Genomic DNA, 57,671 nt, shown 5'->3' on the forward strand with positions numbered 1-57,671 from the left:
CTAACCAGCAGGGGCTGCTGACGATTAATCAGCTGCAGGGCGAGCTCGACGGCGGGCTTATCTCTCTGCCCGGCACGCTGGATGCGCGCAAGGATACCGCTGAGGCTTCCTTCCAGCCAAAACTCGATAACGTCGAGATTGGCACCATCCTTAATGCCTTTAACTACTCGTTGAACCTCACCGGTAAGCTCTCGCTGGCCGGTGATTTTTCCGGCCAGCGTATTGATGCCGACGACTTCCGCCGCAGCTGGCAGGGGCAGGCGCATCTGCAAATGAGCGATACCCGCACCGAAGGGCTCAATTTCCAGCAGCTGGTGCAGCAGGCCGTTGCGCGCAGCACCAACGTACAGGCGCAGGGGAACTACGATAACGCCACCCGCCTCGATTCCATGAGCAGCGACCTGCTGCTGGATAAGGGCGAGGTGACGCTGAAGAGCCTGCAGGGGCAGTCTGAGCTGATGGCGCTAACCGGGCAGGGCGGCCTGAATCTGCTGAAAGAAGATTGCGACATGCGCTTCAACGTCCGCGTGCTTGGCGGCTGGAAAGGCGAGGGCAAGCTGATCGAGCGACTCAAGCAGACGGCGATTCCGCTGCGAATCTACGGCAAGTGGCAGTCGCTAAGCTACAGCCTGCAGGTTGACCAGGTTCTGCGTAAACAGCTGCAGGATGAGGCGAAGCAGCGCCTGAATGATTGGGTTGAACGCAACAAGAACAGCCAGGATGGCAAAGACGTTAAGAAGCTGCTCGATAAGCTTTGACCGCGGCAGGACCCGTATCCCGGATGGCGCGATGCTTATCCGGGCTACGGCCCTGCGCTAATCCGAAGCCCCGGCGAGCGCTGCGCGACCGGGGAAGGTCATCATCCTATACTTCGTAACTCAGCTCATCGTCCTGCACAGGCGGTGGGATAATCTGCACCTTCTGCACCCGGTGGCTTTCAACCTGCAGGGTACGCAGAATGTAATCGCCAATCTTAACCTCTTCCCCGGCTTCAGGCACATGCTGGAGATATTCCATCAGCAGGCCGGCGATGGTGTGATACTCGCGCTTATCATCGAGCGGCAGGGGAACGTACTGGACTAAATCTTCGAGCGGCATATGGCCGTTGACCGTCCAGCTGCCGTCAGGATCCCGGGTAATATCATGGCGGGCGTCAATCTCTTCCGCCTCATTCGGCAGATTACCGGCAATCGTTTCCATCACGTCGCTCAGCGTCACCAGCCCCTCAACGGAGCCGAACTCATCGACCACGAAGGCAAAGTGGGTCCGGGCATGACGAAACTGCTCGAGGGCGGGAAGCAGCGGCAGCGTTTCGGGGAACACCAGCGGCTGGCGCAGCAGAACGTGGAGGTTGAGCGGCTCGTTGCGCAGCGACTGCTGCAGCAGATCGATAACGTGCACCACGCCGAGCAGGTCTTCGTCATCTTCCCCGCCGGTGACCACCAGCCGGGTATGCTGGTTTTTCTCCAGCAGCGCGCGGATCTCGGCTTCCGGTGCGCTCATATCGATATGCTCGATATCATGGCGTGAGGTCATAATGCTGCTGACGGTGCGCTGGTTGAGGTTAAGCACCCGCTCAATCATCCGCCGCTCCTGGGGGTTGAACAGCGGGCCGTCCTGCTGATTGACAATCAGCGCCGCGCTGTCCGTATTCAGCTCGGCGTTTTCCTTATGCCCGCTCAGCAGGCTCATCACCGCTTCCGTGGTGCGCTGGCGCAGCGTCAGATTGGCCGAGAGGAAACGACGGCGATTGAACAGCGCCAGCTGGTTGAGCGATTCAATAATCACCGAGAAGCCGATCGCCGCGTACAGATAACCTTTCGGGATTGGGAAGCCAAACCCTTCGGCGATGAGGCTAAAGCCGATCATTAACAGGAAGCTGAGGCACAGGATAACGATAGTCGGGTGGCTGTTAACAAAGCGGGTTAACGCTTTGCTGGCAAGCAGCATCAGGCTTATGGCGATAACCACCGCCGCCATCATTACCGCCAGATGGTCGACCATACCGACCGCGGTAATCACCGAGTCGAGCGAGAAGATGGCGTCCAGCACCACAATCTGCGTCACGACGCCCCAGAACCGCGCGCCTTTGCGTTGAACGGGATTATCGCTGTCCTTGCCTTCAAGACGTTCGTTAAGCTCAACCGTGGCCTTAAACAGTAAAAATAGCCCGCCAAACAGCATGATCAGGTCGCGTGCGCTGAAGCTCAGGTCATGATAGGTCAGCAGCGGCTTCGTCAGGGTGACTAGCCAGGATATCGATGCCAGCAGCAGCAGGCGCATCAGCATGGCCAACAGCAGGCCAATGACGCGGGCGCGGTCGCGCTGAGCGGGAGGAAGCTTTTCGGCAAGAATCGCGATAAACACCAGGTTATCAATCCCGAGCACCAGTTCAATAACGACAAGCGTTACCAGACCGGCCCAGATTGAGGGGTCGGCAATCCATTCCATCATTCGTTAAAACCTTTACAACATAAGCGTGCCATACGTCGATCATGGATAAGCGACTGCTAAATTGCAACTCGAATTATGTCGTATACGGTCGCTCAGACCCCGCCGCCGCTGAGGTCGGAGACAAATAAAAGTAATCGTGATGAATATTCCAGCGGATAAAATATAAACGTTATGGCTTATATTTATGCGAATTAACCGACTTATAAGTGATTGAAATCAGGATGGCCGCGGGGAGGCGGCTTATTGTGACTCTGAGCGCCAGCGGCGTTATATCGCGGCTCACCGCCGGCTATCGTTACGCGATTACCGCTCTCGCGGTACGATGCGCAGGCGGCTATTTGGCTGCATCATGGCGGTGAATAGTTTTTCCTACTACCTGATTGCGTGGATTGTGATATATCCGATTATATATGAGGATATTGATAGATTTATATGGCAATGGCAGGCGTATATTCTGGTCAGGTATAGGGAGAATATTTCAAAATATCTCGCCTTGACGCTCGTTTTAACGGAGCGCTAAGCGCTATTTAGTGGGCGCTTTCTGCACTGTTGAATTGTAAAATATCAATATAAATCAAGTTTTTATGGTGATTTTGCGTTTATTGGTACATAGATTAATCTTATGGGTAGAGATGGAAGGATAAGTCGGGTCCGTAACGATGAGCGCGCCTTGCGATCCAACGAAATAAATGGCATAAGAATTTTCTTAAATCGGCCTGTCGGCCATCATACTTTAAGTGTATTCTCTGGTTAAACGCGTAAATTCAGAATTTGACGGGAAGTCGGGCCGGTCGCAAACCTGTATTATCAGCAATAAATGCCGTTGATACATGCGGTCTGACAGGCATAGAAAGATCTATAACTTACGGATGGATATGAGAATGGCGAGTTTGAAAGCGGTTATTCCGGTAGCAGGGTTAGGTATGCATATGTTACCGGCAACTAAGGCGATCCCCAAAGAGATGCTGCCGATCGTCGATAAACCTATGGTTCAGTACATCGTTGACGAAATTGTTGCCGCCGGCATCAAGGAAATTGTGCTGGTTACCCATTCATCCAAGAATGCAGTTGAAAACCATTTCGATACCTCCTACGAGCTGGAAGCGCTGCTTGAACAGCGCGTGAAGCGCCAGCTTCTGGCCGAAGTGCAGGCTATTTGTCCGCCGGGCGTCACCATTATGAACGTACGTCAGGGGCAGCAGCTTGGTTTAGGCCACTCTATCCTTTGCGCCCGCCCGATTGTTGGCGATAACCCCTTTGTTGTCGTACTGCCGGATATCGTATTAGACGATGCAAGCGCCGATCCGCTGCGCTACAACCTTGCGGCGATGGTTGCCCGCTTTAATGAAACGGGGCGCAGCCAGGTTCTGGCGAAGAGAATGCCAGGCGATCTGTCAGAGTATTCGGTTATTCAGACCCGTGAACCGCTGGAAACGGAAGGGCAGATTGGCCGCATTGTGGAGTTTATCGAAAAGCCGGATGAGCCGCAGACCCTCGACTCCGACCTGATGGCCGTGGGGCGCTACGTTCTCTCTGCCGACGTGTGGAGCGAGCTGGAGCGCGCTGAGCCGGGCGCATGGGGCCGTATTCAGTTAACGGATGCCATCGCAGAGCTGGCGAAAAAGCAGTCCGTCGACGCTATGCTGATGACCGGTGAGAGCTACGATTGCGGTAAGAAGATGGGCTATATGCAGGCATTCGTTAATTACGGTCTGCGTAACCATAAAGAAGGCAGCAAATTCCGCGAGAGCATTAAGAAGCTGCTGGCCTAACGACGTGACGGCGACGCAGTAAAAATAGCGGGCTACGGAAGCAAAATTAAGAAGGTAAATCCCTCGATGCTTCTGTAGCCGGTTAGATAGCCTTTAGCCTGAAAGAAATGTTTATCTAAAAAACATATATAATCAGAGTGTTAGCGGTTTTAGATAAGTGTTTCAATGAATTTATCCGAAATACGCAGTATGGGAGAGTGGGGCGCGCGCGGATAACGACAGGATCGTGTAATGGTCAGACGAGCAGAATTTAATCTTAATGAAGAGTTACTTAGTAAGATTATTCTTAAAGAATATGCGTTATCCCGGCGATCATAAAAAAATAAAACTTGACTGAGATCATACTTACGCATTAAACATCGGTTATGTATGCATAAAAATGTGAAGTTTATGGATATGCATTCCCACATAAACATCGTGGAAAAACGCTATGAACAGGAGATATCGTCAAAGGATGAAAAGTAAATGAGCTGGCAATTTGTCTCCTTTTTTGGCGATAGCACCGTGCTGTTACCCAGCGCCGCGGGACTGTTGATTGTGTTGTTCCTGCGGGTACCATCCCGGCGGGTGGCCTGCCAGTGGGCACTCTTGTTCGGCATCACTGGCGCTATCGTTAGCGCATCGAAACTGGCCTTTATGGGCTGGGGCATCGGTATTCGTGAAATCGATTTCACCGGGTTTAGCGGGCATACCGCTCTGTCAGCCGCATTTTGGCCGATTTTTTTATGGCTCCTTTTCTCTCGCGCAACGACAGGAGTGCGTCGCGCAGCCGTCGTGGCTGGCTATGCCCTGGCGGCGCTGGTGGGTTACTCCAGATTAATGATTCATGCCCACTCCACCTCGGAAGTGGTCGCAGGCCTGCTGCTGGGCGCGAGCGGTAGCGCATTGTTCCTCCTGCTGCAATCGCGGACATCGCGAGCGGGGAATGTACAGCTTTCGTGGAGCGGGGTGTTCAGCGTAATTATGATCCCAGTACTGCTGCTTAACACTGGCGTAAAGGCGCCAACCCAGTCCCTACTGGGTGAAATTGCGGTGAAAATTGGCCCGCTGGAAAAGCCTTTTACCCGCGCGGATCTGCATAAGCACTTTTATTGATTGCGCCAAAGAGATGGCGTTGAGCTTACGGGCATCGCTCAATATCCAGGACATAGCGCGAGCGTCAGGATGGTTGCAGATTGATTAAGCGGGCATAAGCGGATTCATATTCGTGAAATAAATAACTGTTACTACATCCTGAGCAATATCCATGTTTTTTATAATGCTTGTGAGATGATTCCTAAATAGAGCGATAAGATTACCGTCTGATTTTAAATTAAGTTTGTCAAGTATAATCGACAAACTTAATCTATTAGATTTTGTAGTTGACCAGGATGCAAATCGAATGAGTTTTTTAGGGTTTTTTTATAAAAAACCTTTAAAAACAAGATAGTGCGTGGCTTCCTTGATGGTGAGGGTGTTAAGGTAACAAATTTTGTGACGTTGCTTAATAAGCTCAATGCCGGTTGCGTGTTTGTTTTTAGCGCCGGCAAAGATGGTTTTTAATGAGTGAATAATTTTCATTTACTCTCCCATTTGGCTGCAGAATCTCGTAAACTTGATGCCGCTGAAATTATAGTGAGTGATTAATTATTCGACGGACATGAAGTCGGTCAATTGGCTTAAAAAGGAAGTACAGTGCATTGGTAGCTGTTAAGCCAAGGGCGGTAGCGTCTTTAAATGGTCGAGAATCGCTGGTCGGCAACATTTTTAGTTCCCTTGATACTACGCGAGATGTCGAAAAACGCGCCTTTGAGTCGGTATCCACAGCGTGAATACACCTTCATCTCAGGTCATTTTTGAAACTGGCCTACAGAGTATGGATGACCTGATACCTGGGCATATGACTCAAGTCGCAGGTATGAGCGCCAGAAACGCCGGATGGTGGTTGTCAGGAGTGTTAACACAGGGCATTGTAGATAAATGCTGTCTGTTATATGTCGGCTATTTTTTCAGAATTTCCTTATGTAGGCTGAAAATGTAATAGGCTGTATGTTCGACGTATAACCTGAGCCGTTGAGTGGTTTTCCTGGGTAAAGAAAACTTAAATTTCAGTTTGTTAAGCTTGATTTCTGACGGCTACCATTTAGTGTGCATACCTAGAACAGGTAGCTGGCGTATATTGATAAGAAATTTGAGGCGCAGCGAATGATGCCATGATTACTTCACATTTTTACTGTAACTAACTGATTTTAAATAAATAAAAATTATAATTAAATCACTGTGTTTTCTATTTTTTGTAAAAATCGCTGTTATAAACAGACGGTGTTGTTGTGCTTTTTGTGTTTTATTTATGAAGTTTATTGAGCTATTGTGTTAGCTCATGTAAGTCGTTTTTTCATCCGATGATAAGGAGTCATTATGAAGAAAACTATGAGCGTATTGGCGGTGCTGATGCTGGCAGGCGCGTCTATGGGTGCCTCAGCCGCACCTGCTAACACTTCAACCATGAGTACTGGCACCACTACTATGATTGGCGTTGGGGTTGGTGTAGCTGTTGCTGCGGGGATCGCAGTTGCTATGGCTAACAACGATGGTAACTCTAACAGTAATACTAGTACCACGACCACAACAGCAACAACCCGCTAAGCCAAAAAATATAATTTATAACCACACGAAAGTGTGGTTATTTTTCATTATCCTTCTGTGCAGGGTATTTCTCGTGCGCTATTTAACGTTGCTGCTTTGCCTGCTGTGTTTACAAGCTTGTACTCCGTCCCAACGTAGCGTTGGGGACACTTTTAAACAGGCGCTGCTTGGTCAGGATGATATCACCATCCCAGATGCCAGGATCGCCAGCCTGCCAGCCCCTTATGGCAGTATTTACCTCCGCCTTCCTCAGGTGCCACGCCTATATGTAGCCGGTTATCATCAAGATGGCCTGGATTATTGGGTGACCAGCGATCAGGTGGTTTTTGTAACCCAAAATGGGCGTCTGGTTAAGTCCTTGGGCTATCGGGATAATTTACTATCGGTTTCCAACCTGCAGCAGGATCCGCTGCTGAGGGCGAAGGCGCTACGTGATGGGGCGAGTTGGACCCGCACCGTCCGCTGGACGGAGAAGGGAAACCCTCTTTCTTCCGTATTGACATCCCGTTTTAGCTTGCAGGGCAGTGAAGTACTCAATCTGGCCGGGAAGTCGATACCTTGCCAGATTTGGCAAGAAGATGTTTCACTTCAGGCTACCGGCAGCAGCTGGCAAAATATATTCTGGATTGATGCCGCCACGGGACAGGTTCGTCAGAGCAAACAGTATCTTGGCGCTGTACTACCTGTTGAAATCAGCCTTCTGAAAGCGACGATGCCATAATGAAAATAAAAACAAGCATATTTGGATTTTGCGGAATGCTGGCGTTTAGCTCGGCTGCAGCCCTGGCAGATGGGCAAGTCGTGATTTATTCTCCCGGCGGAGGATATAGCCAGACCGTTAATCAGGTGAAGGATTTGCGTCAGCTGGTCGCCGACCCGGCGTTCGGTCAATACCAGCCGGGGATGGTGATTGCGACTCCGACTGCGACGCGCCTGGCAAACCAGGAATTGCAGCAGACGCTTACCCGGTTACATCGCTGGGCAGGCCGTGAAGAGGGTGACCGTGCAGCGGCAATTAATCAGGTGATCGCTCAGCTTAAGGATATAAAAGTTACAGGCAGGCAATTTACCTCTCTCGATCCGGCATTAGTGAACAATAATGATAAAGCTAACCGGACATTGAGCGGTGATTACAGCCTGTATCAGGCTTCGGAAACCGGTTCTGTTACTCTGTTTGGTCCCGTCAGCAGGGCTGGAACGCTGGTGTGGCAGCCGGGGCGCCAGGTCAGTGAATATCTCGATGGCCATGATTATTTGTCCGGGGCCGAGCTCAGTCAGGTGACGGTGATCGATCCCGATGGTGCCGTTCGTGTTGCGCCAGTAGATTACTGGAACCGACGGCATGTCGAGCCTCAACCGGGGAGTATTATCGTGGCGTCGTTTGCCTCAAGCGCTTTGCCTGCGGATAATGAAGACCTGAATCAGAAAATCATCTCAGTTCTGACGCATCGGATGCCAAATTAATGAAAAGAGACTTCCTCCTTAGCTTACTTACCGTTTCCGTTGCGTTTGCCTGCCACGCTGAGGAAGCTGAAACTTATCCGCTCCCTTTGGGGCCCTCTCAATCGGATTTTGGCGGTGCGGGTTTGATGCAAACGCCCACCGCGCGCGTTCCTCAGGAAGGGGAAATTAGCGCCAACTATCGTAATAATGACCAATATCGTTTTTACTCCATCTCAATTGCGATGTTCCCGTGGCTGGAGACGACGCTTCGCTATACCGACGTGCGAAATCGCCTTTACAGCAACGATCCCAGCTTCAGCGGTAGCCAAAGTTATAAAGATAAATCGTTTGATATCAAACTGCGTTTATGGGAAGAGAGCCACTACCTTCCACAGGTGGCTTATGGAATGCGGGATATCGGCGGGACCGGTTTATTTGACAGCGAATATTTTGTCGCCAACAAAGCTGTGGGGCCATTTGACTTCTCTCTGGGAATTGGCTGGGGGTATATCGGAAACAGCGGTAATATTACCAACCCTTTCTGTTCCTACAGTGATAAATACTGCGAACGCTCAGCTAGTCGGTCAGCAGGAGATTTTAACTTTAGCGATACGTTCAAAGGGCCAGCTGGCGTATTTGGTGGCGTTTCGTGGCAGACACCATGGCAACCGCTGCGGCTTAAATTAGAATATGATGGCAATAATTATCGCGATGATTTTGCAGGACAGCTATCGCAAAGCAGCAAATGGAACTGGGGTATGGTTTATCGACTCACTGACTGGATGGATGTGAACGCCAGCTATGAGCGCGGTAATACGTTTATGTTTGGCTTCACCTTGCGTATGAACGCCAATGAGTTGCGCCCATTTTACCAGGATCCGAAACCAGCTTATCAACCTGAAGAGCAGACTCCACACGTCGTGCAATATAGCGTAGCGGCTAATCAGCTGAATGAGCTGGAAGACACTGCCGGGTTGAGCGGGCCTCGCGTGGAGATTACGGGAGATAAATTGAAAGCCAGCGGGGAACAGGATAAATACCTGAACACGCAACACGGGGTGGATCGCGCCAATCTGATCATGGTGAACGATCTTCCTGCTAACGTGAAAACCCTCGAGGTCACTCAGTCCCGCTTTGGCATGCCGCTGGTCACTACGAGTACGGATGTTGCCAGTCTGCGGCAACAGCAGGAAGGTTATCCTCTTGGCCAAGAGCAACCGTTACGCCAGCAGCGAATCGAACCTGACACCACTCAAGGTCAGGGCTTCTATAAGGATAAGAACCGTTTAGATTATAGCCTCAGCCCGGTTTTACGCCAGTCAGTGGGAGGGCCTGAAAGTTTCTACATGTACCAAATTGGTGTGGTCGGCGATGCCAGCTACTGGCTGACCAACAATTGGCTGGTTGAAGGGAGTGTCTTTGCCAACGTCACGAATAACTACAATAAATTCAATTATGACGGTACACCTTCAGATTCTACCTTACCACGCGTCCGTACCCATATTCGTGACTATGTAGAGAATGATGTCTATGTCCAGTCGCTGCAAACAAACTATGTGCGGGCATTAGGCAATGATTTCTACGGCCAGATATACGGCGGTTACCTGGAAATGATGTATGGCGGCGTAGGGGCTGAACTGCTGTACCGCCCGTTGGATGCCAACTGGGCCGTGGGGATCGATGGCAACTACGTGAAACAGCGTGACTGGGACAGCATGATGCAGTTCACGAATTACAAAGTCGCCACCGGCCATTTAACGGGGTACTGGCGGCCGTGGTTTGCGGACGATATATTGTTAAAGCTGAGCGTGGGGCAGTATCTGGCTAAGGATAAGGGCGCGACCCTGGATATCTCTAAGCGCTTTGATAGCGGGGTAGTGATTGGCGCGTATGCCACGCAGACTAACGTTTCTAAAGAAGAGTATGGCGAAGGTTCCTTTACCAAAGGGTTCTACATCTCTATTCCGCTTGACCTGATGAGCACCCAGCCAACCCGTAGTCGGCCAACTATCAGCTGGACTCCGTTAACGCGTGACGGTGGTCAGATGCTGGGCCGGCAGTATCAGCTTTATGATATGACTTCGGACAGGGATAAGCCGATTGCTCCTTAATACCTAAGTACCTGTTTGTAAAACAGCTCTTTAACCGTTAAAAAGTAGGTGTATGCAATGAGTTGCTTGAATTGCAGTAGAGCCTGGGCGCTGAGAAACTAATTCAGATGTGAGTGTTTTGGGGCATTATGACGCACCTTGTGCGGGTTAATGAATCTTTGTCTTTGTCCGCGGCACGTCGGTCAAAGCATTAAATTAGAATAAATGATGGTAGATGTATCATGGAAAGACGATTTTTGAAAATAAGTGGGCTGGCATTAGCGCTTGGCCTGTTAAGCGGTTGTACGGTCGTTCCTGGCCAAGGTTTAGGCACCTGGAATAAAGATGTCATTAAGCCGACAGACAGTGACTATGATATCAATAAGCTGGTTAACGTTTATCCAATGACGCCTGGCCTGATTGAGCAACTGCGTCCGAATACGGTTATGGCGCGGCCTAACCCGCAACTGGATAACTTGCTGAAGAGCTATGAGTACCGCATCGGGGTGGGTGACGTATTGATGGTGACCGTGTGGGACCACCCGGAGTTAACAACGCCAGCGGGCCAGTACCGAAGCGCCAGCGATACCGGCAACTGGGTTAATGCTGACGGCACGATCTTCTATCCCTATATAGGGAAAATACAGGTGGTGGGAAAAACCCTGAGTCAGGTGCGTCAGGATATAGCTAGCAGGCTGACAACTTATATTGAAAGCCCGCAGGTGGACATTAGCGTTGCGGCATTCCGTTCACAAAAAGCCTATGTCACTGGCGAAGTGATAAAATCTGGACAGCAGCCAATTAGCAACATACCTTTGACCGTGATGGATGCCATCAATAATGCCGGTGGCCTGGCTCCTGATGCCGACTGGCGAAATGTGGTGTTAACGCATAATGGCAAAGATACTAAAGTGTCATTGTATGCGCTAATGCAAAAAGGCGATCTGACCGAAAACCATTTGCTTTATCCCGGTGATATTCTGTTTGTACCGCGCAATGACGATCTGAAGGTCTTTGTTATGGGGGAAGTAGGCAAACAGAGCACTATGAAGATGGATCGTAGTGGCATGACTTTAGCTGAAGCCTTGGGTAATGCCGAAGGAATATCTCAATCATTGAGTGATGCTACTGGTGTGTTTGTTATCCGGCAAATGAAAGCCGATAAGCAAGGGAAGATTGCCAACATATATCAATTAAATGCGCAAGATGCATCGGCAATGGTTCTAGGAACCGAATTCCAATTACAACCATATGATATTGTCTATGTAACAGCAGCGCCTATTGTTCGTTGGAATCGTGTGATTTCTCAGCTGGTACCAACTATTAATGGGGTGCATGAGATGACTGAGGCTGTACGTTTCGTTAGAAACTGGAACTGACCATGTTTAACTCTATTTTAGTTGTGTGTACGGGCAATATATGCCGTTCACCTACTGGTGAGCGGCTATTGAGGCGAGAACTTGCTAACTTAAAAATCACGTCTGCAGGAATAGGTGCTCTGGTCGGGAAACCTGCTTATTCGATGTCTGTGGAGGTGGCAAAAAGTCATGGTTTATCATTGGAGGGTCATGTCGCAAGACAGATCACTAAGGCTGATTGTCAGGAAAACGATTTAATCTTGGTTATGGAGAAACAACATCTAGAGTATGTGTGTAAATTATCTCCAGAGATTCGAGGGAAAGTAATGTTCTTTGGTCATTGGCTTGACCGTAAAGAAACACCTGACCCTTATGGTAAATCATTAGAAGCATATGAATTTGCCTATAATCATTTAAACGAATCAGCTTTAAAATGGGCTGAAATGTTACAGAGATAGTTAGGAATATTATGACTGAAAGAATCAAGCAGGCCAGACAATCATCCAAAGATAATGATGAGATTGAATTCAGTAGGTTGATAGGCGTCTTCATCGATAACAGACGGTTGATTTTTGGTATTACATCTTTGTGCGTTTGCTTTGGGCTCGTTTATGCTCTGTTGGCAACACCGATTTATCGAAGTGATGCGCTGATACAAGTTGAGCAGTCAGCCGGTAGCAATATTCTGAGTAGTCTTTCTGATGTATTGCCAACGGGCCAACCTGAATCATCAGCTGAAACCCAGCTTCTCCAATCCAGATTGGTTATCGGTAAAACTATAGATGACCTGGATTTGACTACACGATTAGAACACGATCACTTCCCGGTCGTCGGGAAAGGCCTGTCGAGGATTTTTGGGGAGTCAAAGAAAACAGCAAAAGAAAGTCTTTCTATCGCCAGATTTACGGTTCCAGCGGAGCTGTTAAATGTTTCGATGAAAGTGACGATTGTTGATAATAACCACTACAGCCTCGATGTTCCTGATGTCGGTAAGTTTGACGGAACTAAAGGTAAGCTTTTATCAACTGATGGTATAGAGCTGCTGGTTAATGATATTGATGCTGAGCCTGGTGATGCATTTAATATGACTAAACAGACGATTCAAAAAACTGTTGCTAATATATTATCGAATCTTTCTGTCAGTGATAAAGGAAAAGACAGTGGAATCTTACAAATTAGCTATGACGCAGAAAGTGAAAAGGAAGCTAATTTAGTTTTATCCAGTATTACGCAAAACTATTTGTTGCAAAACATTGAGAGAAAATCAGAAGAAGCTGATAAAAGTTTGCAGTTTTTAGAAAAGCAACTGCCTGCAGAGAGAACATCTCTTGATGAAAATGAAGACAAACTTAATCAGTTTCGTCAGGAGAATGACTCAGTTGACTTGTCCCTGGAAGCTAAATCTGTATTGGATACGATGGTTTCGGTTGAGTCTCAGCTCAATCAGTTAACATTCAGAGAGGCTGAAATTTCAAAACTGTACACAGTGCAACATCCAGCGTACAAAGCACTGCTTGAGAAGAGAGCAGTTTTAGAGAAAGAGAAAGTTAACTTAGGTAAGCGCGTAGAAAAATTACCGAAAGTGCAGCAAGAAATTCTCAGACTGACGCGTGACGTAGAGTCGGGTCAAGCTGTTTACATGCAGATGCTTAATAAGCAACAGGAATTGAGAATCAATAAAGCCAGTACCGTTGGTAACGTAAGGATTGTTGATAATCCATTAATCCAGGATTATCCAGTTGCACCTAAGAAATTACTAATCCTGGCTATCTCTGTGTTTATTGGGATAATTTTGTCGGTTTGTGCAGTGATTGTGAAACTTCTACTGCATAAGGGAATTGAAAGCGCTGAACAGCTTGATGAGATTGGCGTCAATGTTTATGCGTCTATTCCTTTTTCTGACTGGCAGTCACGAAATGGTCAGAAACGTGCGAAAAACGATAATCGTCCAGAAGGTTTGCTTGCAATTAATAACCCCGCAGACTTGGCAATTGAGGCAATTCGTGGTTTAAGAACCAGTCTGCACTTCGCAATGCTTGAAGCTAAAAACAACGTAATCATGATCACGGGTGCTACACCTGGAATCGGTAAGTCGTTTACAAGCCTCAACTTAGCAGCGGTTATTGCGCAACAGGGCAAAAAAGTACTGGTCATTGATGCCGATATGAGAAAGGGTCATTTACATGATGCATTTGGTCTGATTAATAAAGGAACGGGGTTATCTGCATATCTCGCCGGCGTTATTGATTACGATCAGGTTAAATCGCCGACAGGAGTCGATAACCTTACATTAATTGTCAGGGGTAGCAACCCGCCTAACCCATCTGAACTGCTGATGGGGAATCGTATGACAAACCTGCTAGAAAAAGCCGGTGCGGAATATGACTTAGTTATAGTCGATACCCCTCCTGTGTTGGCGGTAACAGATGCAGTAATCATCGGTGCACTTTCCGGCACTACCCTATTAGTTTCTAAGTTTGAAACTAATACAGTTAAGGATGTGGAAATCTGTTATCAACGGTTTGAACGCGTTGGTGTTGAAGTGAAGGGTGTTATCATCAACGGCGTAATGAAACGTGCTGCAAATTATTACTCTTACGGTTCATATGCAGAATATGGATATAAGTACGAGAGTGATAAGTAAGTCTCTGAATCAAGGACAATCCAGGTTGTCCTTGATTACATAAAAGTAAAGAGCATATTTGTATATATTGAATGATATTATACTGTGTGGTTAAATTTTACATTCAATATCTACAACTTTAGCGATAATCAGGAACGTTATGTTAGAAAGAATATTTATATATACATATGTGCTTTCTTTGGCTATCCCTGGACGATGGAGACTGATGCCAGAACTTGACCACTATGGTGGTGCAGAAGTTGCGATTTCTCCATTTGATATTCCCTTGTTTTCATACCTGATTGTGAAGTTATTATTGATCGTTATTTTTAATAAAAACACAAAGATTAAACTCACAACAGATATCAAAGTTATTGCGCTATATTTATTTTGCAATGCTATTTTCTTTATTTTTGGTGATTCATATTTCTGGTCATCGCTTGAACTTCTTAGATATATAAAGTTCTTTATCGTCTTCTTAATTATCAAGTTCGCACTGCTCAATGATGAAAAAAACCACGACACCTTATTTAATGCAATTCTTGTGGTTATTGTTATTCAGTTAATCACTTCCTTAATACAGCAAGTATTTGGTGTGACGATTTCAGGAAAAGGCGGTGATGAAGTTGGACTTAACAACGTTGATGGTGAATTATATCGTTCGGCTGGTACATTAGGGCATCCAGGTACGCTTTCTCAGTTCATTGTTACAATTTGCCCATTCTTATGGATGGAGGCGATGAACAAGAGTGGTTTCAGGAAAATGGTATTCATGGCTGGATACTTCATTTCGGTGGTAATCGTTGTGCTTTCATTCGCCAGAACAGGGATTGCAATGATAGCCGTTGCTACGCTATTGATGATTTTCCACTCATTGTTCAGTAAAGGTAAGTTTTTCAGCAAAATTACGATTTGTGCCGTTTTACTTGTTGCTGCATTTATTTTTATTGATACCTACTTTGGTGTTATTTACGATAGGTTCATAAATGCACCGGATGAAAGTGGCGAAATTCGTATCGTACTGGCCGAGATCGCACTGAAAATGATCACTAGCCACCCATTCTTCGGCATCGGTCTTAATACATTTACCACCGTCATGACAAAGTATGATGTGACCAATATATCCAGTTGGTGGCCTCATCCCGTTCATAATATCTATTTGTTGATAATGTCAGAAACAGGAATATTAGGTTTTGGTCTGTTTATGTTCATGAATTTTTATTTTGTGAGACTGATTGTTAAAGGAATCAGACTGAAAGATCCGTATGACTCTAAGATATTGTACGCATCAGGCGTTTCTATCCTGTCAATCGCCTTCTTTGGTATGCTTGGTTGGTCATGGCGGTTAGATTCAATACAGGGACTTTACTGGTTAGTATTGGCAATGATTTCTGCTTCTTATACGCGTGCGAAAAACAATAAGAAACTGTCAGAGAGTGAAGATTAAATGAAAAAAATAGGGTATTTCCCACCGCCTAGCGAAAAAAATTCCTATACGATTCGTATGCGTGATTTGCTTGGTCAATTTGGTGATGTAACTCCGATATCGCCTAAGAATTGGAAGGACACTATTTTTTCAATAAATAAATATGACATTATCGTATTTAACTGGCTGGAAAATAGATGTTTTGGTAAAGATGGGAGGTTTAATTTGTTGTCTTTCATTATCTCAATGTTATGGTTTTTGATAATGAGATATTCCGCCAAGAAAATAATTTATGTTCGCCATAATATTTACCCACACAATATTTTGGATGAAAATAAGAAACTTAGTGTAAAAATAATGAACTACTTTGAGAGTAAAAGCTCTTATACCATTGTTCATTCAAAATCTGCTTGTTCAGCCGGTAGGATTTATGTTCCTCACCCGCTTTATGAACTGAAGTCTGTTTCACCAGTAAATGAGATTGACGATGAAAAGTATTTTGTATGCTTTGGGCGCATTGAAAAATATAAGAAACTGGATGAATTAATAAAAAGCTGGCCATTAGACCTGAAGCTGATTATAGCCGGTAGTTCTGATGATAAAAATTATTGTTTTCAGTTGAAGACATTAGCAGCTGGAAAAAAAATTGAGATCGTTGATAAATTTATCAGTGATGAAGAGGCGTATAATTTGGTGAGTCGAGCTGAATACTCAATTTTACCCTCTGACAGCAAAAGTATGATCGTCAGTGGCAGTTTCTTCTTCTCTATTTCAGCTGGAACTCCGGTCATCGCGGTGAAAAGTGATTTTTATAACTTACTTAATGTCTATAATGGAGAGCTGATCCTGGTTAATGGTATTGGTGACATTGGCTCTGCGATACGAAACTTACCAAAAAAACAAAAAATAATGAGTACAGAGTTTACGAGCCAATTTAGTGATGACGCTATCATCGACTCTCTCAGGGTAATAATTAAATAACTTTGCCCTGTTAATATTAAAAACAAGCTTTCATTAGATAATTATATAATTGCTGTTATTAAACTTAATTCATTTTAAAAAGGATACATATGAAAATTCTTCGTGTAATCCCATCAATGGATCCTAAAAAAGGTGGGCCATCTGAAGGTATCAGACAAATTCAAAATGAAATTCAAAAACAGCAATTGAATATAGAATGCGATATTGTCTGCATGGATGATGAGAATAATATAAGCCCTGCGAATTCTAATTTAAAAGTTTTCAATGTTGGTGAGGGGAAGGGGGGCTATTCTTACTCAAAAAACCTCAAAAACTGGCTAACCCAAAACATAAGAAACTATGACTTAGTTATAATTCACGGCGTATGGCAATATCACAGTGTCGTAACCAGCTCGGTTTGCCTTAATGAAAAAGTACCTTATCTTTTATATTCACATGGCATGTTAGATCCATGGTTCAAAAAAGCCTATCCACTCAAGCATGTTAAGAAGATGATCTATTGGATGCTTTTTGAAAAAAGGGTGGTCAATAAAGCACGTTCGGTGGTTTTTACATGTGAAGAAGAGAAAATTTTAGCCAGGGAATCGTTCCCTTTCTACACGCCAAATGAGAGTGTAACTGCTTATGGCACAGCAGGAAGTACTTTTGAAAGAAGCTCCTCGGTGGAAACCTTTTATGCAAGCTACCCTGAGCTAAGTAATAAAAAACTAATACTCTTTGTAGGTAGAATTCACGAGAAAAAAGGGTGTGATATTCTATTGAATGCATTTGCTAAAATTAAAGAACGTGCTCAAGGTTATCATGTATTCTTTGCCGGCCCTGATGATAGCGAATATGCAAAATCCTTAAAGGTAGAAACAAAGCAGCTTGGTTTACAAGATGTGGTTACTTGGGGTGGGATGCTACAGGGTGAGAAAAAATGGGGGGCATACTTTGCGAGTAAAGTATTTGCATTACCATCTCACCAGGAAAACTTTGGCATCGTAGTGGCTGAAGCTCTCTCTGCTTCATTACCGGTACTGATATCGAATAAAGTAAATATCTGGCGCGAGATAGAAGCTGAAAATTCCGGATTAATTGCTGATGATACTGTGGAATCATTCAGTAAAAAAATGTTAGAGTTTATTGAACTCAGTGATGAAGAACAGGATATGATGAGAATTAATGCGAAGAAGTGTTTCGATGATAAATTCGAAATTTCCAAAGTTGCAAAATCATTCGAAAAAATTATAAATGAAAGAGTCATAAATGGATGAGATAACCAAGTCAAGCTTCTCTCTTCAAAACAAAATTTATCGTGTAATTTGGGCTGTATTTAACCTCCTCTTTTTTAGATTTTCCCCGAGACCATTTTTTAAATGGAGAGTCCTTATTCTTAAACTGTTTGGGGCTAAAATATCTTTTAGCTGTCGAGTCTACGGATCCAGTAAGATTTGGAGCCCTAAAAACCTTATAATGGAGGAGCAGACGACCATTGGCCCTAATGCAAATATTTACAATCAGGGAACGATTAAACTGTGTAAATTAAGTACGGTCAGCCAGGATGCTTCTCTTTGTGCCAGTTCGCATCGATATCAAAGTAGAAAGCATGAGTTAATTCTGTGTCCTATTACTATTAACGAAAAGGCATGGATCTGTGCTGAAGCGTTTGTAGGGCCAAATGTGAATGTTGGTGAGGGCGCAGTACTTGGTGCCCGCTCTGTCGCGAAAAAAGACCTTGAACCTTGGGCTGTTTATGACGGTAATCCCTGTGTGAAGGTTAAAGATCGAATAATGAAAGACATCTAGATTCAAACGCTGGTATAGGATTTATTTATATTTGCTTTATAAAAGTAAAATCAAGTATTGATAAATGAAATTAGCTAATTAAATATTTGTTGATAAAAAACACAACTGAGTTCTAAGTTGTTTTTATAATTTCTTTCAATATAGCTCGAAAATAAATAAGGGAAAGTTATGTCTAAAGTTGCTTTGATTACCGGTATTACTGGCCAAGACGGTTCATACTTAGCTGAGTTTTTACTTGAAAAAGGCTATGAAGTTCATGGGATCAAAAGACGTGCATCCTCCTTCAACACCTCACGCGTAGACCACATTTATCAGGATCCTCACTCCCCAAATCCTAAGCTTCATCTGCATTACGGTGACCTGACTGATACATCGAACTTAACGCGTATTTTGGAGCAAGTTAAACCAGACGAAGTTTATAACCTGGGGGCGATGAGCCATGTTGCTGTTTCATTTGAATCCCCGGAATACACTGCTGACGTTGATGCGATCGGTACATTACGACTGCTGGAAGCAATTCGCTTCTTAGGTTTAGAGAAAAAAACGAAATTCTACCAGGCTTCAACCTCTGAACTGTACGGACTGGTGCAAGAAATCCCACAAAAAGAAACCACGCCATTCTACCCACGTTCACCGTATGCAGTAGCAAAGCTGTACTCATATTGGATTACTGTGAACTACCGTGAATCCTACGGTATGTATGCCTGTAACGGTATTTTGTTCAACCACGAATCTCCACGTCGCGGTGAAACCTTTGTAACCCGTAAAATTACCCGCGCATTAGCAAACATCTCTCAAGGCCTGGAGTCTTGTCTGTATTTAGGTAACATGGATTCTCTGCGTGACTGGGGCCATGCAAAAGACTACGTCAAAATGCAATGGCTGATGCTGCAACAGGAAGTCCCTGAAGACTTTGTTATTGCTACCGGCGTACAGTACTCGGTAAGACAGTTTGTTGAGTTTGCGGCTGCCGAACTGGGTATTACTTTACGCTTCGAAGGTACAGGTGTTGATGAGAAAGGTATTGTAGAAAGCGTTACTGGTGACAATGCCCAGGGTGTTAACGTTGGCGATGTGATCGTGGCAGTTGACCCACGTTATTTCCGTCCAGCAGAAGTAGAAACTCTTCTGGGCGATCCATCAAATGCGCACAAAAAACTTGGCTGGAAGCCAGAAACTACCCTTCAGGAGATGGTCGTCGAGATGGTGCAGCACGATCTGGAAGCCGCTAAGAAACACTCACTCTTGAAGTCTCATGGTTTCAATGTAGCACTGTCTCAGGAGTAAAGTAGATGATTAAAAGCAAGGTCTATGTTGCTGGTCATAAAGGGATGGTCGGTTCGGCCATCGTCAGGAATTTATCTGTCAGGGATGATATAGAAATTATTACCGCTGACAGAAATGAACTTGATTTACTTGATACCAATAGCGTTAACGACTTTTTTCGTAAAAACAAAATAGACCAGGTGTATCTTGCAGCAGCAAAAGTTGGGGGCATTGTTGCTAACAATACTTATCCAGCTGATTTCATTTATCAGAACTTAATGATTCAAAATAATGTTATCAATGCTGCGCATAACAACGGTGTTCAAAAGTTAATGTTTTTAGGCTCATCCTGTATTTATCCTAAACTAGCAACTCAGCCTATTACCGAGGGGCAGTTACTACAAGGAACTCTTGAGCCAACCAATGAGCCTTATGCGATAGCTAAGATTGCGGGTATCAAATTATGTGAGTCTTATAATCGCCAGTATAATCGTGATTACAGATCCGTGATGCCTACCAATTTGTATGGTGAGAACGATAACTTCCATCCGAGTAACTCGCATGTAATCCCAGCGTTGATGCGCAGATTCCATGAAGCCAAACAGCAAAACGCTTCTGAGGTTATCGTATGGGGCAGCGGTAAGCCGATGAGGGAGTTTCTCCATGTTGATGACATGGCTGCAGCTTCTATCTACGTGATGGAGTTAAATACTGAGACTCTTAACCAGAATGTTCAGCCTATGCTGTCTCATATCAATGTAGGCACGGGGATCGACTGTACAATCAGGGAACTTGCAGAAACAATTTCGCGAGTTGTGGGCTTTGAAGGAAAAATTACTTTTGATGCCGAAAAACCTGATGGCGCTCCCCGCAAACTGCTGGATGTGAGCCGCCTTCAGAATTTGGGATGGAAGTACAGTATTGACCTAGAAGAAGGGCTCACAAAGACATATCAGTGGTTTTTAGCTAACCAGGGTAAATTCCGTGACTAGAGTTTTTTTGGATGATAGTATTTTCAAAATTATTGTTGAACATGCTCCTCTGATTTCAATTGATCTCATTATTGAAAATTCTAATAGTGAAATTTTACTAGGTGAAAGGGTCAACAGACCTGCTAGGGGTTATTTGTTCGTTCCCGGTGGACGGATAAGAAAGGATGAGACAATAAATGAAGCTTTCACTCGACTAACTCAAATGGAATTGGGGATTGCCCAGTCATTGAGTTCAGCTAAATTCCTTAGTGTTTATCAGCATTTCTATGATGATAATTTTTCTGGGAGTGATTTTTCAACCCATTATATTGTTTTGGGCTATAAGCTCTTTCTGAATAATGATGAGCTTAAACTCCCAGTGGAACAACATTCGTCATATAGTTGGATACCGAAAGCTGATATTCTTAATCATCCTAAAGTGCATGATTATACTAAGGATTATTTTCGAACGACTTCATAACATTTTATCTGAGTCCATATGAAAATATTAGTCTATGGTATTAATTACGAGCCGGAACTTACTGGGATAGGTAAGTATAGCGGAGAAATGAGCCGGTGGTTTGCTGATAACAACAATGAAGTTACCGTTGTTACGGCTCCACCGTATTATCCTGAATGGAAACTGACTAAACCCTATAAGAACAGATATAGTAAAGATGTTGTCAATAATATATCTGTTTTCCGCTCGCCACTTTATATTCCGACAAGACCAGGGTTTGTAAAACGAGTTGTTCACCTGTCCTCATTCGCTTTAAGTTCCAGTTTTAACTTATTGCGGCTGTTGAAGCTCAAGCCTGATGTTGTGATATATGTAGTGCCAACGCTTTTCTGTGCATTACCGGTATTGATTTACACCAAGATCACAGGCGCTAAATCTGTTATTCATATACAGGATTATGAGCTTGATGCAATGTTTGGCCTGGGAAGCAGTAACGGAAAGGGAAGTAAGTTATCGTCCTTTCTATTTTATTTGGAAAGTAAGATACTTAAAAAGTTCGATAGAGTATCTACTATCTCCAAAAATATGCTGAACAAAGCAAGAGCTAAGGGCGTTGAAGATAAAAACCTTGTTCTCTTTCCTAACTGGTCTGAAACCGACAGGTTTAGAAATGTCGTCGTGTCCGGGGATTTTTACTCAGAACTTGGCATAAGTGTAAGAAGTAAAATTGTTTTATACTCGGGCAATATTGGTAAAAAACAAGGCTTAGAGAATTTGATACCTATAGCCAAAAAGTTTGAAGACGAGGATATCGTCTTTCTAATTGTAGGTGACGGCGTAGGTAAAAAAGATCTGTATGATGCATCGGTTAGTGCAGGTTCGAAGAATATCTTATTTAAGCCTTTGTTACCGTATGAACAGTTACCAATGCTGTTAGCTATTGCTCATTGTCATCTGGTAATACAGAAAAGAGGTGTTGCTGATGCGGTTCTACCTTCAAAACTAACTAATATACTTGCTGCCGGTGGACAGTCTGTAATTACAGCTGAAGCTGACACAGAATTAGGTCTGGTTTGCAGGGATAACGAGGGGCTTGCGGTTCTTGTAGAACCTGAAAATGAACTGGCTCTTGAGAAAGGTATCAGGAAATGCTTGCAGTTGCCTAAGTTTAATCAAGTTGCTCAACTTTATGCTGAGAATAATCTTGCAAAGGAAAATGTAATGGCGAGTTTTCTTGCTGAGCTTCAGAGATTGTCAAAAATATAACTGTAGATTTTAGTATCGATTAAGGACAAGCAAGCAGGGATTGCTTTAGCTGGAGTTATAATGAAAAAACTTACTTCTAATATAGCTTTTCTGATGTCGGAAAAGGTTATTGTTTTACTTATTGGTTTGCTGTCTAATGTAGTCGTTATTAGATATTTAGGCGTTGAGAATTTCGGTAATCTCGCTCTATTTCAGGTTTATTATGCATTAATAGTATCGATCACTGAGTTTGGGCTGAGAAGAGTATACTCATCCTTGCAGAGTATAAAAAGGGAGAAGCTAGTTTTCCTGCAAACTCTTAAAATAAAACTACTGATCTCATTCATCTTCAGTCTGATAGTGGTTGCATTTATTGGCCTTCGTGGGGATGAAACTTATTATTATTGGCTTTTACTTGCTGTTCTTGCATCTCCTTTGGAACTTTATGTTTATCATTTTGAAGCCAATCTTAAAAATGATTTATTGGTTAAAATTAGAGTTACCGTTGCGATAGCGTTAGCAATTCTGAGAATTGTTTTGTGTTTGTTAAAAGCTGATCTGTATCTTATTGCTATTTCATTCGCATTAAATAACTTAATCATAAATATCATATGCTGCTTCTTGGTTACAAGAAGAGAGAAGTTTTTAGTAAAAATAAAAAGCAACTCTGCTAAAAAGGTAATCACGAAGCATATATTCGAGAGATCGTTTTTCTTCTGGATCTCAATGGTTATCGTGCAAGTTAACATGCGAACAGACCAGCTGATGTTATCCAGCATTGCAACTGTTGCACAGGTGGGGATCTATGCAGGGGCATATAAGTTAATTGAACAATTAATGGCAGTGCCGAGTATTTTGTCTTCAGTATTCCTTCCTTTTATAAGTAAGAACAAAGATATCAATAAAGATGAGTATTTAACGAAACTTTATGCATTTATTATCGTTACTACGCTAGTAATCTCTATACCAGCGGCATTGTGTGCTCAGTATATAATACCGCCCTTATTAGGTAAGGGCTTTGAAGCGTCCGTACCGGTGTTTCAGATACTTTGCCTTTCATTCCCATTCCTTGCTTTAGCGAATATCAGCGGTTTGTACTATAGTCTTAATATGTTGGAGAAATTTGCAGTCTTCCGTAATGCCTGTGGCCTTGGCTCAAGTTTGATCCTTAACTATATTTTCATAAAAGAGTTTGGTACTAACGGTGCAGCTTTTTCCGTAATGATTAGCTACTTCTTGATATCATTCGTTTACGAATATGCACTTAAGCAAACCCGTAAGAATGCGGTCATGAAACTAAAAGCACTAAAATTGATTTTCACTCCGCATTTCTATTCAGGTTTACGCTCTTTAGTTAAACCCCGATAGCTATTTATACTTATAGAGGGAAGTATGCTTAACAGTATTATCAAAAACAAACAAAAAAAGAACGTCTTCTGGTGGGAACCTAAAGATGGTAGCCATAATGCAGGAGATCATTTAGGGAAAGTTATTGTTCAGTCTGTATTGAGCACGCGCGATCTTGAAATTTTTGGGAAAAATTCTTCACGTAACACACTCTTCAGTATCGGCTCGGTTATGCATTTTGCCAAAAATGGTGACTGCATTTGGGGCACGGGAATCAATGGCAAAATTGATAAATCAAAACTTAAATTTAACAGCTTAGATGTTCGTGCTGTTCGGGGCCCTAATACCAGAGATTTTCTGAAGAAAGAGAAGGGTATTATAGCACCGGAAGTTTTCGGCGATCCGGGATTGTTACTACCACTGTTTTATAGCAAGGAGTTATTAACTGATAGTCAGCTACAGAAAGACTTTATCGTCATACCCCATATGAATGAAGACTTTAATTTGTACTCTAAATATAAAAGCAATATTTGCTCACCTAACCAAGGCGCAATTGGGTTCACTAAAGAAATCGTCAATAGTAAGTTTGTTATTTCAAGTTCTCTGCATGGCGTTATTTTGGCTGAAGCCTACGGCATCCCTGCTGTGTTTTTAAGTGCGAATAGTGGTGAGTCACAGTTCAAATATGATGACTATTACTTTGGTACCGGGCGTAATACTTATGCACGCGCAGAGACTGTTGAAGAAGCGTTCGACTTGCGCACAGACGCAATTTCTGACCTGCAAAGTATTCAGTCAGGTCTGCTAGAAGCATTTCCATTCGACCTGTGGTGATATGAATGAAGCGACGAGATTTGATTAAGTTAATCCTGGCAGCAATTTATTTTAATACATCTTTTAAAGTGTTTGCGTCAGTAGATATCACTGATGAAAATAACAATGTAGATAAAAATGAGCCCCAGAAGTCAGATCTCGTTGTTGTTGACTTTATCAGTGATATGATTAAGTTAGATAATGTCTCTGACGGGCAGAATATTACGGTTAGAAATCACTCATCTGGGTTACCATATGATACACCCGCCGTGTTCACAGTTATAACTAATGATAAATTCGTTAAGGAAAATGCAGGAACTTGTTTTTCTGGTGTATCCGGAGTCAAATTTATCAGAGAATCCAGTTCTCCGCTGGAGGTAAATTGGTTTGGTGTAACGGAAAAGAATATTAAGATAAAAAATTTAGTTAGTGAAAGTGATAAAGAAATTTTGAGAATAATAAAATCTGTCACTGGAAAAGAGTACGCTGATGGAGACTATTTCAATAACCTGGCATTAGCAGCCGCATTTAAAGCCTGTGGTGATGGCCAACAGGTTGTACTGGGTAATAACAAAAAATACATGGTTAATAAACCTGTGGATTGTTATTCATGTCTGAACATTGACTTCCAGAATTCAACATTAAAAGCCGATGCAGATATGCCCGCTGGCAGTTATATTCTGAGCATCGGAAAACAACTTGACTCTGTTAAAGGTGAAGGTCTTTACCTCGAACAGGGTAGTGCTAAATTATTACTCCCTGAATCGGTTAAGAAGAGCAATTTCAAACCGGGCGATCTTATTAGTTTGAAATCAACCGATATCAGAAATGGTGAGCAGTATAAGAATATTCGTCCATATCATCACGGTATGCGAGCGGTGATCAAAGAGGTGGGTGATTCTTATTTAATTTTTGATAGACCAGCCTATTCATCATTCAAGATATCGGAAATTATCATACACAAAGGTTCAAATTCGACCAGTCTGTTAAATGCGAATATAGATCTACAGGCATCGCAAAAGGTCATTCCGCCTTTATCGGGCGTGAAGCTCACCGGCACTAATATCAATATCAATAATGTAAAAGTACTGGGTAATGAGTTTTGTGGTGCAGGTTTGCTTGTGCTTGGCTGTAAGTCCAGAGTTGTGAATACCTTCGTTTCTGGCTTCTGTAATGTTCAGGGGTTACCGCTGCCGGGACGTGTCGGCTATGGCATCTATGTTGATTGCAGTGATACCCGGATCGCGCAAAGTCATTTTGAGAGCAACAAACATCACGTGACCTGTGCTTCCCGCGACTTTGTTATGTCGGACATCACTGTTACGGATTGCACTGCAACTACCTCAGACAAAGATATCCATAACGATGTAAATGCCAGTTTTGATCTACACTCAAATGTAATAGGTAAAATTGAGTTTCATCATTTAAAAATTACCACCAAAGGCCCCGCCTTTAATATTAGAAACGGGCAAGCTACCATCACAGATTGTGTTATTTCATCATCCAGATATAATAAGAACACTCCTGCACTAATTAATGTTTTTGAGTATAAGGATGTCAGCACTATCTCTTTTGAGAGAAACAGGATTTATTGCGGTGAAAATATTCGGCTTTTCCATTTCGGTGAGATGTCAAAAATTGAAAATATATCTATAATAAATAACTCAGGAAATGTTGCTGGTATTTTTGATGCGGATATTATGGGATGCGATATCAATAGCATTAATATTACCGGGAATCGATTCAATAAAATGATGTTTCTTCTTAATTTTAATTCCAAAAATAAAAAATCAAATATAAGAAAGATTAAACTTGTCAAAAATGTTTTCATCCAGTCTGCTAACTCAAAAAGCAGTAATGGCATAATGATAAACCTGTCCTCTGACAGTCAAGACAGTTTCAATATAGGTGATTTTACAATAAGCGACTCTAACTTCTTTGTGAAAAAACATGCTGTAAGTATTGTTAATGTTTCGATTATCAACGGTTTGGAAATCGTCAAGACCAAAATGAAATCGTACCAGGGCGTAGGGGTTGTTTCTTTGCATTCTAGCTATGTTAATTCATTTGCTATTAATGACCTGATTTCCAATAGTACTTTGTCCATACCTGTAACCGATAGTGGTACGCGGGGGGTTAAAAAGTTTGAACTATTGAACTCGGAGATAGCAAGCGTAGAGTTTGATCTCAGTGAAGTTGGTCAAAAGAATGCAAAAATCAATGCGGTAATTAATGGCAACAGACTGGGCTCTGATTCTACTTCTCCAATACAATTTAAAGCAGGTCAGGTTCAAATATTAGAAGAGTTTTCTGTTTCTAACAATGATTTTATCACTAACAGGGGATTGCCGGTATTTTCTCCTCCAGGGATAATAAACAATAGTCCTTTTAAAGGTAATAGACTTTCTAATTCGCTGGGTGAAAAAACTGAAACACGCTCACTCACTAATTGGTAAAGATAAAGCCATTCTCAAGAATATTTAATTTAATTGTTTAGAGGGAATATAATGATCGTTCCAGTAATAATGGCTGGCGGTACCGGTAGTCGTTTATGGCCTATGTCTCGTGAGTTGTATCCAAAACAATTTCTGCGACTCAATGGTGACCAGTCAATGCTTCAGGATACCGTATCCCGTCTGGATGGTTTAAATGTCTCGGCCCCGATGTTGATTTGTAATGAACAACATCGTTTTCTGGCAGCCGAACAACTACGGCAAATCGATCGTTTATCAAATAATATCATTCTTGAGCCTGTAGGGCGTAATACCGCTCCAGCTATAGCTCTGGCTGCATTGAGTATTATTGCCAACGGTCAAAACCCGCTGATGTTGGTTCTTGCTGCTGACCATGTTATTGAAAACACCCAGGCATTTCACCAGGCCATCCATGCAGCTTCGCCGCTCGCTGAGCAGGGGAAACTGGTTACATTTGGCATCGTTGCTGCAGGCCCTGAAACGGGTTATGGCTATATCCAACGTGGGGATTCGTTTGGCGAGTCGGCGTTTAATGTAAGACGTTTTGTTGAAAAACCTGATTTGGCAACTGCTGAAGAGTACCTTGCCAGTGGTGAATATTATTGGAATAGCGGCATGTTCCTGTTTAGCGCAGAGCGTTATCTGCAAGAACTTACCGCCTTCAGACCTGACATACTGGAAGCCTGTCAGAAGGCAATGTCTGGCATTAAAATTGATTCCGTGCAGGACTTTATTCGGGTTGATCTAGAGGCATTTTCTAACTGCCCGGATGAGTCTGTTGATTACGCTGTAATGGAAAAGACATCAGATGCAGTCGTCATTCCATTAGATGCCGGATGGAATGATGTAGGTTCATGGTCAGCTTTATGGGAAGTTAACGAGCAGGATAGTAATGGCAATGCCCTGACCGGAGACATCTTTACCCACAAGACGTCAAACTGCTACATAAACACGGATGATACTCTGGTTGCCGCTATCGGTGTTGAGAATCTGGTGATTGTTAATACCAAAGACGCAGTCTTGGTGATTGATAAATCGCAGGTACAGGATGTGAAGAAAGTTGTGGAGTTCCTTAAAACAAATAACCGCCGCGAATATCGTCTTCACCGCGAATCATATCGCCCCTGGGGGCGTCAGGATAAAGTCGTTGATACCCAGCGCTACCAGATAAACAGAGTCACGGTAAAGCCCGGGGGCAAGTTCTCGCTGCAAAAACATTTGCACCGAGCCGAGCATTGGGTCGTTTTGGCGGGTACGGCTGAAGTTACCCTTGAAGATAAGACTTATCTGTTAACTGAAAATCAGTCAACATTCATCCCGATCGGCTCTGTTCATATGCTCGAAAACCCCGGTAAAATTCCCTTGGAACTTCTGGAAATTTCATCAGGGTCATATTTAGGCGAAGACGATATTATCCGATTAAAAGATCACTACGGCCATTGCTAACATCTGGGAAAAGTTTATGTCTGATACATTGAAATGTTTTAAAGCTTATGATATTCGCGGAAAACTAGGTGAAGAATTAAACGAAGAAATTGCATATCGTATTGGACGTGCATATGGTGAATATTTAAAACCTAAGCAAATGGTGTTAGGCGGCGACGTCCGTCTTACTAGTGAAGGGCTTAAACTTTCACTCGCAAAAGGGTTGCAGGATGCAGGAACTGATGTTTTAGATATTGGCCTTGCAGGCACTGAAGAGATTTATTTTGCCACATCGCATTTGAATGTTGACGGGGGGATAGAAGTTACCGCCAGCCATAATCCGTTAGACTATAACGGGATGAAATTAGTCCGAGAGCAATCTAAACCCATTAGCGGTGATACCGGTCTCAGAGATATTCAGAAGTTAGCAGAAGCCAATAATTTTTCTGCTGTAAATGAAGCGCAGCGCGGCTCATATAAACAAGTATCCGTTCTTGAGGCCTATATCGAAAAGTTACTAAGTTATGTAGATTTGAAGAACTTCACCCGCCCGCTTAAACTGGTAATAAACTCAGGAAATGGTGCAGCAGGCCATGTTATTGATGCCATAGAGTCGCGTTTCAAGGATGCGGGCATCAATGTTGAGTTCATTAAAGTTCATCATGCTGCCGATGGTAACTTCCCTAACGGTATCCCTAATCCTCTACTGCCTGAATGCCGCCAGGATACAACAGATGCGGTTATTACGCATCAGGCAGATATGGGGATTGCTTTTGATGGTGACTTCGATCGGTGCTTCCTTTTCGATAATGAAGGCAATTTCATCGAGGGTTACTACATTGTCGGCTTGTTGGCTGCCGCTTTCCTGGAGAAGAATCCGGGAGCAAGAATCATTCACGACCCGCGCCTGAGCTGGAATACAGTTGATATTGTTGAACAAGCCGGTGGTATTCCAGTGATGTCCAAAACTGGTCATGCTTTCATTAAAGAGCGCATGCGTCAGGAAGATGCGGTCTATGGCGGTGAGATGAGCGCCCATCACTATTTCCGTGATTTCTCTTACTGCGACAGTGGCATGATTCCGTGGTTACTTGTCGCAGAATTGTTGTGTGTTAAAAGCAAAACATTAAGCCAGCTTGTCGGCGATCGTATGACTGCATATCCCGCTTCTGGTGAAATTAATAGTTCGCTGGCTGACCCTGCTAAAGCAATTGCCCGCGTACTTGCCCGATATCAAGAAAGCGCACTCAATGTCGATTATACTGACGGTATTAGCCTTGAGTTCGCTGACTGGCGCTTCAACTTGCGTAGTTCGAATACTGAACCGGTCGTTCGTCTGAATGTTGAGTCAAGAGCGAATGAAGTTTTAATGAGTAAGAAAACAAAAGAAATTTTAGATATCCTTCGCTCATAATTACTTATTGAGTGGTCGGCCTGCTATGCCGATCGCTCAATTTATTGTTGAGTTGCAGCTTAATAAGAAATTATTGCAATGGTTAATAGGTAACGTTTTTAAATTCTATTCCTTTATCTTTTAATCTGTATTTTTTTTTCGTACCCTCACTTTAGGTTGTTGACCTACAGCTAACATGAGTGAAAAATAGAATGACAATTCTACATCATCGTACACGTTCAAATGCAAATGCCTCATTGATCTCAATGGTTCAGAGGTTTTCAGATATTTCAATAATTTTCTTAGGGTTGTATGTTGTTTCATGGATTAACAACAGAGATTTTGACTATAAACATATATTAATTGCTCTTATGGTTTTGGTCGTGTTTCAAATGATTGGTGGTATGACGGATTTTTATCGGTCATGGCGTGGTGTTAAAATTTCGGCCGAGCTTATTCTTATAATCAAAAATTGGACTCTTAGCATTCTCTTAGCTATGGGCTTCGTCTCGCTGTTACCTGATTTTGATTTTAGTGTTAATGTTTTTATCTTCTGGTATATTTTTGTTGTCCTTGGTTTTATTATATGCCGTTCGACTATACGTTTAGGAGCTGGTGTACTTCGTAAACTTGGATATAACACACGCCGAGTTGCTGTTGTTGGTTCTACACCGGCAGGTATAAGCCTTCTTCGTGGTTTTCTAGATGAACCTTGGCTTGGGTTTGTAGTTAAAGGTATATACGATGATAATCCTTTAGCTGACTATGGAGATGTTCCGTTTGGCGGTTCGTTATCTACTTTAATCCAGGAAGCTCGTGATGGCAACATAGACCGTATATACATTGCGCTTAGTATGAAGGATGAGCTCCTTATTAAGAGTCTAGTTGCTAAGCTAACTGACACTACATGCTCGGTGCTGCTAATTCCTGATATCTTTACTTTCAATATTCTCCAGTCGAGGACAGAAGAGATTAATGGTGTGCCGGTTGTTCCACTCTTTGATACGCCGCTGAATGGCATCAACATGCTTTTTAAGCGTCTTGAGGATATTATTGTTTCTAGTGTTATTCTCATTCTAATTTCACCGGTTTTATTTGTTATTTCTTGTGCTGTCAAATTTTCATCACCAGGGCCTATTATTTTTAGGCAGATTCGATATGGTATGGATGGCAAGCCAATAAAAGTTTGGAAATTTCGTTCAATGACCGTTATGGAGAATGACGATAAAATAATTCAGGCTACTAAAAACGATATCAGGGTAACTAAGGTTGGTCGTTTCTTACGGAGTACCTCTCTTGATGAGTTGCCCCAATTTATAAATGTGTTATTGGGTCAAATGTCTGTTGTAGGACCACGCCCACACGCAGTTTCTCATAATGAGCAATATCGTTCTTTAATTCAAGGCTATATGTTAAGGCATAAAGTTAAACCAGGAATTACAGGCCTGGCACAGATTAATGGTTGGCGGGGTGAAACCGACACCCTTGAAAAAATGGAAAAGAGAATCGAATATGATTTGTTGTATATCCGTGGTTGGAGTATTTGGCTTGATCTTAAAATAATATTCCTAACTGTTTTTAAGGGTTTTATTAATAAGTCGGCATACTAGCTTGTTGTTTTATTTATATCGAGCAAACAGCGCTCAAGAGCTTTTTTGAGTGAATGGATGATATATTTTCAGATCGAGATGGGATGAATGCTGGTTGGAGTGGAGTGAAAGATCTCGCATCCAATCTTTAAGGGCAAGTGCTGCACTATTTGTTGTTTTCGGTCATGAGAAAAAACACAGTTAATTCTTAATGATAAATTTATGCCTTCAAGGAAAGGAAGTTATATCTAATTTTTTATCTTTCTGATTTTACTGGTTTTTTTGTCTTGGAATATTTTACACTATGCGCTCTATCAGCTTTGAGCTAACATAATCATCACATTTAAACTGCGAACGTGTCGCAGTGACCACACCAGACAGGAGTATGTAATGTCCAAGCAACAGATCGGGGTTGTCGGTATGGCAGTGATGGGGCGCAACCTTGCGCTCAACATCGAAAGCCGTGGTTATACCGTCTCTGTTTTCAACCGCTCCCGTGAAAAGACTGAGGAAGTGATTGCCGAGAACCCAGGCAAGAAACTGGTCCCACATTATACCGTCAAAGAGTTTGTTGAATCCCTTGAAACTCCGCGCCGTATCCTGTTAATGGTGAAAGCGGGTGCAGGTACGGATAGTGCGATCGATTCCCTCAAGCCGTATCTGGATAAAGGCGACATTATCATTGATGGGGGTAACACCTTCTTCCAGGACACTATCCGCCGCAATCGTGAACTGTCTGCTGATGGTTTTAACTTCATAGGTACCGGTGTTTCTGGTGGAGAAGAGGGCGCACTTAAAGGCCCTTCTATTATGCCTGGCGGTCAGAAAGAAGCCTATGAGCTGGTAGCGCCAATCCTTGAGCAGATCGCCGCTCGAGCTGAAGACGGGGAACCTTGTGTTGCCTATATTGGTGCTGATGGTGCGGGCCACTATGTGAAAATGGTTCATAACGGCATTGAATACGGTGACATGCAGCTCATTGCAGAAGCGTACGCTTTGCTGAAAGGCGGCCTTGCACTGTCGAATGAAGAACTGGCTACAACCTTCACTGAGTGGAACAAAGGTGAGTTAAGCAGCTACCTGATAGATATCACTAAAGACATCTTCACTAAAAAAGATGACGAAGGTAAATACCTGGTTGACGTGATTCTTGATGAAGCGGCCAACAAAGGTACCGGTAAATGGACTAGCCAGAGTTCTCTGGATCTGGGTGAGCCTCTTTCCCTGATCACAGAGTCCGTATTCGCTCGCTATATCTCTTCTCTGAAAGATCAGCGTGTTGCCGCCTCTAAAGTGTTGACTGGTCCGCAGGCGCAACCGGCTAGTGATAAAACAGAATTTATCGAGAAAGTGCGTCGTGCTCTTTATCTGGGTAAAATTGTTTCCTATGCGCAGGGCTTCTCTCAGCTGCGTGCTGCATCTAATGAATACAGCTGGGACTTAAACTACGGCGAGATTGCCAAAATCTTCCGCGCGGGCTGCATTATTCGTGCCCAGTTCCTGCAAAAAATCACAGATGCTTATGAAGAGAATGCAGGCATCGCTAACCTCTTACTAGCTCCGTACTTCAAACAGATTGCGGATGAATACCAGCAGGCGCTGCGTGATGTAGTTGCTTATGCTGTACAGAATGGTATTCCGGTACCAACTTTCTCTGCTGCTATCGCATACTACGACAGCTATCGCTCTGCAGTTCTGCCGGCTAACCTGATTCAGGCTCAACGTGATTATTTTGGTGCGCATACTTATAAGCGTACCGATAAAGAAGGTGTATTCCATACCGAGTGGATGGAATAATCATAGTTTGTTAAACTAATTAAAACCCGGTTAATCCCTAACCGGGTTTTTTCTATAAAGTTCTTTCAATTCAAACACTGTTGTTGTGATTGTCCGTCCCCCTTTAAGCTATTCAGTTTGCTCTCATACAAAAAGGTCTGTCTTGACATGCAGTCAGTCGGAGAGTAAAACCGCCACAAGTGTTGATTACCAGGGTGGCAAATTGCCATTGTCCAGTTAACTGATTAAAGTGTGATCGAATGAAAATTACTATTTCCGGTACCGGTTATGTTGGTTTATCGAACGGCATCCTGATTGCGCAAAACCACGAAGTGGTCGCGCTTGATATCGTTCAGTCCAAAGTAGATATGCTTAACCAGAAGATTTCTCCGATTGTTGACAAAGAGATCCAGGAATATCTGGCCGTAAAACCGTTGAATTTTCGTGCGACAACTGACAAGCAGGACGCTTATCGTAATGCGGACTATGTCATTATCGCTACCCCGACTGACTACGATCCAAAAACGAACTATTTCAATACTTCTACCGTTGAAGCCGTCATTCGTGATGTGGCCGAGATTAACCCTGCTGCGGTTATGATTGTTAAATCGACCGTTCCTGTTGGTTTTATCCGTGATGTTAAAGAGCGTCTCGGGATTGATAACGTTATTTTCTCTCCAGAGTTCCTGCGCGAAGGACGTGCGTTGTATGACAACCTGCACCCGTCTCGTATCGTTATTGGTGAGCGTTCCGAACGTGCTGAACGATTTGCCAATCTTCTGAAAGAAGGGGCGATTAAACAGGACATTCCAACGCTGTTTACTGATTCGACCGAAGCAGAAGCGATTAAACTGTTTGCCAATACCTACCTTGCTCTTCGCGTTGCCTATTTCAATGAACTGGACAGCTATGCTGAGAGCCAGGGCCTTAACAGCAAGCAGATCATTGAAGGTGTGTGTCTGGATCCGCGCATTGGGCACCACTATAACAATCCTTCGTTTGGCTATGGCGGCTACTGCTTGCCAAAAGATACCAAACAGTTGCTTGCAAACTATGAATCGGTACCGAACAACATCATTGGCGCTATCGTTGATGCTAACCGCACCCGTAAAGACTTTATTGCCGATTCAATTCTTGCCCGTAAACCGAAGGTGGTTGGCGTTTATCGTCTGATAATGAAGAGTGGTTCAGACAACTTCCGTGCGTCCTCTATCCAGGGCATCATGAAGCGCATTAAAGCCAAAGGTATTCCGGTTATTATTTACGAACCCGTCATGCAGGAAGAGGAGTTCTTTAACTCCCGAGTAGTTCGCGATCTGGAAGCTTTCAAGAAGGAAGCTGATGTCATCGTGTCTAACCGTATGGCTGAAGAACTTGCTGACGTCGCTAATAAGGTTTATACGCGCGATTTGTTCGGCAACGACTAGCGTTTCGATGATCATGACTGGCGGTACCTGCCGCCGGTCTGTTTTAACCATCTCCTTTTAGACCCCCTTCTTATTTCTTCCTGTACTGTCCCTACCATCAAAAAATTGTGATGTAACCCGTAATCTAGCACTCCATCCATTGCACCGTCCGAACAGGTCGGATATGTTGTATCTACCTTGTGAAGAGCTACCGTCACTGTGATGTAGATGCTGGAGATAAGCGCCGGAAGGTAAAACGAAGCCTGCAATGCAGGCTTTTGTTATTTTTGTGGCCTGATGAATTTGGTATATTACTGACTGAATTTTTAGATTAATTAGCCAAAGAGTTCATACCGAAAACAAAAACGATAATTTGGTTCTTTTTCTATCCTTTACATAAGAAATTAAAAAATAAACAGAAACATCGAACAGCAAAGCAGCAACAACTAAGAAGAATAGGTTTTCCATAAGATCTACTAGAGCGAAAGTAACGGAAGTAAATTATTATATTGAAATTAAAAGACTGATAGAAACTATCTTTAGCGTAATGACATGGTTTCTTTCCAGGAAAATCCCCGTACGGTAATTGTGTTTTTTTATGGGGAATGAAAAACTAAACGTTCAAAAGAAAATTGGCTTAAGCTCTGGCTTTTTAGGTGAAAGTTACAATTTTAGTCTGCCATAAAGAAGCAAGCGCACTTCTCTTCGATGAGGGTAAAGGCTCTGTGGTTGATGAGATATAAACTTTTCGCATCAGTGAACAAGGTTAGGTGCCAGAGGGGAGGAGCGATACTCGACGAGAGAACCGCAGCTTATGCCGCTGCGGTTGAGAAACTGATTGCGCGATTATGCCTTGTAGTAGGCTTTATACCAGTCGACAAAATTCTGCACGCCTTCTTTGACGGTAGTCTGCGGCTTGAAGCCCACCAGCTCGTACAGCGGCTTCGTATCCGCGCTGGTTTCAAGCACATCCCCCGGCTGGATAGGCATCATGTTTTTCTCAGCGATCATTCCCAACGCCTCTTCCAGGGCGGTGATGTAATCCATCAGTTCAACCGGAGAGCTGTTGCCGATATTGTAAACACGATATGGAGCCGAACTGTCTGCCGGAGAGCCATTCTCGACGCTCCACTCTGGGTTCGGCTGCGGGATAACATCCTGGACGCGTACAATGGCTTCCACAATATCGTCAACGTAGGTGAAATCACGCTTCATCTTGCCGTAGTTGTACACGTCAATACTCTTGCCTTCCAGCATGGCTTTGGTGAATTTGAACAACGCCATGTCCGGGCGACCCCATGGGCCGTATACGGTGAAGAACCGCAGTCCGGTGGTCGGGATGCCGTAAAGGTGGGAGTAGGTATGCGCCATCAGCTCATTCGCTTTCTTGGTGGCGGCATAGAGTGAAACCGGATGGTCGACCGAGTCGTCGGTTGAGAACGGCATTTTACGGTTCAAACCGTAGACGGAACTGGACGATGCGTACAGCAGGTGTTCGACCTTATGGTGTCGGCAACCTTCCAGAATGTTCAGATAGCCGATCAGGTTGGAGTCGGCGTAGGCATAAGGATTTTCCAGCGAGTAGCGAACGCCAGCCTGAGCGGCCAGATGGATCACGCGGTTAAACTTCTCTTCTGCGAACAGCTCTGCGATGCCCTGGCGATCGGCAAGATCAACTTTATGGAAACTGAAAAGGGAGGATTGCAGTAAATCCAGACGCGCCTGCTTAAGATTGACGTCGTAGTAATCATTCATATTATCGAGACCAACAACCTGGTGACCCGCCTCAAGAAGGCGCTTGCAGGTGTGGAAACCGATAAATCCTGCGGCTCCAGTGACTAAAAACTTCATGTTCATCCTCCGGGTTGGTTGTTCCCCGCTACATATAATTGCCGATTTTACACCGGGTTGCCCTGGGGGTCATCTGCTTTCCCGTTTCAGTATCTTTATTGAGCTGCCGGAGGACGGGAGGCAACTTAAAGATTGGCGGGATTTTTACAGCATAATTCCGCATATTAATTTATGCAAATAACAATCATTATCATTATGCTGTAGGTTAGCAACATAATAGTACCTATAGTTTCATATATCGATAATTGACGGTCCGCCGAAAAAGTACTCAATATGAGATTGCGTACAGCCTGTTGACTATATTGTTACTGATTATATGTTTTCCGAGCATTCCAGCGCTGAATGTTCGAGATTTCTATGCTAATTGATCTTTTTTTGATTTTTTTAATTACATATCAGTTGGTTATGTTAATTCCTCTTTGTTGTGTGAATAATGTATCCTTATTGTTTGCTTTTTGCATGAATTGATTCGCCATGCTTTTTGATTTTTATTCTTAGTTACCAGCGTTATAATGCGAGGATAATCTATGCGTCGCAGGATTGTTCTTTTGCAGCGTCACTCTTCCTCAGAACATCTGGTGGCCTGTGTTCTAAACGCTAAAATAGATACTTTTGATCTGAGGGCTGAATATGAGGAATGCGGTGGATCGTTGAGCCAGTTTAGCTACTCTTGATGTTTTAGTGATTCATACAGCAGCTTTACTGACGTGTTGAGTCAGCATTCAGCGAACGTATCGGTGATGTGGGTGAGCTCGGGTTCTTGCTAAATGAGAAAGTCCCGATAGATAGCCAGTGTCAAAATGAGGAGAGTAGCTCACATGCATCTATGGCCTGGTTGTGCGGTGAAAGGTCTGAAACAGAGATATGGCTTCCGGGATATGTCTCTGTTTTTAAGTTGGTTATCGCGGATATACGCGGTCTGTTTCGTTTGTGGCGGTACGGCTCAGCGTTAAGGCCGCAGTCGGGCATCGGCAAGTGTGTGCTGTTACCGCATGGTCAGTGCCGTGAAAGAATGATGAAAGTAGTACAGAAGCGTTACGCGCTTTGGTTGCGATAGCCAATGGCGGTAGCGTGCCTGAAATTTATGATACATGCTTAATTGGCATATAACTATTTGAAAAATGAGATAAAGTATGAAGATCCTTGTTACAGGTGGCGCGGGTTTTATCGGTTCCGCCGTTGTTCGTCATATTATTGAAAATACCCAGGATGACGTCCGCGTCGTGGACTGCCTGACGTACGCAGGTAATCTCGAGTCTCTGGCATCCGTTGCCCAAAATGAACGCTACTCATTTTCGCGCACGGATATCACCGACGCACAGGGGATCGCCGGACAGTTCAGTGAGTTTCAGCCTGATATCGTGATGCACCTGGCGGCTGAAAGCCACGTTGACCGCTCTATTGACGGTCCAGCTGCCTTTATCCAGACTAACCTGATCGGCACGTTTACGCTGCTTGAGGCGGCACGTCACTACTATCAGTCGCTGAACGAAGCGCAGAAACAACGCTTCCGCTTCCACCATATCTCCACCGACGAAGTCTACGGCGACCTGCACGGCACCGATGACCTGTTTACGGAAGAAACCTCCTATGCACCGAGCAGTCCGTACTCGGCCTCCAAAGCCGGAAGCGATCATTTAGTCCGTGCCTGGAACCGCACCTACGGTCTGCCGGTGGTGGTGACTAACTGCTCGAACAATTACGGCCCGTACCACTTCCCGGAAAAGCTGATCCCGCTGACCATTCTCAACGCGCTGGCGGGCAAACCGCTGCCGGTTTACGGCAACGGCGAACAGATCCGCGACTGGCTGTACGTCGAAGACCACGCGAGGGCGCTGTATAAAGTGGCCACCGAAGGCCATAGTGGCGAAACCTACAACATCGGCGGCCATAATGAACGTAAAAATATCGATGTGGTCAGAACCATCTGCGCCATCCTCGATAAAGTCGTGGAGCAGAAGCCGGGCAATATCAGCCACTTTGCCGATCTGATTACCTTTGTCAAAGACCGCCCGGGCCATGACCTGCGTTACGCTATTGATGCGGTAAAAATTCAGCGCGATCTCGGCTGGGTGCCGGAAGAAACGTTCGAAAGCGGCATTGAGAAAACGGTGCACTGGTATCTGAATAATCAGACCTGGTGGCAGCGCGTGCTGGATGGCTCCTATGCCGGTGAACGTCTTGGCCTGAATAACTAATTAAGGTGGATTGCAGGATGAAAGGTATTGTTCTGGCCGGCGGCTCCGGCACCCGTTTGTATCCGATTACCCAGGGCGTGTCGAAACAGCTGCTGCCGATTTACGATAAACCGATGATTTATTACCCGGTGTCGGTGCTGATGCTGGCCGGGATCCGCGATATTCTGATTATCACCACGCCGGAAGATATGCCGGCCTTCCAGCGTCTGCTGGGTGACGGCGCGCAGTTTGGCGTCAATTTCAGCTACGCTATTCAGCCGTCACCTGACGGCCTGGCACAGGCCTTTATTATCGGTGAAGAGTTCATCGGCAATGATGCCTGTGCGCTGGTGCTGGGCGACAATATCTACTTCGGGCAAAGCTTCGGTAAAAAGCTGGACGCTGCGGCCAGCAAAACGTCGGGTGCCACCGTCTTTGGCTACCAGGTTCTCGACCCTGAACGCTTTGGCGTGGTGGAGTTTGACGAAAACTTCAGGGCGCTGTCGATTGAAGAGAAGCCGCTGAAGCCAAAATCAGACTGGGCGGTGACCGGCCTGTACTTCTATGACAATGACGTTGTTGAGATGGCAAAAGCGGTCAAACCGTCAGAACGCGGCGAGCTGGAAATCACCACTCTAAACCAGATGTATCTGGATCGCGGTGATCTGCAGGTTGAACTGCTGGGACGTGGTTTTGCCTGGCTGGACACCGGTACCCACGACAGCCTGATTGAGGCCTCGCAGTTTATTCATACCATTGAGAAGCGTCAGGGGATGAAGGTCGCCTGTCTGGAAGAGATCGCCTTCCGTAATCGCTGGTTGAGCGCTGAAGGCGTGGCGATGCAGGCCGAGCGGCTGAAGAAAACCGAATACGGCGCTTATCTGCAACGTCTGCTCGGCGAACGCTGATCGCGTACTGACCAAATACAGGGTATGAATTAATGAAAATTTTGTTGATTGGCAAAAATGGCCAGGTGGGCTGGGAGCTGCAGCGTTCGCTGTCGACGCTGGGTGAGGTGGTCGCCGTTGATTACTTCGATAAAGAGTTATGTGGTGATTTGACCAATCTTGCGGGTATCGCGCAAACCGTGCGTCAGGTGAAGCCGGATGTGATTGTCAATGCGGCTGCGCATACGGCGGTGGATAAAGCGGAAAGCGAACGCGAGCTGTCCGACCTGCTGAACGATCGTGGCGTGGCGGTGCTGGCGGAAGAGTCGGCGAAGCTGGGTGCCCTGATGGTGCATTACTCCACCGACTATGTGTTCGACGGGGAGGGTAGCCACTATCGTTCTGAAGACGAGGCCACCGGGCCGCTGAACGTTTATGGCGAAACGAAACGCGCCGGAGAAATCGCGCTGGAGCAGGGTAACCCGCGCCATCTGATTTTCCGTACCAGCTGGGTCTACGCCACGCGCGGGGCGAACTTTGCCAAAACCATGCTGCGCCTGGCGGGTGAAAAAGAGACGCTGTCGATCATTAACGACCAGCACGGTGCGCCGACCGGCGCCGAGCTGCTGGCGGACTGTACCGCCGTCGCCATTCGTGAAGAGCTGCGTAACAGGGCGGTTGCCGGGACCTACCATCTGGTGGCCAGTGGTGAAACCAGCTGGTGTGATTATGCCCGCTTTGTGTTTGATGTGGCACGGGAAAACGGTGTGCAGCTGGCCATCAAAGAGGTTAACGGCATTCCGACGACGGCCTGGCCGACGCCGGCGAAACGACCGCTGAATTCCCGTCTGTCGAATGAGAAATTCCAGCGCGTATTTGGCGTGACGCTCCCGGACTGGCGCCAGGGTGTTGAGCGCGTGATTGTTGAAGTATCAGGTAAGTAAAGCAGGTGAGCATACAAAATGAATATTATTAAAACCGCAATTCCGGATGTATTAATCTGTGAACCGAAAGTGTTTGGCGACGCGCGCGGGTTCTTCTTTGAAAGCTTCAGCAGTAAAGTATTTGATGAAGCGGTGGGTCGCAAGGTTGAGTTTGTACAGGATAACCACTCGCAGTCGCAGAAAGGTGTGCTGCGCGGGCTGCACTATCAGCTGGCGCCACATGCCCAGGGTAAGCTGGTGCGCTGCGTTGAAGGTGAAGTGTTCGACGTAGCTGTTGACGTACGCCGCTCGTCACCGACGTTTGGTCAGTGGGTGGGCGTGGTGCTGAGTGCGGAAAACAAGCGTCAGCTGTGGATCCCGGAAGGTTTTGCGCACGGATTTATGGCGCTGAGCGAGACGGTGCAGTTTGTGTATAAAGCGACCAACTACTACGCGCCGCAGTCTGAACGCAGTATTCTCTGGAATGACCCAACAATAAACATTCAATGGCCAAACCAGGATGTATTGATTTCCGATAAAGATAAAGTCGGTGCATTGTTCCTTGATGCTGAGGTCTATGAATGAGTTTTGTCGTTAACCAAACCCGGGAGCTATTTAAGTCACTCATTTCTAATCGACGGTTAATTTACACCTTAACTCGTCGCGAAGTGATTAGCCGGTACCGCGGTTCAGTATTAGGGTTGCTTTGGTCATTTTTCACACCTGTCCTTATGCTTGTGGTATACACATTTGTATTTAGTGTCGTATTCCAGGCAAAATGGAGTGAGGGGAGCACGTCACGTACAGCATTTGCATTAGTTCTATTTTCAGGGTTAATTATATTCAACTTGTTTTCTGAATGTATTAATCGGGCGCCAACTATAATACTTGCAAATGCGAATTATGTGAAAAAGGTAATATTCCCATTGGAAATATTATCTTGGGTGAATTTATTTGCTGCATTATTCCATTTTTCAATTAGCTGTCTGGTATGGCTTATCTTCTATATTGTAGAAGTAGGCATGCCTCATATCACCATCCTTTTGCTACCGATTATCCTCCTGCCATTAGTTTTGATGATTATGGGTCTGAGCTGGTTTTTAGGTTCTTTAGGTGTATATTTACGTGATGTTAGCCAAATAGTTGGTATAGTCACAATGGTGCTAATGTTCTTATCGCCAATCTTTTTTCCGACGTCTGCACTTCCCGAATCAGTAAGGCCACTGTTATTACTTAATCCACTGGCTCAATTTATTGAACAAGCCAGAGATGTAATGTATTGGGGGCGGGTTCCAGAAATTAGACCGTATTTAGTTGGGTTAATTGTTAATGCAGCGATTGCATGGGCTGGATTCCTTTGGTTCCAGAAAACACGGAAAGGGTTTGCAGATGTCATCTGATAATATTATTGAGATAACAGGTTTAAGTAAGTGTTATCAAATTTATGACTCACCAAAAGATCGTTTGATGCAGATGTTCTTTCGATCTCGTAAACAGCTTTACCGTGAATTTTGGGCTTTAAAAAATGTCAGTTTTTCCCTTAAAAAAGGCGAAACGGTTGGCATTATCGGCCGAAATGGCTCGGGTAAATCTACTTTGCTGCAAATGATTTGCGGAACACTAACACCCACAGATGGTACGGTGAAGGTTAATGGCCGTATTGCTGCATTGTTAGAGCTTGGTGCGGGGTTTAACCCTGAGTTTACAGGCCATGAAAATATTTTTATGGCTGCGTCTCTATATGGCTTGACAAATGAGCAAATCAGGCAAAGGTACGATAAAATCCTGGCTTTTGCTGATATCGGGGATTATATCGACCAGCCAGTAAAAACATATTCGAGTGGGATGTATGTTCGTCTGGCTTTCGCGGTTATCGCCCATGTTGATGCCGATATACTGGTCATTGATGAAGCTCTTGCGGTTGGTGATGCGGTATTCACCCAGAAATGCATGCGATTCATCAGAAAGTTTAAAGAGAATGGCACCTTACTGTTTGTCAGTCATGATACCCAATCAGTAATAAATTTATGCGATAAAGCAATCTGGATCCATAAAGGTGAAATGATTGCTTCGGGCAAAGCCAAAGCTATTACAGAAAAGTATCTACAGTATACCTTGCAAGAGGTTTACGGTGATGAAACTAAACTTGATGATATTAAAAATAATAAACAAGATGACGTTTCTACGGATCAATCACAACTTGCCATTGCTGAAAATGCGACGGCTAATGATACTTTCGACTATAACTCTCAATACGGTATTGATAACAATCTATCAGATGCCAATGGTTGGAAAACTGGTGCTGGTGAAATTATCGATGTGTCATTCAGTGATGTGGCAACCGGGAACACCCACCACCTGTACAAAGGCGGCGAAAAAGTCAAACTATGCATTACTGCGATTATAAATGAGCAATTTGACTCACCGATATTAGGTTTTCTGGTTAAAGATCGTCTGGGCCAGGTGTTATTCGGAGAGAACACATTGCCATTCACCAATAAAAATGCATTTTCTGTAGGTTCTGGTGAGAAAATGACCGCTGAATATGTGTTCACATTGCCGATGCTGCCCAATGGAGAATATTCGATGATGGTCTCCTTGGCTAATGGTGATATAAACAGCCATGTTCAGCACCACTGGCTACATGATGCCTTGATAATCAATGTCTCTTCAAGTGATGTACGTTGGGGATTGGTCGGTATTAAGTTTGATGATGTGAAACTGGGAAAAGAATGAAAAATTTAATTGAGCTCTATGATGAGCATAACGGGAAATCATCAGATAAGTGGGATATTTATCTCCATACTTACCACCAGTACCTTTCTAGTTCCAGAATGTCTGTCAAGAATTTTCTAGAAATCGGCGTGCAAAATGGTGGTTCACTGGAAATATGGCGCAAATATTTCCCCGTCGCCGAGAACATCATTGGTTGTGATATCAATCCTGATTGTGAAAAATTAAAATATAATGACGATGCAATTAAGATTGTTATCGGGAACTCGTCAACTGAAGAAGTAAAAAACCGGATTCAGGATATTGCACAATCATTTGATTTGATTATCGACGATGGTTCGCATGATTCATCCGACATCATTAAATCTTTCTTGCTGTACTTCCCTCTGGTTAATGATGAGGGAATTTATATTGTTGAAGATTTACATTGTAGCTACTGGCAAAACTTTGAAGGGGGACTTTATGAACCGTTTTCTTCAATGGCATTTCTTAAAAAATTAGCCGATGTGCAAAACCATGAACATTGGGGTATTGAGTTAAGCGCTGATGAATTCTTACAGCCTTTTTATGAACACTATGGTTGTAAACATTTAGGCCCTATAGACTATCGAGAAATTCATTCTGTTACTTTTATAAACTCCCTGTGCATCATTCAAAAGGGTAAAGCAAAGTCTAATCTTCTCGGTGTTCGACATATTGTCGGCGACGAAGAAAGCGTTGTCCAGGGTAATAAGGCCCACAATGGTACTTATATGCCTGCCATGCTACAGGCTCATAATTTTTGGAGTTCATTACCACTCCATCCAGAAATGGAATGGCAGAAATTAGTCGTTGCAGAACAGGAACTGACTAAAGAGATTCTTGCTCAACAGAAAAGACTGAAAGAACTTCAAAGCCATATAAGTAAACAAGAACAGCATATTCAAGAAGTTAATACAGTACTTGAAGAAAAAGAAGATCTCATCCAGCGCCTGAGTTTTGATAATCAGGCGTTACGGGATTCAACGAGTTGGCGTATAACCAAACCGATACGCTTAGCCATGCTTAATCTCCGTCGAGCCAAAAAAGCGGCCAAAACCGTCACTCATGTGACGAAAACTCACGGTGTTGCTTATACCTACAGAAAAGGGATGGCGGTATTTAAGCGCGAAGGTATTTCGGGCGCGTTCCAGCGAATCAGGCATGTCGCGGCATTCCAGAGTATGCAAGCAGTACGCGTTCAGAAGGAATTACCCGCAATTAGTCTCGATGCCACTAAGATACTGAGCCTGCGCGTATTGATCATTGCAGAGTTATCAATACCTCAGTGTCGTAAGTACCGTGTTGATCAGAAAGTTGAATTATTTAAAAAACTCAATGTACCTGTTACAGTACTCAACTGGCATGACTGGCAGTCATGTATTGATGCGTTACAGAGTCATTCCTTAATTATTTTTTATCGCGTGCCAGCATTTGACAGCGTTCATCGTATTTTTGATGAGTGTGATAGACTTAATCTCCCGACGTATTGGGAAGTCGATGACCTTATCTTTGATGCTGAAGTGATGAGGAATAGTCGTACCTTAAATGAGCTGGATAAAGATGTCTTCCAGGGGTTACTGGATGGTGCTCATTTATATAAATCGGCAATGTCACGTTGCAAATTTGCTATTGCATCGACTCCTCATCTTGCAGAAGAAATGGTCGCAGCCGGCGTGAAACGTGCGTTTGTTGTTGAAAATGCGCTTGATCCAGAAACCGTTGTGACAGCGTCTTCGTTACCCGAAACACGAAAAAGTAATGAAGACAATATTATCCGAATCGTTTATGGTTCTGGAACTAGTACGCATAACGTTGATTTCCTTGAAGCTTCTGATGCGATTCTGGCAATTCTTAAAAAGCATAAAAATGTTCATTTCCGCTTGATTGGAACTTTAGGGTTACCAAAAGAATACGATGTTGTGCAGGCCCAGATAGAAAGAATAGAATTCTGCCCGTATACCGATTACCTGAAAATCCTCAATGAATGTGATATCAGTATCGCACCGTTGGAAAACTATGTATTTAATGATTCAAAAAGTAATATTAAATACATTGAAGCCTCAATTTTAGGTGTTCCATGTGTTTGTTCACCGCGTCCTAATTTTTCAAATGTGATTAATCATGGCGAAAATGGTTTCTTGTGTGATAGCACGGAGCAATGGGTTTCAGTGATTGAGGAATTAGTGGATTCTGCCGAGTTACGTCATGCTGTTGGTCTGCAGGGTAAGCAGACCGTGCTGGCACGCTACTCTCAGGAATTTATCGCCAGAAATCAGGTTATGCCGCTGGTTGATGATTTTAATCATCCTGTGGAAACGGCTAAAAAGCAGATTTTATCCGTAAACTGTTATTACGGGCCACGTTCTTTTGGCGGCGCCACTGTTGTTGCTGAAGCACTAAATAAGCGCTTAAATACAAGTGAACAGTTTGATATTCATGTGTTCACGGCGTTAAACCAAGATTATGGTCAGCTAAATAAACTGCGCCGCTATGAGTTTGATGGGCAAGACTGCTATGGTATGGTTATCCCGGACGTACTGTCATCGAAAAAGCAGATCGTGAACAATGATATCGATGCGGAATTTACACATGTTCTCGATCTGGTTAAGCCGGACTTAGTACATTTCCACTCGATTCAGGGACTTGGCGTTACTATGCTTGACATTTGTCATCAGCGTAATATCCCTATTGTTGTTACTGCCCATGATTACTGGTGGTTATATGAACATCAATTCATTCTGAGTTTTGATGAAAAACATAAGTTCAGGGGCTTGAGCAAAAAATTAGACAGCGTTTATCATCTTGATAGTAACGATGACTATTATCAGATGAAGAAAAGAAGTTCATTGAAACTTGCGGATGTAATACTTGCGCCAAGTCTTTTCACCTCTGAGGTATATAAAAGCGAAGGCTTTGACAATGTTCGCCTGAATAAGAACGGCGTCGCCGCTCCTTCTTCAGAACGAGTACGTCATCCACATCAACCGTTGAAGTTTGGTTATGTGGGCGGAAACACGAATATCAAAGGTTTCCATCTGATCAAGAAGGTATTTTCTAGCATTCCGGCAAGTCAGGCATGCTTAGTCATAGTTGATAATACTCTTAACCTTGGATTCCCATCGTTTAGTCCGGACGATCTTGATGGTATTAATTCTGTCGAGGTAGTGCCGGCATTTACTCAAGCTGAAATTGATGATTTTTATGCCGGGATTGATGTTTTACTTTATCCAACACAATCCAAGGAGAGTTTTGGTTTGACCGTTCGCGAGGCCCTTATCCGTGATGTATGGGTCATTACCAGTGATGCTGGTGGGGCGGCCGAGGATATCATTGTTGGCGAGAATGGGTTAGTGATTCCATTCAATAATGAAAGTAACGATTTATCTAAGGCTGTGTCAAAAACGATTGAGTATTTTGCGAAGAGAGATTCCTCGAGACCTCTCACTCTCCCTCATTCTCACATTCGAAATTTTGATGAGCAATATGAAGAGTTGTCTTCAATTTATTTGGATGTTTTAAAGTAAAGGGCCTTTGGCCCTTTTATGGATATTAGTTGTGAGTAATGAAATCCTTGCAATTACGATAACATTTAATCCTGAAATTGAACGTTTAGAGACACAGATTCGACAATTAGATAGCAGCGGTGTTGATATTTTGATTGTCGATAATGGGTCAGACAATAGCGCTGAGATTTCAGCGCTGTTGCAGCAAGAAACAGTAACTGTGAACCTTCGTTTAATTGGCAGCAATGTTGGGATTGCGACAGCTCAGAACCATGGGATTGAGTATGCCAGGGTACAAGGCTACAGGTATGTTCTCTTGATGGACCAAGATAGTATACCTTCCGATAATATGGTCGATATACTTTATCAGGCACTTCGGCAGCACGATGATGCTGCTGCTGTTGGTCCTGTATTTATTGATAGCAATGGTACCAAACACTCTCGCTTCATTCGCGTAGAGGGACTTCGGGTGAATAAAAACCTTGAGGCCGATAGCTCCGGATGTGTTGACGTTGACCATTTAATTGCCTCCGGGTCATTAATACCAGTCGAAGTTTTTGAAAAAATTGGTGACATGGATGACTCGCTGTTTATTGACTATGTTGATGTTGAGTGGTCACTACGTGCACGCCACCAGGGGTTACGCTGCTACGGCGTATTGAATGCTGGTATGACGCACTCATTAGGAGAGCGCCGGGTTGCAGTCTTCAATCGTAGTGTGGCTATCCATGCTCCTGTGCGTCATTACTATCAGGTGCGTAATGCAATATTGTTGTATAAAAGAAATTATATCCCGGTTAACTGGAAGGTTGTAGATGCCTATAAGTTAGTTGCTAAGTTAGCTGTTTTTATTCTCTCAGCTGAAAATAAAAGCTCGGAGATAAAAATGATTTCAAAGGGGTTTCTTGATGCTTTCAGGAATATCAGCGGGAAATATAAGTGATAACTGCAGTGGGTATAATGTTGTGGACAAAGAAATATCTGTTAAAATCTCGATTGTTACTTATTATATAGATGATGATATATTCCCGTTAGTAGAGTCATTTCTCATCGCAGCACAAAAAACACCCTATTTGAACTATAAATTTGCGATTATTGAAAACGGTTATAAAGAGAAAACAGAAATACATCGGCAGGTTGAAAAGAAATATCCCTTCTGTACTGTCACTATTACTGGTGAGAATTTAGGGTATGGTCGTGCTCATAATTTAACCATCGATTCAACCTTTGATTACCATCTGGTGTTAAATCCTGATATTGAGTTTGCACCTGACTCTTTACGTGTTGCATTCGAATTTATGGAGCAAAATACGCATTGCGGATTGCTATCACCACAGTGTCACTGGCGAAATGGCGACCGTCAGTATCTGTGTAAAAGATATCCTGACGTATCTGTTCTGTTGATTCGCGCTTTTGCACCAAAAATTATTCAGGACATGTTCAGAAAGAAGCTAGAATATTATTGCATGAAGGATGAAATGCAGGCTGAAACCATTCTATGGAATCCACCAATTGTCACTGGTTGTTTTATGCTTTTTAGAACCTCTGTGCTGACTGCTTTAGGGGGCTTTGATAAAGACTTCTTTTTATATTTTGAAGATACTGATTTAAGTTTAAGAGCCACTAAAATGACGGATGTGGCCTATGTACCTGAAGTCAGGATGGTGCATCATGGCGGAAATGTATCGAGAAAAGGAATTAAACATATTCTCTTCTTTACGTCATCAATGGTGAAGTTTTTCAGAAAGCATGGCTGGAAAATTTTATAATTTTATTAATAATTAAGTTGAAATGCTATATTGATTTTAAAGGAAAATATAATGCTTTACCGCGGGTTAAGTGTTGCTTTAATTGTTCCATGTTATAACGAAGAAAAAACGATCTACCAGGTGATCAGCGACTTTAAACAGCAAATGCCTGAAATTGAAACTTACGTTTTTGATAATTGCTCAACGGATAATACACAAAGTGAAGCTCTGCGGTCTGGTGCTCAGGTAATTAATGTAAAGCAAAAGGGTAAGGGGAATGTTGTAAGACGAATGTTCGCTGATGTTGATGCGGATGTTTATGTAATGGTGGATGGTGATGCCACCTATGATGCTTCTTCTGTTCACGAATTAGTCGATGAGTTAATTGATTCAAGACTTGACATGGTTGTTGGGTGCAGGAAGGTCATTGCCGAAGAAAATACTAATGCCTATCGATTAGGGCATGAGTTCGGCAATAAGCTATTAACCCAAAGCGTTACGCAGATCTTTGGTGGTCAATTCACTGACATGCTTTCAGGTTATCGGGCATTTACCCGCCGATATGTAAAATCTTTCCCTGCTTTATCAAGAGGCTTTGAGATCGAAACTGAACTGACAGTTCATGCACTTGAATTACGTATGCCGTATGGTGAAATCATCACTGCGTATGGTGAAAGACCAGAAGGGTCGACCAGTAAACTTTCAACTTATAAAGATGGCTTTCGGATCTTAAAAACTATTTTCAGACTGTTTATGAGGGAAAAACCGCTCTTCTTTTTTAGCATTATTGCGGTGGTGCTGTTTATCACATCGATGACACTTTCTTTCCCTGTGTTTGCCGAATACTTTGAGACCGGTTTGGTACCACGTCTGCCAACAGCTATACTCTCAGCATTGTTGATGCTGGCAATGTTCTTATCAATCGCCTGTGGCCTAATTCTGGACAATGTTAACATTGGCCGACATGAAAGCAGGAGATTAGCATATCTGATGATCGCTAACATTGACAGGAAGTAAAATGACCTCAATCCAAAAGGAGTTCATAAAATTTGGCTTGGTGGGGATCGCTGGTTTTGTTGTTGATGCTGGCTTTTTATATATATTGAAGTCGCCTTTAGGTCCTTATCTTGCACGGCTATGTTCCTTTTTCTGTGCCGTTTGTGCCACATGGATATTAAATCGGACATTTACCTTCAATATTGCTGCCAGGCCGAAGAGTATTTTTAAAGAATTTATCAGCTATGTGATGAGTATGGTGGTTGGGGGAGGGGTAAACCTCGCTGTTTATTCTTTGGTTGTCGTTACTCTAGGTAGGTCAGCAGGGTATTTGTTAATTGCTCTTGCATTAGGGAGTATTGCAGGAATGGTCTTTAACTTTGCAATTACAAAATTATTAATATTTAAGGCAAGATAAGATGGGTTTGCGACAGAAGCTGTGTTTATCTGGTATATTTGTGCTATTGATGATTTGTTTATCATGGGTATTAATCGTAAAGCCTCCGTTTGGTTCTCCTGATGAGCTAAATCATACGGCGAGAGCTTATGGGATTTTGAACGGATACATGTTATTAAAGCCTGTTGGTGATGATGGCACTTCAGGTACTTATGTTGATCAATCCTTGTTTGACGCTGTAAAAATATATCGTGATGAAATCGCCGACTCTGGTGATGCAAAATCATTTAAATCCGGCATCGATAAGATGAAGGAACTAAAATGGTCTGGGCATGATTCTGCTATTCAAATTCCTAATGTTACGTTTTACGCCCCGCTTGTTTATTTTCCACAATCGTTAGCCTATGCAATAGGTAAAGTCTTAGACATTAATTTCTATGATACATATATAATTGGCAATTATTTAACATTTGCTGTTTGCATAGCGTTGTTATTTATTGCATATTTTATATATCCTATACCACCACTGGCTATGTTTTTTATTACTATGCCGATGATGGCCTATCAATTAATGTCACCAACGATAGACGGAATAAGTGTGGCATTAACAGTTCTGGCACTTTCAATCCTCTTCAGGCTTGAGAAAAATCCTCAGACTGAAAAGTATCTGGCGTTGTTAGTTTTGATGTCTGTGTGTATTTTTGCTTCGGCAGGTAGTCGTGCTAACTTGCTCCTGATGTCGTTCATTCCGCTGTGGCTATATTACTCGAATAAAAAGAAATCAAATCTGGTATTATTCATATTACTGATAACTTCTACATTTGGTTGGACGATTTTTAATATTGTCAGCGTCCATGATTCAGCTATGGGGCGCCATCCTGGTTATTCTAATTTTGAACTTATTATTTATTATATTAGCCATCCGGTTGAGCTTGTTTCAGTTATTTTTAACACGCTGACAAACTCTGGTTTAGTAACCGGTTATTATCACTCTTTTATAGGTGTTCTTGGCTCTCTGGATGCTCCAATCAAAGATAATCAACGTAACGTATTTACGATATCGATGTTGTTTGTTTTTTTATCATCTTTGATTCTTCGTGAGAAAAATCGGGTGAGGAAATTTGAAGTTTTTATTATCCTGTTAGCGTTGTCTGGTGCATTACTCATTTTCCCGGCACTACTTGTGCAATGGACATCATTCCCTGCGACTTATATTGATGGTGTTCAGGGACGTTATTTTATTATTCCGGCAATTGTCTTTGGCTATGCGTTTTCTGTTAACGCAAAACATCAAAATAAATACGTGTTTTTAATGTTACTGCTGGCGGTTTTTTCAACCTATACGGTTCATTCTAGCATGGTTAATCGTTACCTTAGCTCAACGGTTAAGTTACCGTATACCAGTGAAATATCCAGCGTTGCTGAAATTAAAAATATTAAAGAAGATGAGGTTGTCCAGTATTATCTTGATGTGCCTGAAGGCTCGGTCAAGACGGTCTCGTTTTACATGGCAAATTATAATAACGCGAGTAAAGGTAATGCTTCGCTGAATGCATGCAGTGGTAACCAATGTGTTGAGACCAACTTGAACATTAACGGTATGATGGATAACTCCTTCGTTGAATTTAAGTTCAATAAACCACTTAATATTGTAAACCACGATATGCAATTAAATTTTAAATTTGTGCCTGAAAAAGATAGCCAACCATTAGTAATCTGGGAATTTAAGCGTAAATCAGATGGTGTGAAAGTGCCTAAGATGATAATAGATTATTATTGACAATCTTTTAGAATGTTTAACTAAGTAATATAATTCATGCGTTTTTAAAATACGGTTGCTTCTTTTTTATTAAAGGATGTTGGGCTACCCCAACATCCTTTTTTTTATTTATGCCTATTGCGTAAATTCTCTATCACCGCCGTCAAATCCAGCTCCTGATCCTGCAGCAGCACCATCAGGTGATACATCAGGTCCGAGGCCTCGTTCTTCAGCTCAAACCGGTCATGCACCGTGGCGGCCAGCGCCGTTTCCACGCCTTCCTCGCCAACCTTCTGCGCAATGCGCTTGGTGCCGCTGGCGTACAGCTTCGCGGTATAAGAGCTCTCCGGGTCGGCGTGCTTACGCTCGGCCAGCAGCTGCTCGAGCTGATACAGGAACAGCCACTGGTGTCCCGCTTCGCCGAAGCAGCTGGACGTGCCCTTGTGGCAGGTTGGGCCAATCGGATTCACCAGTACCAGCAGGGTATCGTTGTCGCAATCCGGGGTGATACTCACCACGTTGAGGAAGTTGCCGGAGATTTCGCCCTTGGTCCACAGACGCTGCTTGGTGCGCGACCAGAAGGTCACCTTTCCGCTCTCTTCGGTCTTCGCCAGCGCTTCCTGATTCATGTAGCCAAGCATCAGTACTTCGCCGGAAATAGCGTGCTGTACGATGACCGGCATCATGCCGTCGGTTTTTTGCCAGTCCAGCTGTTCAGTTAACATACCCTAATCTCCACGCCCTGTGCTGCCAGGTACGCTTTCAGTTCACCAATATTAATAATCTGCTTGTGGAACACCGATGCGGCCAGCGCGCCGTCGACGTTGGCGTCGCGGAAGGCTTCAAGGAAGTGTTCCATCGTGCCGGCGCCGCCGGAGGCGATCAGCGGTACGTGGCACACGGCGCGGACTTTGCTCAGCTGCGCAAGATCGTAGCCGTTACGCACGCCGTCCTGGTTCATCATGTTCAGCACGATCTCTCCGGCCCCGCGCTTCTGCACTTCCTCTACCCAGTCGAGGGTTTCCCACTGGGTTACCCGGGTGCGGGCTTCGTCGCCGGTGTACTGATTAACGTGGTACTTGCCGCTATCGGCGTCGAACCAGGTATCGATACCCACCACGATGCACTGCACGCCAAAGCGATCGGCGAGGCGGGTAATCAGCGTCGGATCGGCCAGGGCAGGGGAGTTAATCGAAATCTTGTCAGCGCCAAAAGAGAGGATCTGCGCCGCGTCTTCCAGCGATTTAATCCCGCCGGCGACGCAGAACGGAATATCGATAACTTCCGCCACGCGGGAAACCCAGCTTTTATCGACCACCCGGCCGTCGCTGGAGGCGGTGATATCGTAGAAGACCAGCTCATCCGCGCCTTCGTCGGCGTAGCGCTTCGCCAGCGGGACGATATCGCCGATGATTTCATGATTACGGAACTGCACGCCTTTCACTACCTGGCCGTCGCGAACGTCGAGGCAGGGGATTATCCGTTTTGCCAGCATTGAATGGCCTCCGTTACGTTGAATTTATCTTCCAGCAGGGCGCGGCCAACAATGACGCCGCGAACGCCGGTTCCGCGCAGCGCGGCGATATCGTTAAGATCGCCGATGCCGCCGGAGGACTGGAACGCGACCTGCGGATAGCGGGTGCACACCTCTTCATATAAAGAGACGTTAGAACCGGCCAGGGTGCCGTCGCGGGAGATGTCGGTGCACAGCACGTGCTGCAGGCCAACCGGCAGATAGCTTTCTACCAGCTCCTCGAGGGTTACCCCTGAGTTTTCCTGCCAGCCGCTGACCGCCACCTGCTTATTACCCTCGGCATCGATGCGCACGTCGAGCGCCAGCACCAGATGCTGCGGGCCGAAACGTTTGAACCAGCCCTTCACCGTCTCCGGCGATTTCACCGCCGTTGATCCAACCACCACGCGCGCGACGCCGGCATCGAGCAGGGCCGCGACGTCCTCTTCCGTACGCACGCCGCCGCCGACCTGTACCGGTACGTCAACGCCGGCAACCAGCGTTTTGAGCAGCGCAATCTGCCGCTTTTCGGGATCTTTCGCGCCGGTCAGGTCGACCAGGTGCAGCACTTCCGCACCTTGAGCGGCGTACGACTGCAGGCGCGGCAGTGGATCGTTACCGTAGTCGCGCTGCTGGCCGTAATCGCCCTGGTGGAGGCGGACTACCGTGCCGTCAATTAAATCTAAAGCCGGAATTATCATCACATCTCCAGGAAATTTTTCAGCAGCTGGGCGCCGGCGCTGCCCGAGCGCTCCGGGTGAAACTGCACGCCAAAAAAGTTATCTTGCTGTACCGCGGCGGTGAACGGCTCACCGTAGTTGCACTGGGCGATGGTGTGCGGATTGACCGGCATCGCGTAGCTGTGGACGAAGTAGAAATAGGCCCCGTCCTCGATACCGCTGAACAGGCGATTCCCCGCTTTCGGGTATACGCGGTTCCAGCCCATATGCGGCAGCGGCAGCCCGTGGTCGGTCATCTTCGGCACGTCTTCGTCAATAATGCCCAGCAGATCGACGCCGTTGCTCTCTTCGCTGCGCCGGCCAAGCAGCTGCATGCCGAGGCAGATCCCCAGCACCGGCTGGGTGCAGGCCTTCACCAGCTCAATCAGCTCGCGGTCGCGCAGCTGGTCCATCGCTGCCTGGGCGGTGCCCACTCCGGGTAAAAACAGCTTGTCGGCGCGCAGCACCACGTCCGGATCGCGGCTCACCGCCGGCTGATAGCCGTGGCGGAGAATTGCCGACTTCACCGAATTGAGGTTGGCGCATCCGGTATCGAGGATCACCACGTTCATTACAGCACCCCTTTTGAAGATGGCAGCGTGTCGCCCTGGACGCGGATCGCCTGACGCAGCGTGCGGCCAAAGGCCTTAAACAGGCTCTCGACGCGGTGGTGGTCGTTCTTGCCCTTGGTTTTCAGGTGCAGGGTTACCGCCATGGTGTAGGAGAGCGAGCGGAAGAAGTGCTCCACCATCTCGGTGCTCAGGTCGCCGACGCGCTGATAGGCAAACTCCGCTTTATATTCGAGGTGCGGACGCCCGGAAATGTCCAGCGCGCAGCGGGCCAGGCACTCGTCCATCGGCAGCACAAAGCCAAAGCGGCTGATGCCGCGCTTATCGCCCAGCGCCAGCTTCAGCGCTTCGCCCAGCGCCAGGCCGGTATCTTCCACCGTGTGGTGATCGTCAATATAGAGGTCGCCGCCGACGTTAATCTCCAGGCGGAAGCCGCCGTGGGTGGCTATCTGATCGAGCATATGATCGAAGAAGCCGACGCCGGTGTGGATTTTGCTGCCGCCTTCGCGATCCAGCCAGACCTTCACATCGACCTGGGTCTCTTTGGTGATGCGCTCAACGTGGGCATAGCGGTCGCGGCGGGTAAGCTGCTCGCAGATGGTCGGCCAGTCGAGGGTCTCGCGGTCGTAGCGCAGGCCGATAATGCCCATATTTTCCGCCAGCTCGATGTCGGTGGCGCGATCGCCGATGACGTAGCTGTTGGCTTTATCCAGCACGCCTTCTTCCAGCCACGGCAGCACCAGCTGGGTTTTCGGCTTGCGGCAGTCGCAGCCTTCCGTCGGCAGGTGCGGACAAATCAGCACCGCTTCAAAGTTCACGCCCTGGGAAGCAAATACCTGCATCATCAGGTTGTGCGGGCCGTCAAACTCATCCTGCGGCAGGCTGTCGGTGCCCAGACCATCCTGATTGGTGATCATCACCAGCCGATAGCCTTCCTGCTGCAGCTTCAGCAGCGCGGGGATCACCTGCGGCTCAAAGGCCAGCTTTTCAAAGCGGTCTACCTGAAAATCAACCGGTGGCTCGGAAATCAGCGTACCGTCACGGTCAATAAAGAGAAACTTCTGGGTCATACATTCTCCGCAGTCAAGGCGTCAATCACGCGCTGGCTCTCTGCACGGGTACCGATAGTGATACGCAAACAGCCGCTTAATGAGGGTTGTTTATTCTGGTCTCGTAAGATAATGCCCTGATCCCACAAAGATTTAAATACCGCGCTGGAGGCTTTAATGCGCGCGAGGATGTAGTTGGTCTCGGAATCGAAAACCTGCTCAATGCAGGCGATGCCGCGCAGCTGGCCAATCAGGTACTCGCGCTCGTCAACGATCTGCGCGACGCGGGCGCGCATGGCGGCGATACCCTGCTCGTTGAGCGCCTGGGCGGCGATATCGGCGACCGGCGTGGAGAGCGGGTAGGGGGCGATGACCTTCATCAGCAGGCTAATCACCTCGGCGTTGGCCAGCGTAAAGCCGCAGCGCAGGCCGGCGAGGGCAAAGGCCTTCGACAGCGTGCGCAGCACCACCAGGTGCGGGTAGTCGCTCAGCCAGCCGGCCAGCGTCGCCTGCGGGCAGAACTCGATGTAGGCTTCGTCGGCGATGACAATCGCCTTGCCGCGGGTCATCTCCAGCAGCGCGCGCATATCGTCGGGATTGATCACCTGCCCGGTCGGGTTATTGGGGCTGCAGACAAAGACCACCTTCACGCCATCGAGGCTGGCGGCGATGCCGGGGAGATCGAGCTGCCAGTCGCTCAGGCTCGGCACCGTCCGGCGATCCACGCCGAAGGTTTCGGTACTGACGCCGTACATGCCGTAGGTTGGCGGGCAGTAGAGCACCGCGTCCTGTCCCGGCTCGCAGAAGGCGCGGATCACCAGCTCAATGCCTTCATCAGCGCCGCGGCTCACCAGAACCTGCTCGGGCTTAACCCCGGCATAGCGGGCGTAGTTCTCAATCACCGCTTTCGGCTGGCCTTCCGGGTAGCGGTTCAGCGTTTGCTGAGTTAGCTGGAATTCAACGGCGGTCGGGAATTCGTTGGCGTTGAGCCAGACGTCGCCTTTACCGCCCAGGCGGCGGGCGGACTGGTATGGCGTCAGGTCACGGACGTTAGCGCGGGCTAAATCTTCGATGCTCATGCTTGCTCCTTAAGCGCTGCAACGCGCAGCGTAACGGCATTTTTGTGGGCGGTCAGGCGCTCGGCGGCGGCGAGAATTTCAATCGTTGACGCCAGGGCGGAAAAGCCTTCGCGGGACAGCTCCTGCACCGTCATGCGCTTCTGGAAATCCGCCAGGCCGAGGCTGGAACAGGTAGAGGTATAGCCGTAGGTCGGCAGCACGTGGTTGGTGCCGGAGGCGTAATCGCCCGCCGACTCGGGCGACCAGTCGCCGAGGAATACCGACCCGGCGCTGGTGATGCTGTCGACCAGCTCACGCGCCCTGCGGGTCTGAATAATCAGGTGCTCCGGGCCGTACTGGTTGGAGATCTCCACGCACTGCGCGAGATCGCGCGCCACGATAATGCGGCTGGCTGAGAGCGCCTCGCGAGCGGTTTCCGCCCGCGGCAGCTCCGCCAGCTGGCGCTCAACGGCCTGGGCGACGCGGCGGCCCATTTCAGCATCAGGGGTCAGCAGAATAACCTGCGAATCCGGGCCGTGCTCGGCCTGCGACAGCAGGTCTGAGGCCACGAAGTCCGGCGTCGCGCCGCTGTCGGCAATCACCAGAACTTCTGACGGACCGGCGGGCATGTCGATCGCCGCGCCGTCGAGACGCTGGCTGACCTGACGCTTAGCCTCGGTAACGAAGGCGTTACCCGGGCCAAAAATTTTGTCCACTTTGGCAATCGATTCGCTGCCGAAGGCCAGCGCCGCAATCGCCTGCGCGCCGCCGACGTTAAAGACGTTACGCACGCCGCACAGCCGGGCGGCATAGAGAATTTCATCGGCAATGGGCGGCGGGGAGCACAGCACCACCTGCTGACAGCCGGCGATGCGCGCCGGCGTTGCCAGCATTAATACGGTAGAGAACAGCGGCGCCGAGCCGCCGGGAATATAGAGGCCGACGGAGGCGATGGGGCGGGTGACCTGCTGGCAGCGCACGCCCGGCAGCGTCTCAACGTCCACGCCCGGAAGCTGCTGGGCGTTGTGGAAGGTTTCAATATT

General features: G+C 45.4%; 49 protein-coding genes (1 of these 49 running past the window's edge). 38 read left to right on the forward strand and 11 right to left on the reverse strand.

Annotated elements, in window-relative coordinates:
• A partial coding sequence (locus PFH44_RS04150; protein ID WP_283824370.1) for an AsmA family protein occupies positions 1-758 on the forward strand: 758 nt, incomplete at its 5' end.
• A gap of 106 nt (positions 759-864) precedes the next feature.
• Here PFH44_RS04150 and PFH44_RS04155 read toward each other — a convergent pair.
• Complete coding sequence (locus PFH44_RS04155; RefSeq protein ID WP_283824415.1) at positions 865-2,451, reverse strand: TerC family protein; 1,587 nt, start codon at positions 2,449-2,451, stop codon at positions 865-867.
• 878 nt (positions 2,452-3,329) lie between these two features.
• On the opposite strand from PFH44_RS04155, the gene galF reads away from it, so the two are divergent.
• Both galF and PFH44_RS04165 read left to right on the forward strand, forming a co-directional pair.
• Positions 3,330-4,226 (forward strand): UTP--glucose-1-phosphate uridylyltransferase GalF, encoded by an 897-nt coding sequence (gene galF, locus PFH44_RS04160; RefSeq protein WP_463671534.1) that lies wholly within the window; start codon positions 3,330-3,332, stop codon positions 4,224-4,226.
• A 465-nt stretch (positions 4,227-4,691) separates the two neighbouring features.
• Entirely contained in the window at positions 4,692-5,321 is a 630-nt protein-coding gene (locus PFH44_RS04165) for a phosphatase PAP2 family protein (protein ID WP_283824372.1), read from the forward strand.
• Positions 5,322-5,627: 306 nt separating this feature from the next.
• Here the strand turns inward: PFH44_RS04165 and PFH44_RS04170 are convergent, their stop codons facing one another.
• Positions 5,628-5,786: a hypothetical protein gene (locus PFH44_RS04170; protein ID WP_283824373.1), complete on the reverse strand. Its 159-nt coding sequence runs from the start codon at positions 5,784-5,786 to the stop codon at positions 5,628-5,630.
• Positions 5,787-6,623: 837 nt separating this feature from the next.
• Here PFH44_RS04170 and PFH44_RS04175 point away from each other — a divergent pair.
• From PFH44_RS04175 to ugd, 23 genes are all read left to right on the forward strand, one after another.
• A complete protein-coding gene (locus PFH44_RS04175) occupies positions 6,624-6,851 on the forward strand; it encodes a hypothetical protein (RefSeq protein ID WP_283824374.1) in 228 nt (75 codons plus the stop codon).
• 73 nt (positions 6,852-6,924) lie between these two features.
• The gene (locus PFH44_RS04180) at positions 6,925-7,572 is read left to right on the forward strand and encodes a YjbF family lipoprotein (protein ID WP_283824375.1); all 648 of its coding nucleotides are present in this window, start codon (positions 6,925-6,927) and stop codon (positions 7,570-7,572) included.
• Positions 7,572-8,315: a capsule biosynthesis GfcC family protein gene (locus PFH44_RS04185; protein ID WP_283824376.1), complete on the forward strand. Its 744-nt coding sequence runs from the start codon at positions 7,572-7,574 to the stop codon at positions 8,313-8,315. The genes PFH44_RS04180 and PFH44_RS04185 overlap by 1 nt, the downstream gene beginning before the upstream one ends.
• The gene (locus PFH44_RS04190; RefSeq protein WP_283824377.1) at positions 8,315-10,405 is read left to right on the forward strand and encodes a YjbH domain-containing protein; all 2,091 of its coding nucleotides are present in this window, start codon (positions 8,315-8,317) and stop codon (positions 10,403-10,405) included. The genes PFH44_RS04185 and PFH44_RS04190 overlap by 1 nt, the downstream gene beginning before the upstream one ends.
• A gap of 221 nt (positions 10,406-10,626) precedes the next feature.
• Positions 10,627-11,763 carry a polysaccharide export protein gene (locus PFH44_RS04195; RefSeq protein WP_283824378.1) on the forward strand — a complete coding sequence of 379 codons (1,137 nt, stop codon included), beginning with the start codon at positions 10,627-10,629 and terminating at the stop codon, positions 11,761-11,763.
• 2 nt (positions 11,764-11,765) lie between these two features.
• Complete coding sequence (locus tag PFH44_RS04200) at positions 11,766-12,200, forward strand: arsenate reductase/protein-tyrosine-phosphatase family protein (RefSeq protein ID WP_283824379.1); 435 nt, start codon at positions 11,766-11,768, stop codon at positions 12,198-12,200.
• Positions 12,201-12,211: 11 nt separating this feature from the next.
• Positions 12,212-14,386, forward strand: coding sequence for a polysaccharide biosynthesis tyrosine autokinase (locus PFH44_RS04205; protein WP_283824380.1), 2,175 nt, complete (start codon positions 12,212-12,214; stop codon positions 14,384-14,386).
• A 205-nt stretch (positions 14,387-14,591) separates the two neighbouring features.
• Positions 14,592-15,812 (forward strand): O-antigen ligase family protein, encoded by a 1,221-nt coding sequence (locus PFH44_RS04210; protein ID WP_283824381.1) that lies wholly within the window; start codon positions 14,592-14,594, stop codon positions 15,810-15,812.
• On the forward strand, positions 15,813-16,772 hold the full coding sequence (locus tag PFH44_RS04215; protein WP_283824382.1) for a glycosyltransferase: 960 nt from the start codon (positions 15,813-15,815) through the stop codon (positions 16,770-16,772).
• Positions 16,773-16,861: 89 nt separating this feature from the next.
• The gene (locus tag PFH44_RS04220; protein ID WP_283824383.1) at positions 16,862-18,028 is read left to right on the forward strand and encodes a glycosyltransferase; all 1,167 of its coding nucleotides are present in this window, start codon (positions 16,862-16,864) and stop codon (positions 18,026-18,028) included.
• A complete protein-coding gene (locus PFH44_RS04225) occupies positions 18,021-18,560 on the forward strand; it encodes a putative colanic acid biosynthesis acetyltransferase (RefSeq protein ID WP_283824384.1) in 540 nt (179 codons plus the stop codon). Before PFH44_RS04220 ends, PFH44_RS04225 begins: the two co-directional genes overlap by 8 nt.
• A gap of 168 nt (positions 18,561-18,728) precedes the next feature.
• Positions 18,729-19,847, forward strand: coding sequence for a GDP-mannose 4,6-dehydratase (gene gmd / locus PFH44_RS04230; RefSeq protein ID WP_123551685.1), 1,119 nt, complete (start codon positions 18,729-18,731; stop codon positions 19,845-19,847).
• A gap of 5 nt (positions 19,848-19,852) precedes the next feature.
• Complete coding sequence (gene fcl, locus PFH44_RS04235; RefSeq protein WP_283824385.1) at positions 19,853-20,818, forward strand: GDP-L-fucose synthase; 966 nt, start codon at positions 19,853-19,855, stop codon at positions 20,816-20,818.
• Complete coding sequence (locus PFH44_RS04240) at positions 20,811-21,278, forward strand: GDP-mannose mannosyl hydrolase (protein WP_283824386.1); 468 nt, start codon at positions 20,811-20,813, stop codon at positions 21,276-21,278. Before fcl ends, PFH44_RS04240 begins: the two co-directional genes overlap by 8 nt.
• Before the next feature lie 18 nt (positions 21,279-21,296).
• Positions 21,297-22,523, forward strand: a complete 1,227-nt coding sequence (locus PFH44_RS04245) for a WcaI family glycosyltransferase (protein WP_283824387.1) — start codon at positions 21,297-21,299, stop codon at positions 22,521-22,523.
• A gap of 60 nt (positions 22,524-22,583) precedes the next feature.
• Positions 22,584-23,870 (forward strand): flippase, encoded by a 1,287-nt coding sequence (locus tag PFH44_RS04250; RefSeq protein WP_283824388.1) that lies wholly within the window; start codon positions 22,584-22,586, stop codon positions 23,868-23,870.
• A 24-nt stretch (positions 23,871-23,894) separates the two neighbouring features.
• A complete protein-coding gene (locus PFH44_RS04255; RefSeq protein ID WP_283824389.1) occupies positions 23,895-24,683 on the forward strand; it encodes a polysaccharide pyruvyl transferase family protein in 789 nt (262 codons plus the stop codon).
• Positions 24,684-24,688: 5 nt separating this feature from the next.
• Entirely contained in the window at positions 24,689-27,118 is a 2,430-nt protein-coding gene (locus PFH44_RS04260) for a hypothetical protein (RefSeq protein ID WP_283824390.1), read from the forward strand.
• Positions 27,119-27,169: 51 nt separating this feature from the next.
• Complete coding sequence (locus tag PFH44_RS04265; protein WP_283824391.1) at positions 27,170-28,582, forward strand: mannose-1-phosphate guanylyltransferase/mannose-6-phosphate isomerase; 1,413 nt, start codon at positions 27,170-27,172, stop codon at positions 28,580-28,582.
• A 16-nt stretch (positions 28,583-28,598) separates the two neighbouring features.
• Positions 28,599-29,975, forward strand: coding sequence for a phosphomannomutase CpsG (cpsG, locus tag PFH44_RS04270; RefSeq protein WP_283824392.1), 1,377 nt, complete (start codon positions 28,599-28,601; stop codon positions 29,973-29,975).
• Between the two features lie 191 nt (positions 29,976-30,166).
• Entirely contained in the window at positions 30,167-31,564 is a 1,398-nt protein-coding gene (gene wcaJ, locus PFH44_RS04275; RefSeq protein ID WP_283824393.1) for an undecaprenyl-phosphate glucose phosphotransferase, read from the forward strand.
• A 369-nt stretch (positions 31,565-31,933) separates the two neighbouring features.
• Entirely contained in the window at positions 31,934-33,340 is a 1,407-nt protein-coding gene (gndA, locus tag PFH44_RS04280; RefSeq protein WP_283824394.1) for an NADP-dependent phosphogluconate dehydrogenase, read from the forward strand.
• A gap of 239 nt (positions 33,341-33,579) precedes the next feature.
• Entirely contained in the window at positions 33,580-34,746 is a 1,167-nt protein-coding gene (gene ugd / locus PFH44_RS04285; protein WP_283824395.1) for a UDP-glucose 6-dehydrogenase, read from the forward strand.
• A 327-nt stretch (positions 34,747-35,073) separates the two neighbouring features.
• On the opposite strand, the gene PFH44_RS04290 is transcribed toward ugd, so the two are convergent.
• Both PFH44_RS04290 and PFH44_RS04295 read right to left on the reverse strand, forming a co-directional pair.
• On the reverse strand, positions 35,074-35,193 hold the full coding sequence (locus tag PFH44_RS04290) for a small membrane protein (RefSeq protein ID WP_283824396.1): 120 nt from the start codon (positions 35,191-35,193) through the stop codon (positions 35,074-35,076).
• 378 nt (positions 35,194-35,571) lie between these two features.
• On the reverse strand, positions 35,572-36,576 hold the full coding sequence (locus PFH44_RS04295; RefSeq protein WP_283824397.1) for an NAD-dependent epimerase: 1,005 nt from the start codon (positions 36,574-36,576) through the stop codon (positions 35,572-35,574).
• Between the two features lie 1,133 nt (positions 36,577-37,709).
• Between PFH44_RS04295 and rfbB the strand changes: the two genes are divergently transcribed.
• The 12 genes from rfbB to PFH44_RS04355 are packed head-to-tail and all read left to right on the forward strand — an operon-like array spanning position 37,710 to position 51,741.
• On the forward strand, positions 37,710-38,774 hold the full coding sequence (rfbB, locus tag PFH44_RS04300; protein WP_283824398.1) for a dTDP-glucose 4,6-dehydratase: 1,065 nt from the start codon (positions 37,710-37,712) through the stop codon (positions 38,772-38,774).
• A 17-nt stretch (positions 38,775-38,791) separates the two neighbouring features.
• Entirely contained in the window at positions 38,792-39,661 is an 870-nt protein-coding gene (rfbA, locus tag PFH44_RS04305; protein WP_283824399.1) for a glucose-1-phosphate thymidylyltransferase RfbA, read from the forward strand.
• 32 nt (positions 39,662-39,693) lie between these two features.
• Positions 39,694-40,584, forward strand: coding sequence for a dTDP-4-dehydrorhamnose reductase (gene rfbD / locus PFH44_RS04310; RefSeq protein ID WP_283824400.1), 891 nt, complete (start codon positions 39,694-39,696; stop codon positions 40,582-40,584).
• Between the two features lie 18 nt (positions 40,585-40,602).
• On the forward strand, positions 40,603-41,148 hold the full coding sequence (gene rfbC / locus PFH44_RS04315) for a dTDP-4-dehydrorhamnose 3,5-epimerase (RefSeq protein WP_283824401.1): 546 nt from the start codon (positions 40,603-40,605) through the stop codon (positions 41,146-41,148).
• Positions 41,145-41,963 carry an ABC transporter permease gene (locus PFH44_RS04320; RefSeq protein ID WP_283824402.1) on the forward strand — a complete coding sequence of 273 codons (819 nt, stop codon included), beginning with the start codon at positions 41,145-41,147 and terminating at the stop codon, positions 41,961-41,963. Before rfbC ends, PFH44_RS04320 begins: the two co-directional genes overlap by 4 nt.
• On the forward strand, positions 41,953-43,299 hold the full coding sequence (locus tag PFH44_RS04325; protein WP_283824403.1) for an ABC transporter ATP-binding protein: 1,347 nt from the start codon (positions 41,953-41,955) through the stop codon (positions 43,297-43,299). The genes PFH44_RS04320 and PFH44_RS04325 overlap by 11 nt, the downstream gene beginning before the upstream one ends.
• A complete protein-coding gene (locus PFH44_RS04330; protein ID WP_283824404.1) occupies positions 43,296-46,841 on the forward strand; it encodes a glycosyltransferase in 3,546 nt (1,181 codons plus the stop codon). The genes PFH44_RS04325 and PFH44_RS04330 overlap by 4 nt, the downstream gene beginning before the upstream one ends.
• A gap of 31 nt (positions 46,842-46,872) precedes the next feature.
• Complete coding sequence (locus tag PFH44_RS04335; protein ID WP_283824405.1) at positions 46,873-47,763, forward strand: glycosyltransferase family 2 protein; 891 nt, start codon at positions 46,873-46,875, stop codon at positions 47,761-47,763.
• On the forward strand, positions 47,729-48,589 hold the full coding sequence (locus PFH44_RS04340; RefSeq protein WP_283824406.1) for a glycosyltransferase: 861 nt from the start codon (positions 47,729-47,731) through the stop codon (positions 48,587-48,589). The genes PFH44_RS04335 and PFH44_RS04340 overlap by 35 nt, the downstream gene beginning before the upstream one ends.
• Before the next feature lie 51 nt (positions 48,590-48,640).
• Positions 48,641-49,585: a glycosyltransferase gene (locus tag PFH44_RS04345; protein WP_283824407.1), complete on the forward strand. Its 945-nt coding sequence runs from the start codon at positions 48,641-48,643 to the stop codon at positions 49,583-49,585.
• A 1-nt stretch (position 49,586) separates the two neighbouring features.
• Positions 49,587-49,982 (forward strand): GtrA family protein, encoded by a 396-nt coding sequence (locus tag PFH44_RS04350; protein ID WP_283824408.1) that lies wholly within the window; start codon positions 49,587-49,589, stop codon positions 49,980-49,982.
• A 1-nt stretch (position 49,983) separates the two neighbouring features.
• Positions 49,984-51,741 carry a DUF2142 domain-containing protein gene (locus PFH44_RS04355; protein ID WP_283824409.1) on the forward strand — a complete coding sequence of 586 codons (1,758 nt, stop codon included), beginning with the start codon at positions 49,984-49,986 and terminating at the stop codon, positions 51,739-51,741.
• 104 nt (positions 51,742-51,845) lie between these two features.
• On the opposite strand, the gene hisIE is transcribed toward PFH44_RS04355, so the two are convergent.
• The 7 genes in view from hisIE to hisD are tightly spaced (each overlapping or abutting the next) and all read right to left on the reverse strand, a layout consistent with a single transcriptional unit that may run on beyond the window.
• Positions 51,846-52,445, reverse strand: coding sequence for a bifunctional phosphoribosyl-AMP cyclohydrolase/phosphoribosyl-ATP diphosphatase HisIE (gene hisIE, locus PFH44_RS04360; RefSeq protein WP_283824410.1), 600 nt, complete (start codon positions 52,443-52,445; stop codon positions 51,846-51,848).
• A complete protein-coding gene (gene hisF / locus PFH44_RS04365; RefSeq protein WP_045859515.1) occupies positions 52,439-53,215 on the reverse strand; it encodes an imidazole glycerol phosphate synthase subunit HisF in 777 nt (258 codons plus the stop codon). Before hisF ends, hisIE begins: the two co-directional genes overlap by 7 nt.
• The gene (gene hisA, locus PFH44_RS04370; protein WP_283824411.1) at positions 53,197-53,934 is read right to left on the reverse strand and encodes a 1-(5-phosphoribosyl)-5-[(5-phosphoribosylamino)methylideneamino]imidazole-4-carboxamide isomerase; all 738 of its coding nucleotides are present in this window, start codon (positions 53,932-53,934) and stop codon (positions 53,197-53,199) included. Before hisA ends, hisF begins: the two co-directional genes overlap by 19 nt.
• Positions 53,934-54,524 (reverse strand): imidazole glycerol phosphate synthase subunit HisH, encoded by a 591-nt coding sequence (gene hisH, locus PFH44_RS04375; RefSeq protein ID WP_076945657.1) that lies wholly within the window; start codon positions 54,522-54,524, stop codon positions 53,934-53,936. The genes hisA and hisH overlap by 1 nt, the downstream gene beginning before the upstream one ends.
• Complete coding sequence (hisB, locus tag PFH44_RS04380; protein WP_283824412.1) at positions 54,524-55,591, reverse strand: bifunctional histidinol-phosphatase/imidazoleglycerol-phosphate dehydratase HisB; 1,068 nt, start codon at positions 55,589-55,591, stop codon at positions 54,524-54,526. The genes hisH and hisB overlap by 1 nt, the downstream gene beginning before the upstream one ends.
• Positions 55,588-56,649, reverse strand: a complete 1,062-nt coding sequence (hisC, locus tag PFH44_RS04385; RefSeq protein WP_045859508.1) for a histidinol-phosphate transaminase — start codon at positions 56,647-56,649, stop codon at positions 55,588-55,590. The genes hisB and hisC overlap by 4 nt, the downstream gene beginning before the upstream one ends.
• On the reverse strand, positions 56,646-57,671 hold the 3' portion of the coding sequence (gene hisD, locus PFH44_RS04390) for a histidinol dehydrogenase (protein ID WP_045859506.1). 279 nt of this gene lie beyond the right edge of the window; 1,026 of the gene's 1,305 nt are visible here — the last part of the coding sequence; its start codon lies off the right edge, out of view — the gene reads right to left on this strand; its stop codon occupies positions 56,646-56,648. Before hisD ends, hisC begins: the two co-directional genes overlap by 4 nt.

The sequence above is a fragment of the Klebsiella sp. Ech2A genome, assembly GCF_030078455.1.
In the GTDB taxonomy this organism is placed as follows: Bacteria; Pseudomonadota; Gammaproteobacteria; order Enterobacterales; family Enterobacteriaceae; genus Klebsiella; species Klebsiella terrigena.

Coding starts and splice junctions, on each gene's coding strand:
- hisA (WP_283824411.1), bottom strand. CDS start 53,934: ATGATAATTCCGGCTTTAGATTTAATTGACGGCACGGTAGTCCGCCTC.
- hisB (WP_283824412.1), bottom strand. CDS start 55,591: ATGACCCAGAAGTTTCTCTTTATTGACCGTGACGGTACGCTGATTTCC.
- PFH44_RS04165 (WP_283824372.1), top strand. CDS start 4,692: ATGAGCTGGCAATTTGTCTCCTTTTTTGGCGATAGCACCGTGCTGTTA.
- PFH44_RS04170 (WP_283824373.1), bottom strand. CDS start 5,786: ATGAAAATTATTCACTCATTAAAAACCATCTTTGCCGGCGCTAAAAAC.
- PFH44_RS04225 (WP_283824384.1), top strand. CDS start 18,021: ATGGATGAGATAACCAAGTCAAGCTTCTCTCTTCAAAACAAAATTTAT.
- PFH44_RS04265 (WP_283824391.1), top strand. CDS start 27,170: ATGATCGTTCCAGTAATAATGGCTGGCGGTACCGGTAGTCGTTTATGG.
- PFH44_RS04325 (WP_283824403.1), top strand. CDS start 41,953: ATGTCATCTGATAATATTATTGAGATAACAGGTTTAAGTAAGTGTTAT.
- rfbA (WP_283824399.1), top strand. CDS start 38,792: ATGAAAGGTATTGTTCTGGCCGGCGGCTCCGGCACCCGTTTGTATCCG.
- fcl (WP_283824385.1), top strand. CDS start 19,853: ATGATTAAAAGCAAGGTCTATGTTGCTGGTCATAAAGGGATGGTCGGT.
- PFH44_RS04255 (WP_283824389.1), top strand. CDS start 23,895: ATGCTTAACAGTATTATCAAAAACAAACAAAAAAAGAACGTCTTCTGG.
- PFH44_RS04200 (WP_283824379.1), top strand. CDS start 11,766: ATGTTTAACTCTATTTTAGTTGTGTGTACGGGCAATATATGCCGTTCA.
- rfbB (WP_283824398.1), top strand. CDS start 37,710: ATGAAGATCCTTGTTACAGGTGGCGCGGGTTTTATCGGTTCCGCCGTT.
- gndA (WP_283824394.1), top strand. CDS start 31,934: ATGTCCAAGCAACAGATCGGGGTTGTCGGTATGGCAGTGATGGGGCGC.
- PFH44_RS04330 (WP_283824404.1), top strand. CDS start 43,296: ATGAAAAATTTAATTGAGCTCTATGATGAGCATAACGGGAAATCATCA.
- PFH44_RS04155 (WP_283824415.1), bottom strand. CDS start 2,451: ATGGAATGGATTGCCGACCCCTCAATCTGGGCCGGTCTGGTAACGCTT.
- hisH (WP_076945657.1), bottom strand. CDS start 54,524: ATGAACGTGGTGATCCTCGATACCGGATGCGCCAACCTCAATTCGGTG.
- PFH44_RS04190 (WP_283824377.1), top strand. CDS start 8,315: ATGAAAAGAGACTTCCTCCTTAGCTTACTTACCGTTTCCGTTGCGTTT.
- hisC (WP_045859508.1), bottom strand. CDS start 56,649: ATGAGCATCGAAGATTTAGCCCGCGCTAACGTCCGTGACCTGACGCCA.
- PFH44_RS04205 (WP_283824380.1), top strand. CDS start 12,212: ATGACTGAAAGAATCAAGCAGGCCAGACAATCATCCAAAGATAATGAT.
- PFH44_RS04345 (WP_283824407.1), top strand. CDS start 48,641: ATGCTTTACCGCGGGTTAAGTGTTGCTTTAATTGTTCCATGTTATAAC.
- galF (WP_463671534.1), top strand. CDS start 3,330: ATGAGAATGGCGAGTTTGAAAGCGGTTATTCCGGTAGCAGGGTTAGGT.
- PFH44_RS04295 (WP_283824397.1), bottom strand. CDS start 36,576: ATGAAGTTTTTAGTCACTGGAGCCGCAGGATTTATCGGTTTCCACACC.
- cpsG (WP_283824392.1), top strand. CDS start 28,599: ATGTCTGATACATTGAAATGTTTTAAAGCTTATGATATTCGCGGAAAA.
- PFH44_RS04290 (WP_283824396.1), bottom strand. CDS start 35,193: ATGGAAAACCTATTCTTCTTAGTTGTTGCTGCTTTGCTGTTCGATGTT.
- PFH44_RS04215 (WP_283824382.1), top strand. CDS start 15,813: ATGAAAAAAATAGGGTATTTCCCACCGCCTAGCGAAAAAAATTCCTAT.
- PFH44_RS04175 (WP_283824374.1), top strand. CDS start 6,624: ATGAAGAAAACTATGAGCGTATTGGCGGTGCTGATGCTGGCAGGCGCG.
- PFH44_RS04320 (WP_283824402.1), top strand. CDS start 41,145: ATGAGTTTTGTCGTTAACCAAACCCGGGAGCTATTTAAGTCACTCATT.
- rfbC (WP_283824401.1), top strand. CDS start 40,603: ATGAATATTATTAAAACCGCAATTCCGGATGTATTAATCTGTGAACCG.
- gmd (WP_123551685.1), top strand. CDS start 18,729: ATGTCTAAAGTTGCTTTGATTACCGGTATTACTGGCCAAGACGGTTCA.
- rfbD (WP_283824400.1), top strand. CDS start 39,694: ATGAAAATTTTGTTGATTGGCAAAAATGGCCAGGTGGGCTGGGAGCTG.
- wcaJ (WP_283824393.1), top strand. CDS start 30,167: ATGACAATTCTACATCATCGTACACGTTCAAATGCAAATGCCTCATTG.
- hisF (WP_045859515.1), bottom strand. CDS start 53,215: ATGCTGGCAAAACGGATAATCCCCTGCCTCGACGTTCGCGACGGCCAG.
- PFH44_RS04210 (WP_283824381.1), top strand. CDS start 14,592: ATGCCAGAACTTGACCACTATGGTGGTGCAGAAGTTGCGATTTCTCCA.
- PFH44_RS04195 (WP_283824378.1), top strand. CDS start 10,627: ATGGAAAGACGATTTTTGAAAATAAGTGGGCTGGCATTAGCGCTTGGC.
- PFH44_RS04350 (WP_283824408.1), top strand. CDS start 49,587: ATGACCTCAATCCAAAAGGAGTTCATAAAATTTGGCTTGGTGGGGATC.
- ugd (WP_283824395.1), top strand. CDS start 33,580: ATGAAAATTACTATTTCCGGTACCGGTTATGTTGGTTTATCGAACGGC.
- PFH44_RS04340 (WP_283824406.1), top strand. CDS start 47,729: ATGCTTTCAGGAATATCAGCGGGAAATATAAGTGATAACTGCAGTGGG.
- hisIE (WP_283824410.1), bottom strand. CDS start 52,445: ATGTTAACTGAACAGCTGGACTGGCAAAAAACCGACGGCATGATGCCG.
- PFH44_RS04250 (WP_283824388.1), top strand. CDS start 22,584: ATGAAAAAACTTACTTCTAATATAGCTTTTCTGATGTCGGAAAAGGTT.
- PFH44_RS04185 (WP_283824376.1), top strand. CDS start 7,572: ATGAAAATAAAAACAAGCATATTTGGATTTTGCGGAATGCTGGCGTTT.
- PFH44_RS04260 (WP_283824390.1), top strand. CDS start 24,689: ATGAAGCGACGAGATTTGATTAAGTTAATCCTGGCAGCAATTTATTTT.
- PFH44_RS04355 (WP_283824409.1), top strand. CDS start 49,984: ATGGGTTTGCGACAGAAGCTGTGTTTATCTGGTATATTTGTGCTATTG.
- PFH44_RS04220 (WP_283824383.1), top strand. CDS start 16,862: ATGAAAATTCTTCGTGTAATCCCATCAATGGATCCTAAAAAAGGTGGG.
- PFH44_RS04245 (WP_283824387.1), top strand. CDS start 21,297: ATGAAAATATTAGTCTATGGTATTAATTACGAGCCGGAACTTACTGGG.